The following is a 57077-nucleotide window of genomic DNA, read 5'->3' on the forward strand; positions in this document are numbered from 1 at the left end:
TCCCAAAGTGGGAAGGGCGCCGCTGTTACAGCTCGATGCTTTCGCCTGACTTCAGAGCACGGCCGACACCCGACGGTAGAAGCGAGACGAACCGTTCGGGGTCTTGGACAATCGGCGGGAACGTGTTGTAATGGATCGGCACGACGAGTTTCGCTCCGAGCCACTCGGCGGCAACGGCCGCGTCTTCCGGCCCCATCGTGAAGCTGTCCCCAATCGGCAAAAAGGCGACATCGATGTTATGGCGCTCGCCGATCAGCTTCATGTCGGAAAACAGCCCGGTGTCGCCGGCATGGTAGATCGTTTTCCCTTCGGCCGTGAACAAAATGCCGGTCGGCATGCCTAAATAAATGATTTGCTTGTCCTCGGTCACAAACCCGGAGCTGTGGAACGCCTGCGTCAACTTGACCGTGCCAAAGTCAAATTCGCGCGCCCCGCCGATGTTCATGCCAAACGTCTCGACGCCTTGCCAGCTTAAATACGTCGCCAGCTCAAATGTGGCCACGACAAGGGCGTTGTTCCGCTTGGCGATTTCCACCGTATCGCCGACATGATCCCCGTGCCCGTGCGTGAGCAAAATGACATCCGCTTTCACATCCGCCGCGTTCAAATCGGTCGTCGCATTGCCAGTGATGAACGGGTCGATCAAAATCGTTTTTCCGTTCGTCTCAATGCGGACAACCGAATGGCCATGGTAGCTGATTTTCATCGTCACATCTCCTTTCCACTACACATGATTCGCCGCCGCCCATCCATTCCCTTCTTTTCCTGCCTGTCCATTTACAAACGGCCCGTTTCTTGGTACGCTCAAAATGGACAACAGTGAAAAAAGGAAGGAATGGGACGATGAACAAACGGCTGCAAGCATTTTCCTCTTGGCTTCAACAACATAGTTCATTCGCCTTCGTCACGTCAAGTGCGAACGTGTTTTATTTGAGCGGATTTCGGTGCGACCCGCACGAACGGTTGCTGGCGCTTTTGGTCTTTCCTGACAGCGAGCCCGCGCTCGTCTGCCCGCAAATGGAAGTCCCGCGCGCCCGCCGGAGCGGCTTTGGGCATACGGTGATCGGCTACGACGACAGCGCCGACCCGTGGGAAGAGATCGAGCGCCATCTCAAAGCGCGCGGTGTCAAGGCCGTCTCGATTGCCGTCGAAAAAAACGATTTGTCGTTCGCCCGTTTCGAGCGGCTCTCGGCGCTGTTTCCGAACGCCCAATGGCTCGATGCCGAAGAAAAGCTGCGCCAGCTTCGCCTGATCAAAGATGAGCAGGAAATGAAAGCGCTGCGCCAGGCGGCAGAGCTGGCTGACAAAGCGGTCGAAATCGGCGTCTCGGCCATTCGCCCGGGCGTGACGGAGCTTGAACTTGTCGCCGTCATTGAATATGAGCTGAAAAAACTCGGCGTTGAAGGGATGTCGTTTCCCACAACCGTGCTTGCAGGCGCCAAATCAGCCGATCCGCACGGCGTGCCGGGAACGGCGGCGGTCGCACCGGGCGATTTCGTGCTGTTCGATTTGGGCGTCATCGTCGATGGGTATTGCTCCGACATTACCCGCACCGTCGTCTGTCAGACGGCAAGCGACGAACAGCGGCTCATATACGATACCGTTCGGCGCGCCCAGCAGGCGGCGATCGACGCCTGTCGCCCGCAAACCGCGATGAAGGAGATCGACCGCTCCGCTCGAAACGTCATCGAACAAGCCGGCTACGGCCCGTACTTCACCCACCGCGTCGGGCACGGCTTAGGAATCGAAATCCACGAATACCCATCGCTTCATGGCGCCAACCCCGACCCGCTCGCTCCCGGCATGGTGTTTACGATCGAACCGGGCATTTACGTCCCATCCATCGGCGGCGTGCGCATTGAAGACGATGTCGCGGTCACGAACAACGGCGTTGAGGTGTTGACGTCGTTTTCGAAGGAATTGATCATTGTATAACGAGAAAAACCATTGGCAAAAGCTTCTGCGAATAAGTGCACGAACAAAGCTGTCCACCGGCTCGATCCCCAAGCCGATTCGGACAGCTTTGTTTTCTCATCGCCATCAAGGCGGCTCCATCTTCATGATTTCATCCGTTCAACAACGAATGAACATCTGTATACGGCATGTTGTGCGCCGCCGCGACCGCTTCGTACACGATGTGCCCGTCGAGCGTGTTGATCCCTTTTAACAGCGCCGGGTTATCCAAGCACGCGGCGCGGTATCCTTTGTTGGCGATTTGCAAGGCGTATGGGATCGTGACGTTCGTAAGCGCGAATGTCGACGTGCGCGGCACCGCGCCCGGCATGTTGGCGACGGCGTAATGGACGACGCCGTGCTTGACGTATGTCGGATCGTCGTGCGTCGTGACGCGGTCGGTCGTTTCGAAAATGCCGCCTTGGTCAATGGCGATGTCGACCAACACCGATCCCGGCGTCATCGAGCGCACCATCTCTTCCGTCACCAGCTTCGGCGCTTTCGCCCCCGGGATCAAGACGGCGCCGACGACCAAATCCGATTCGCGCACGCACTCGGCGATATGGTACGAGTTGGACATGAGCGTCGTCACGTGGTCGCCGAACAAATCATCGAGCTCGCGCAGCCGCTCGGCGTTAATGTCCAAAATCGTCACGTCTGACCCGAGACCGACCGCGATTTTCGCCGCGTTCGTCCCCGCCGTTCCGCCGCCGATGATCGTCACTTTGCCGCGCCGCACTCCGGGCACGCCGCCAAGCAAAATGCCTTTCCCGCCGTGCGGCTTCTCGAGAAACTGGGCGCCGACTTGCACCGACATGCGGCCGGCGACTTCACTCATCGGCGTCAACAGTGGCAGCGAGCCGTTCGCCAGCTGCACCGTCTCGTAAGCGATGCCGACCACTTTTTGCTCGACGAGCGCTTTCGTGAGCGCTTCGGCCGCGGCTAAATGCAAATACGTAACTGTAGATGAGCAAATTCACTGACATAAATTTACAACTAAACAAAAAAGGAGACATGAACCCGATTCCTTGGTTAGAATAGATGTACCACCAACTATCCACAAGGAGGTTCATGTCTCATGAATAGATTAGCACATCACCAAGTGTAAATTATCACTTTATTTCGGAACAAAAGAGACATTTTTTTGCACATTCCTTCAGAAAGCCCTCTCCCCTTTTCTGAAAGAATGTGCTAAATTTTTTGTGAATTATTTCGGAAGAGAAAATCCATCGGTTCATAGGAGGGGGAGGAGGACGTGATTCAATTTCATGACTTTGGCATTGACGTTCAAACGTATGCAGAGCGTGGAAAAGAAAACGACTTCCCTCTTCTGAAAAAGTGTCCGCATTGCCGGGCCAAGCGCCCGTTGCACCGCCACGGTTACTATGAGCGAAACGCATTGACCCCACATGGCGATTATCGCATTTGGATTGTCCGGTATCGCTGTCGGGAATGCTTGAAGACGGTGAGTGTGCTGCCTTCCTTTCTCCTCCCGTATTTTCAGTATACGTTGTCCGCCATATGGCAAGTCGTGAAAGAGCAGTTGGGATTGACCGAAAGGACGAACCAGGCTCCGTTTCTCCCGACAAAGGACGGCATCATCTTTTATGTCCGACGGTTCTGCCGAAACCTATCAAGCCTTCATAGCTTTTTTGCGAGGCGGTGGAGGATCATAGGCCCTATCGTGAAAAAAGAAAAGGAACGGGCTTCTTGGTGGATCCAGACGTTAGAGGAACACGGTCTTGATTCGGCCATCAGAGAGATGTGGGAGGGCGGATTCCGACACCCTTTTGCGAATTAAATGGGATCCTGATTTTACATACATACCCTAAATTGGAAATAGTTTCGGTTCCCACAAACCTTTCCTATCGACGGAGAAAAAGCAATTCGGTACGATAAGGGCAGGAGGACCGGAACGGTCCTGATTCCAAGTGAGACCAGGAGGAGATTTGAATGAATGAGTCGATGAGACACGACATTGCCCTGTTTCGGTACGGGCTAATCGCTCCGTTGGTGAATGGGCAGGTGGAACCGAAGACGTATCTGAAAGAGGTGAGCGAGCGAGTGCACCATGTTCCCCACCAGGGAGACAAACGAATCGCAGCCAAGACGATCCTCGATTGGTGCACCCGATACAAAAAAGGGGGCTTTGACGCCTTAAAGCCGAAGCGCCGTTCGGACCGCGGCCACTCAAGGCGTCTGTCGCCCGATGATGAGGATCATATTTTAGCCCTAAGAAAAGAACATCCCACCATGCCCGTGACGGTGTTCTACGAACACCTGATCGAGCAGGGGGAAATCCCAGAAAATCATACCTCTTACTTTACTATATACCGATTGTTGAAAAAACACAACCTGGTGGGAAAAGAAATCTTGCCGATGCCGGAGCGAAAGCGTTTTGCGTATGACCAGATCAATGAGCTATGGCAAGGGGACTTATCCCATGGACCCACGATTCGCGTCCATGGGAAAGCCCAGAAAACGTTTTTGATCGCGTATATCGATGACTGCTCGCGGTTAGTGCCATATGCCCAATTTTTCCCTTCGGAGAAGTTTGACGGGCTGCGGATCGTCACGAAGGAAGCGGTGCTTCGTTGCGGGAAGCCGAAACGCATTTACTCGGACAACGGGAAAATTTATCGGTCCGAGGTGCTGCAGTATGCGTGCGCCGAGATGGGGATTACACTCATCCACACCCAGCCGTATGACCCGCAAAGCAAGGGAAAAATCGAACGGTTCTTCCGCACCGTACAGACACGGTTTTATCCACTGTTGGAGCTGAATCCGCCGAAATCGCTTGACGAGTTGAACGAGCGTTTTTGGAAGTGGCTTGAAGAGGAGTATCATCGAAAACCGCACGCCTCACTGGACGGAAAAACGCCGCATGAGGTGTTTCAATCGCAAGTGCATCTCGTGTCGTTCATCGAAGATGGCGATTGGCTGGATGCGATTTTTCTGAAACGGGAGCACCGCAAGGTGAAAGCCGATGGCACGATCACCCTGAATAAACAGCTATACGAAGTGCCGCCTCGGTTCATTGGGCAATCGATTGAGCTCCGCTATGATGAACGGGGCGTCTATGTGTACGAAGATGGAAGGAAGGTGGCGGAGGCCGTTCGGGTTCGTTTGGAGGACAACGCCTATGTAAAACGCCATCGGTCCCCGTTTGCGGCGATTCCGGCGAAGGAGGGAGAACACGGTGTATAAATCGTTTTACTCCCTTTCGCGGGAGCCGTTTGCGAAAGAAACAGACCCGTCCGAGGCGTATCAAGGGGCGTCATTTCAGGAAGCGTTGCGGGCGCTGGAGTACGTGAAACGAACCCGGGGGATCGGGCTGTTGATCGGAGAGCCGGGGGCGGGCAAGACGTTCGCCCTTCGGGCGCTGAAAGAGTCATTGAATCCATCATTGTATCATGTCGTCTACTTTCCGTTATCCACCGGAGGCGTGATGGATTTTTACCGTGGACTGGCCTTGGGATTAGGAGAGGAACCGAAGTACCGCAAGGTAGACCTCTTCCGCCAAATCCAGCAGGCGATCGAGCGATTGTATCATGAACGGCGGATCACGCCGGTGTTCATTTTGGATGAGATGCATTTAGCGAAGGATGCATTTTTACAGGACATCGCGATCTTGTTCAACTTTGAGATGGATTCGACCAACCCATTTGTCTTGATTTTGGCCGGGCTGCCCCATTTACAGGGGAAGCTGCGGCTCAATCAGCACCGCCCTCTCGACCAGCGGATCATCATGCGATACCGGATGGGGCCGCTGGAGAAGGAAGAGGTGGCGGGCTACATCGAGCATCGGATGAAACAGGCCGGGGCGAAGCATCCGATCTTCACCCCATCGGCGTTAGAGGCGATTGCCCTGCAGTCGCGGGGATGGCCTCGGGTGATCAACACGTTGGCCACGACGTGCCTGTTATACGGGTATCAGCTGAAAAAGGACGCCATTGACGAAGAAGTGGTGCGCATGGCCGCAGAGGAAATGGGGTATTAGCACGAAAGGGGCCGAATCGGCCTCTTTTGTGCTTTCTCTTTTCCATAGGTCCATCAGGCGCGCTGGAAATCTTCATCTGAAAGAGCGTGCAAACGTTCCGAAAGAATGTGCAAAATCTGGAACAATCCGCAAAAATTTTGCACATTATTTCCGAATCCGCCTGAAATAATTTGAAAAAGGGATTCTGAAATAATGTGCTAATTTACAACCAAGGAATCCACAAGTTTTTCTTCACGCTGGGGTTGACGCTGCAGCTTTCCAAACCGGTCATCAAGCATCTCATTCATATTGTCGATGCCTTGACCACCAAGGGATTCTCGGGAACATTGACTGATATTCATTACTGGAGCTTTCATCCGAATCATCGAACGACGCTCCGTCACTTTTTCACGAAAAGCCCTTGGAACGAGGAAAGGCTGCTTGGGAAGCTTCAAGAGTGGATCCTTTCCCAGGTCGAACGACTGGCCAAACGGAAGAATCAACCCCTTTTTGTTTCGATTGATGATACGATTTGCCAAAAAACAAAGCCTTCGTCACGGGCTGTGCACGCCATTCAAGGGTGCGACTGGCACTACTCGCATAAAGATCATCAATCGGTCTGGGGGCATTCGCTCGTTTGGCTGATGGTGCACACCTTCACGCAGGCGTTCCCATTTGCGTTCCGCCTGTATGACAAGAAAGCGGGAAAAAGCAAGATCGACCTGGCGATCGAGATGCTTTCCTCGCTCAAGGTGAAGCGGGCTCAGCCGGTGTATGTGCTCATGGATTCGTGGTATCCGTCCAAAAAGCTCATTGAAGCCTGCTTGAAACAGGGATTCCATGTCATCGCGATGCTCAAGACGAACCGGATTCTCTACCCGAAAGGCATCGCCATCCAAGCCAAGCAGTTTGCCCGCTATATCGAGTCCAAAGACACCCGCCTCGTCACGGTGGGGCAGGAGCGTTATCGCGTGTATCGCTATGAGGGGGCCATCCATGGCCTCGATGACGCGGTGGTGCTGCTGGCTTGGAAGGCGGATCAGCCGATGGCGCCGGAACATCTTCATTGCATCTTGAGCACCGACCGGGAACTCGGGGACGAAGACATCTTGCGTTACTACGCCCAGCGCTGGACGATCGAGTGCTTTTTCCGGCAGGCGAAAGATCAACTGAAGCTGGATGGATACCGCGTTCGCCACATTCGGGCGGTGAAACGGTATTGGGCGGTGGTGCTGCTCTCCTGCGTGTACAGCATCGCCGAATCCCGACAAAACCTCTCCACCGGGCTGGAGCTTCTTCGGTCGCGGAAAGACCACAGCGTCGTCGAGTTCATTTATGACGCTGCAAAGCAAGAGATTCCCATTGATGTGATCAAAAAACAGCTCCGTATCGCGTAAGGGGTACCCTGTTTGTCTCTCTAACCATGGAAATTATTGTAATGAAAAATGCTCATCTACAGTACGTAAACAAAATCAATCCGGGGCGAAAATAGCGGAACTCCTCAGCCAGCGGCTCTTTCACTTTCAACACCATCTCCGCCGTCCAAGCATCTTCCGCGTTCGGCACAATCACTGCCCCTGCTTTTTCATACTCGGAATCGGAAAACCCCGACCCAGCGCCGGCTTCCGTCTCCACATACACGTCATGCCCCGCTTTGACGAGCGTCATCACGCCTGCCGGAGTGATGGCGACGCGGTTTTCATTGTTTTTGATTTCTTTTGGAATGCCGATCTTCATTACATTTCCTCCTTTTTCCTTCCCGCTTCTTCCTTTTATTGTGCTCCGTTTCGCGCAAAAGCAAACGAAAAAGGAGGAGGCGCTGGTCTCAACGGAAAAGGTGGCGGTAAATGACGTTCGCTCCGCCGGTGACGTCAATGACGGCGCCGGTGATGAAATCCGAGTCGTCCTCGCATAAAAACGCGATCACGCGGGCGATATCTTCACCAGTCCCCGGGCGTCCGACCGGCGTTTCCGCATCCCTTCTCGCGCGGGCGTCGGCGATCCCCGCCTCTTTCATGGCGCCGACAATATTGCCTGGGCACACCATATTGGCGGTAATGCCATATTCCGCCTCTTCCAGGGCGATCGTTTTCGTCAGCGATACAAGCCCGACTTTCGCCGCGCCGAACGCCGAACGGTGCACCCAGCCCGGGGCATCCGCCGCTCCTTGAAATCCGTACGTAATGATGCGGCCAAACCGTTGTTTTCGCATAATCGGGATCGTCCGCCTCACTAAATGGAAGACCGAGCTCAAATTGCCTTCAATCATTTCGTACCATTCGTCTTCCGTATAATCGGCCAGCTTTTTCCGCTCAAAAATGTACGGCCCTGCATTGTTGATGAGGCAGTCAATGCGGCCAAACCGCTCCATGGCGGCGTCCACAAGCGCCGCTAAATCGTTTTTGTCCGTCACATCTCCCTGCACAAACTGGAGGCGGTCAGCGGCGCCGCGGTACTTCTCGGCAAGCGAGCGCACCGCCTGTTCATCGCTCCGGTAGTTCACCGTCACCGAGTAGCCTTTATCAAGCAGCAGCTCGGTCACTTTTCTCCCCAATCCTTTCGCTCCGGCCGTAATCAAGGCGTGCCGCACCCTTCTCCCTCCTCGTCGCGATTTGCTGTCTCATTTTTACTTTACTACAAACCAGAGCGAATACAAAAAAATAACCATAACGCGCAGGCGCTATGGCTATTCGCCGACTTCGCGGCGCGGGTCGTAATACGATTCATCCTCGTCAACAATGCCGCTTTCATACGACTCGGTAATTTGCTCGGTGATCGTCCGCACTTCCTCCTCATCGTACTGCCAGTCGTTATACCGCTTTTCCATTGCTCTTCCTCCCCTGTTCACAAAATCTCAATATATGGCCTAGTTTCTCGTCAAAGGGCGATGGGTATACCATATATAGAGATAGCATTTTTAACCAAAGGGAGGGGAGAACATGACCATGACCTACCAAACGATCGTCGTCGCCGTCGATGGCTCGAAGGAAGCGGAATGGGCGTTCAAAAAAGCGGTTCAAATCGCCAAGCGAAACGGGGCGAAACTCATTTTGACCCACATCATCGACTTGCGCGGCTTTACGACCGTTGAAGCGCACGATTACGCCCTCGCCGAACGGTCGGAGCAATATGCGAACGAACTTCTGGAACGGTATAAAAACGAAGCCGTCGCCGCTGGACTCGACGATGTGGACACCGCGGTCGAATTCGGCTCGCCGAAAGTGAAAATCGCCAAAGACGTCGCTCCGAAATACAAAGCCGACCTCATCATTTGCGGGGCGACCGGGTTGAACGCGGTCGAGCGGTTTCTGATTGGCAGTGTCTCGGAAAACATCGTCCGCCATGCGAAATGCGATGTGCTTGTGGTCAGGACACCGAAAGAATAGCCTTCCGCGCCCAACGAATGCATCCATTCTCTGTGCCGCCGGCAAATGCCAAAAAGAACACCCCGCCGTTACGGGGTGTTTAGCTTTTCTTTCGCTTTTTCAAGCGCCGCCCGCACTTCGGCAAAACCGGTGCCGCCGGCGCTGTTGCGGCGGTTGACGGCCGTGCGCGGGTTCAAGGCGTCATAAATGTCTGCGTCAAAGAGCGGCGACGCCTCCTTATACACGTCAAGCGGCAAGTCGGCCAAAAAGACGCCTTTCTCAATGCAAAGCAGCACGAGCTTGCCGACGACCTCATGCGCCTCGCGGAACGGCATGCCTTTTGCCGCCAAGTAATCGGCAAGCTCGGTCGCGTTGGAAAAGTCCTGATTCGTCGCCCGCTCCATGACGTCTGTGCGCACGTTCATCGTTTCAATCATGCCGGTGAAAATTTTCAGCGACCCGACGACCGTCTTTACTGTATCAAACATGCCTTCTTTATCTTCTTGCATGTCCTTGTTGTAGGCGAGCGGCAGCCCTTTCATCACCGTGAGAAGCGCCATCAAATGGCCGTACACGCGGCCGGTTTTGCCACGGATGAGCTCGGCCATGTCCGGGTTTTTCTTTTGCGGCATGATGCTGCTGCCGGTCGCAAACGCATCATCAAGCTCAATGAACTGAAACTCTTGGCTCGACCAAAGGATGAGCTCTTCAGCGAGCCGCGACAAGTGCATCATGAGCATCGAGCTGTTGCTTAAAAACTCGATGATGAAATCGCGGTCGCTCACCGCATCCAAGCTGTTTTCGTAAAGATCGGCAAAACCCAACAGCTCCGCCGTCCGCCGCCGGTCGATCGGAAACGTCGTTCCGGCGAGCGCCCCGGCGCCGAGCGGCGAGCGGTTAATCCGTTTCAGCGACTCAGAAAAACGTTCATAGTCCCGCTCGAGCATCCAAAAATACGCAAGCAAATGATGGGCAAACGAAATCGGCTGCGCCCGCTGCAAATGCGTATACCCGGGCATGATCGTGTCGACATGTTTGTCGGCTTGAGCGACAAGCGCCCGCTGCAGCCCGCGGATGAGACTGAGAATCTCTTCAACGCGCTTGCGCAAGTATAAATGCATATCGGTCGCCACTTGGTCGTTCCGGCTCCGTCCGGTGTGCAACTTGCCGCCGACCGGGCCGATGTCGTCGATCAACATTTTTTCAATGTTTAAATGAATGTCTTCATACGCGACGGAAAACTCGAGTTCCCCCCGCTTCGCTTTTTCGAGCAGCCGCAGGAGTCCGCTCTTGATCTTCTCGACATCTTCCGCCGGCAAAATGCCGCACTCGCCAAGCATTGTCACATGGGCAAGGCTGCCTTCAATGTCTTCTTCCACCAGCTCCTGGTCGAACGGGATCGACGCGCCAAACTCGTCGACCCATTCTTCCGCTGTTTTCGTAAACCGTCCGCCCCAAAGTTTTTTCACGAATCTCGCCGCAGAGGAATGCGACTTCCTCCTTCCTTTTCCTTATTGGCCGGCCGATACCGACGCTTTGTGTTGCTTGTTGACGATGCTGTTGACTTTCGTCGGCAGACCGTACAGCGAGATGAACCCGACCGCCGCTTGATGGTCAAACTCGTCTTCCGACGTGTACGTCGCCAGCTTTTCATCATAAAGCGAGAACGGCGATTTGCGCCCTTCGACGATCGCATGGCCTTTAAACAGCTTCACGCGCACGACGCCGGTGACGTTTTTCTGCGTTTCTTTCAAAAACGCGACAAGCGCGTCTTTGAGCGGCGAAAACCACAGGCCGTTGTAAATGACTTCGGCGATTTTTTGCTCGATGATCGGTTTGAAATGGGCGACTTCTCTCACCAATGTCAAGTCTTCGAGCTCTTTATGCGCTTTGATGAGCGTGATCGCCCCCGGGCATTCGTACACTTCGCGCGACTTAATGCCGACAAGGCGGTTTTCGACGTGGTCGATGCGGCCGACGCCGTGCTTGCCGGCTAACGCGTTCAGCTCCAAAATCAATTGCGCGAGCGGATACGCCTTGCCGTTTAACGTCACCGGAACGCCTTGTTCAAAGCCGATCTCGATGACATCCGGCACATCCGGCGCGTTCTCAAGCGAAGCCGTCAGCTCATACGCCTCTTCCGGCGGAGCCGCCCACGGGTCTTCCAAAATGCCGCACTCGTTGCTGCGGCCCCACAAGTTTTGGTCGATCGAAAACGGGCTGTCCAGGTCGACCGGAATCGGAATGCCGTGCTGTTTCGCGTATTCGATTTCTTCCTCGCGCGACCAGCTCCACTCGCGCACCGGGGCGATGACGTCCAAGTCCGGATTGAGCGCGTTGATCGACACTTCAAAGCGCACTTGGTCGTTCCCTTTCCCCGTGCAGCCGTGGGCGACCGCCACCGCGCCTTCGAGCTCGGCGATTTCAACGAGTTTTTTCGCGATGAGCGGACGCGACAGCGCCGAGACGAGCGGATATTTCCCTTCATACAGGGCGTTCGCCTGCAGAGCGATGAGCGCATACTCGTTCGCAAACTCGTCTTTGACGTCGATGACGTACGATTTGATCGCGCCGACTTTGAGCGCTTTTTCTTTCACGAAATCAAGGTCTTTTCCTTCCCCAAGGTCCAAGCAGCACGCGATCACATCATACCCGCGCTCCTGAAGCCATTTGATCGCCACCGATGTATCTAAACCGCCCGAGTAGGCCAACACCAATTTTGGATTTGCCATGGTCGTTCTCCTCTCCCGTCACATAAATATACTTAAATATAAATAAATATTCAAATCGAACACATTATCACTTTATCAGCTTTCCCGTGATTTTTCAATACTTATTCAATAAAAAGAATAAAAATTCCTCACCGATATGCGGAAATGTTTCGTATAATAGAAAAAAAGGAGGCGGCAAGAATGAACGGCATCTTCATCGACGACAAGCGGCTCGGCATCCGCGTGCCGCATCTGGACAAGCCTTGGGAGGACTACAGCCCAAACGAACAAGAGGCGATTTTACTGGAATGGGAAACAATCCGCGGCTTGATCCCCGACCGCATCGCAGAACTGGAGCGGGAAATCAACGAAAAACAAGACGCGCTCGGCCAAGAAGCGGATTTTGCGCGCTCGTGCCAGCTCAATGCTAACATCGCCGAACTCGCTTCGATCGTGAATGATTTATGGATTTGGTATCGGATCAGTCCCCATGTTTCCTTTGAAAAGGAAGCGGCGGTAAAACGCAAAATACGCTGACGAAACCGGCCGTCTCTTTTTTCTACGGCCATGTCGCCCCCGCCGCCCTTGCCGCGGCTTTCGCGACCACCTCCCAAAAGGCTCGGGACACCCTTTCTTAACTATGACGTAGGCGTAAAACAATCTTGAAGAAACGATGTGTTGTGTTTTGTTTAAGAAAAAACAACCTTTTAGGTCAGTCCCCCCATTTCCGCTCATCCTCTCCTTTCGTCAAAGCGTCTTTCGCTGCTTCTCCCTATCCTTCCGAATCTCTCTCACCACATGCCTCAACTCCGGCAAAATGAGCTTCGTCATCGCGAGGCGCACAGCGCCGGTGGAGCCGGGAGTGCAAAAGACGGCGGTGTCCATCGCCACTCCGGCGACGGCGCGCGACAGCATGGCGGCCGGGCCGATGTCTTCGGTGTAGCTTAGGAAGCGGAACAGCTCGCCAAAGCCGACGAGTTCTTTCTCAAGCAGCGCTTTCACCGTTTCGATCGTCACGTCGCGCTTGGCGATGCCGGTGCCGCCGTTCGTGAGCACCGCATCGACATCGGCGTGGCAGCAGCCGTCAAGCACTGCTTCGCGAATGGCGTCCGCTTCGTCTTTGACGATCTCATAGCCGACGACCTCATGCCCGGCTTCCGTGAGCAGCTCGATCATCAACCGGCCGCTTCGGTCGGTTTCCTCCGTTCTCGTGTCGCTGACGGTGATGACTTTGCAGCGGACGGTTTTGGGAGCTTCTTGTTTATGGGCAGCTGTGCTCATTCCCTCATCTCCTTTTGTCATTGTGTTGTTAGCTATAGTATAGCAAAAATTACCCAACTCTTGCCGGCTGCTTCTCGCTGGCGAAACGAAAGGAAAAGACCCCATCGTGAAATCAATGTCTTCCGCCTACACTCCACAAGACAACCAATCGGCTGTCCCGAAGGCGCGCCTGGCCGTTTTCGGACGGCCGTCTTTTTTGTACACTTTCGGACAAAACTATTTGTTATATAATAGACAGAATTATTATAATATTAAAACATAAAGAAAAATGCAATTGTCCACTCATGGATAACGGACAAGTCGGCAAAAGGAGGGAAAAGCGGTGCATCGTACGCTAAGTGAAAAGCTACAGGCCATTTTGCAAGATGGGATGGCGGTCATCGGACGGCACCGCGAATCGATCGCAGCCCGCTGGAATGAAAAATTAGGCAAACTGAAGCAGGCGTGTTGATTATCCAATAAAATCCAAAGGGTATAGAAAAAAGAGCACCTTTCCTGTAGAATGTGAGTAGCAACACAAACAAACCCAGGAGGTGCTCTCTATGAACAAGCATACCACACTCCCGAATTTGATGCAAAAACTTGTTTCGGATGAAGAGATTCAACTGATTGCCGAAGCGGTTGGGTATCGTGATTCGTCTCGAACCTTTACGTTGCGCGAGTTGATTCACTTCTTCCTGCTGGCCGCCATGCATCAATGGAAAAGCTTTCGCCACGGAGCCGATGTGGGGCCTCTGTATGGATTGCCGCGATTCCATTATTCAACTGTATCCAAGAAAGCGAAAGAAGTTCCCTATGACATCATGAAACGCTTGTTGGCGTTGATCATTTCCAAGTGCAACCGCCAAACCCGCCGTTCGCTTCGGTTTCCCAAACCGCTTCGGGTGGTGGATTCGACGACCGTCACGGTCGGGAAAAACCGCCTCCCATGGGCTCCGTATCACGGCGAACGCGCCGGAGTGAAGCTGCACGTCGCGTATTCGCCGGAATCCTCGTTGCCGGCAGACGTGGTGGAAACCATCGGACTGCGTCATGATGGCCCGGTGGGAGAACAGTTGACGAACGCTCAACAAGTGCTGGTGGAAGACCGGGCGTATTTCAAAATCGAACGCCTCGATCGATTTGTGGAGCAGCATCAGCTCTTTGTCATTCGGATGAAGGACAACATCGAACTTCATCAGAAAAAAAGCTTGAACCGCCTTCCGAGCGCATCTTCATCGGTTCAAGCCGACTTCACGTGCCAGTTGGGAACGAAACAATACCGCTCCACCAAGCGTCACCGGGTAGTGATCTTTCGAGATGCGAATGGCCGCGACATTCGGGTCGTGACGAACCTCTTCCATGCGTCTGCGGAAACCATTGCCGACATGTACCAACAACGTTGGACTGTTGAGATCTTTTTCCGTTGGGTGAAGCAATATCTGAATGTCCCGACCTTGTTTGGCACGACGGAAAATGCGGTATACAACCAACTGTTTGCGGCGTTCATCGCGTATGTGTTGCTGCGATGGCTGTATGATCAAACCAAAAAACGGACGAACGTCTCTCTTTCCTTCATTTCGTTTGTTCGCCGTTTTTTCTCTGGGCAGCTTCCTCTCGATTGGAAATCCGGGATGGCCGCTGCTTTGTTTGAGTATGCCCAAATTTATGGAAGGCGTATGTCTAATTTTGGATAATCAACACTCGTGAAACTGAAGAAAAAGCAGCATATCGCGGCCCATTCACTTGAAGCGGCCATTGAATCAGCTTGCCCGCCGCGTACAAATCAAGCAGCTTCGGGTAGTCAATCGGCGGATTGCCTTGGCCAAGCCAAGAACCGGTCAACGCTTTGGATTGGGAAGGCATCCGCGCGCCCGAGGCCGCGTGAGGCGCCGGTGACGACCGCCACTTTTCCTTTCAGCAGTTCCGCCCATGACGACATCGGTGATCCCTCCGTTTAACGTAAAAATTGCGGTTGTTTCTTTTGGAAAAACGCCGCCAGCCCAATCGCCGGCTCTCCTGTCTTAAACGTGGCCGCAAATAACGCCGCTTCGATGCCAAATCCGTCTTCTCATCTCCGTCCGGAGTTGTTGAAACAAGAATCAAGCGCACCAAAGCGGCAAAACAAAAAAATGGCTGCCCCGTTTGTTTGGGGCAGCTGTTTTGGCCAAAATGGCTGCAACGATTCTTTTTATTACAATCCGCTTACAAATTCGCCAGCCGCATGACATCACGGGCGATCATGACCTCTTCGTTCGTCGGGATGACGAGCACTTTGACCGGCGAGTGCGGGTAGCTGATGAACGCTTCTTTGCCGCGCACTTTGTTTAGGATGGGATCCCAGTAAACTCCCATAAACTCGAGGCCGCGCAGCACTTTGGCCCGCACGACTTCGCTGTTTTCGCCGATGCCGGCGGTGAAAATGATGGCGTCGACGCCGCACATGCGCGCCGCATACGAGCCGATGTATTTATGAATGCGGTTCGCAAACACTTCCAACGCAAGTTCCGCGCGCTCATTTCCTTCGGCGGCCGCTTTTTCCAAGTCGCGCAAGTCGCTCGAGATGCCGGAGATGCCGAGCATGCCGCTCTTTTTATTCAACACTTCAATCACTTCATTAACGGTCATTCCTGTTTTTTCCATAATGTATGGGATAAGCGCCGGGTCGATGTTGCCAGAGCGCGTCCCCATCGCGACGCCCGCTAATGGCGTAAAGCCCATCGACGTGTCGATCGATTTGCCGCCTTCGACCGCCGCGATGCTCGCCCCGTTGCCTAAATGGCACGAGATGAGGCGCAGCTGCTCGATCGGCCGGCCGAGAAGCTCCGCCGCCCGCTGGGTGACGTATTTGTGCGACGTGCCATGGAAGCCGTACTTGCGAATGCCGAATTTCGTGTAATACTCATACGGCAAGCTGTACAAAAACGACTGTTCCGGCATCGTTTGGTGAAACGCCGTATCAAAAACGGCGACGGCCGGCACGTTCGGCAGCACTTCCTGAAACGCGCGGATGCCGACGAGGTTGGCCGGGTTATGAAGCGGAGCGAGCTCGGACACTTCTTCGATTTGTTTTATCACCTCATCGGTGATCAACACCGAATCGCTGAACTTCTCCCCGCCGTGGACGACGCGATGGCCGATGCCGTCAATTTCGTCAAATGACCGGATGATGCCATAGCGAATCAGTTTGTCAAGCAGCAGTTTCACCGCCACGGCATGGTTCGGGATGGAAGTGACTTCCCGCTGTTTCTCCCCGTTCACGACGATCGTAAAAATCGCGTCGTCAAAGCCGATCCGCTCGACGATTCCTTTCGTTAACACCGTTTCCGCCGGCATGTCAAACAATTGGAATTTCAACGAAGAACTTCCCGCATTAACGGCTAACACTTTTGCCATCGAACATACAGCTCCTTTTTGCCAAAATCCGTTCGCACTTACGGTTAGTGTGCGCGATTGGGCGCTGTTTCACTATGCCTTTTTCATTGTATGCCTCCCTTTTCTTCCTTTCAAGCGGCGTTTTCTTTCGTAATCGGTTGCAAAGAAATGTTTTTATGTTGTGAAAATAAAAACAGCCTCCAAGCAGGTTGGAGACTGTCAGCGCCCTTTTTCGCCGGCGATCCAGGCATCGATTTTCGCCATCATCGCCTGCATGGCCGTCTTGTTGGAAAAGCGCGGCAGTTCGGCGAGCAGCACTTGTTTCGGCGCTTTCGCCATCGGGCCTTTCTTTTGCAAAATGAATATGCTTTTCGCCGCCTGCTCGTGTTTAAACATGGACAGCGGCAACTGCAACAAGCCTTGAACGATGGCGGTTTCTTTTAAAAATTCATTCAGCTGTTCCGCCTGAGGGCTGGAAAACAGCGTGTTCGGAATGAGGAAAAACAAATAGCCGCCGTCTTTTGTATAGCGCAAGCTTTGCTCGATCAACAAATGATGCGCATACGACCGCCCTTCTTTCGCTTTTAACACAAAGCGGCTAGCATTGGCGTCATCCGGGTAGTAGCCGACCGGCAAATCGCAGACAACGACATCGGCCGGTTCGACGAACAAAGGGCGCAGGCTGTCCTGGTTAAACAGCTGCACCGGGTGCTGCTGCAAGTTGGCATTGACATATGCGAGTTTGACGAGCAGATCGTCAACGTCGACGCCGTAGCTTTTCGCCTGCCGGCCGCCGAGCCCGTTTAACACGGCTGTAAGCAAATTGGCCGTACCGACGGCCGGGTCCAGAATCGTTAGCGCCAAATGCGGGCGCGTGAACTGCCGGACGAGGTAGGCCAAAAACACACTGACCGCATCCGGCGTCATTTGGTGGTTCGGCTGGACGTGCTGGCGCATCCCTTTTAAGACGGCAAGCTGAAACGCCTTGCGAATGTGCTCGTTCTGAAACTGTTCGAGCCCCAATTCGCGATATTGCTTTTTCAACCGTTTCGCGTTCAGCTCGCTCACCTCATCTTGCAGCACGTCGCCGTGAAACAAATTTTCCCCTGTTTCCGCGACAGCTTCCAAATACGTGCATTGCAGCTCCTCCTGCAAAATGCGGGCCGTTTCATCCAAGACGGCAAACAGCCGCTCAACGGGTGTCATCATGCGTGCGTCCCCCTTTCTGCCCATGTCCCTTCTATATATTGTACGTCCGTCCGCCCCGCCCCGCAAGGCAAACAGCGGCCAAAACGAAACGGCCCCGAACGGATCGGAGCCGTTTTCCTTATTTCGCCGCTTTCGCCGCTTCAATCGCTGCTTCGTAGTTCGGATGGTTCGTCACTTCCGGCACGTATTCGACGTATGTGACCGTGTCGTTGCTATCGATGACAAACACGGCGCGGGCAAGCAGGCGAAGTTCTTTGATCAGGACGCCGTACGCTTGTCCAAATGAGACGTCGCGATGGTCGGACAACACTTCAACGTTTTCGATGCCAGCGGCGCCGCACCACCGTTTTTGCGCAAACGGCAAATCCACGCTGATCGTCAGCACTTTCACGTTGTCAAGCTTCGACGCTTCCTCGTTAAACCGGCGCGTCTGCGCGTCACAAACACCGGTGTCAAGCGACGGCACGACGCTAATGAGGCGGACATGCCCCTTCGTATCGGCGAGCGTCACTTCCTGCAAATTTTGGTTCAACACGGTGAAGTCCGGCGCTTTGTCGCCGACTTTCACTTCGTTGCCGACGAGCGTGACCGGATTGCCTTTAAACGTCACTTGAGCCATGGCTTCTCCCCCTTAGGAAAAAATATGTACCATCTCCATAGTAAAACGAAAAGGCGGCGTTTACAATCGTTTTACTCGCCGCATCGCCCCTTTCGCCTGCAGCCCGCCAAAACAAAGCGCTGGACGAAACCCGATCCAGCGCCAAGCCCGGCTAAATGTCAAAATCGTTCGCGGTGGAAGACGCGCCGTCTTTTTTGTTTTTCTTCAACATCGCCTGGATTTTTTCGATGGCTTGTGGGGCGAGATCGAGAATTTTTTCGTATAAATGCGTGCTTTCATCTAGATGGAGAAGTTTGACACCCGATGAGTTGACGACGAGAAACGCGATCGGGGTGATCGACACGCCGCCGCCGCTGCCGCCGCCAAACGGGTGCCCGTTCCCCTGTTGCTGCCCGTTTTGCCCGTTCGTTTGCGCCCCTTGACCGTTTGTCTGGCCGTCAAGCATAAATTCGCTGCCGCCGGCCGCAAACCCGAACCCGACCTTCGACACCGTTAAAATGACGCTGCCATCCGGCGTCTCGACCGGATCGCCGATAATCGTGTTGACGTCGATCATTTGTTTTAAATTTTCCATCGCGGTTGTCATAAGCCCTTGGATCGGATGGTTCGTCATCATCATTCCTCCTAATAGCCTTCATTTGCCTGTCGCGCAGCGGAAAGGCTGCGCTTTGGCGGACGCCGCCTGCGCCACTGTTTGATGACGCGCAATCCTGCTACCATAGCATGCCCGATTCGGAAATGAAACATACATAAAAACGACGTTTCCGAGACGGCTCGGTCGTACACGGGAACGATCGCAATCACCGGGGTCGTTTTCATGTTCATGTACCGTCTCGCCGCTCCGATAATAGCGTATTTCAACGACCAGCCAAGCCCGACGAGCAGCCCGGTCGATGCCGCATCACCCGTTCCGATGTTTGTCTTCCATTCCCATTTGGTAATCGTCACATGGCGATAAAATTGTTTCATAATTTCATGAAAATCGATGACGTGCTCCAAAAACTGTTTTGCTTCGCGAAAAAAGTCGGCGATTTTTTTCGGCGTCCATTTTCCTTTCTTTTCTTCCTTGCCGCGCGTCTCCCCCATCCCTTTTTTGTGGATGAACGCCACCCCGGGCGCTTCCGATTCGGTTTCCAGCTTGATGAGCGGAATGTGAATCGTGTAGCGGATGAGGCCAAACAGCGTGTGCACCACAATTTTGTATTCATCATCGTCCTGCCGATGGCGAAACACAACCGTCACGGAAAGTTTCATGAAGGCGGCAAGAAGGAACAACACCATAACGGCTATGGCGACTATGATTACGACTTTCAAGGCCCGTCCTCCCTTTCACCATATCATTGTCGCCATATGGAAAAAAAATAAACCTGCCGCATGGCAGGTGAACAACGCCGTTTGCCCCGCAAAAGCCGGCTACTCGCGGATGACGATCGTATCGGCAAACTGGTCGTGCATTCCTTTTTTCTTTTCCGAAAAGGCGACAAACAAAAAGCCGACAAACAGCAATGTTTTGCTGATGAATTTGCCGATGACTTCGCGAAACAACACGGTCAGCCAGGTGAGCGGCCCTCCTTGTTCGTCGACGACTTTTAAACCGAACACCATCTTGCCGAGTGTCTGCCCGAACGCTTTCGTCATCAGCACAAAGTAGGCGTAAAAAACGACCGCCGCCGCCACCGAGGCCGGCGCAAACAACCCGTCCCGCTCAAGCGGCCAATCGAATAGGCGGAAAAGCGGCCAAACGACAAGCCGGTTGAGGCTCGAGACAACAATGACATCAAGGCAATACGCCCAAAAGCGAAGCCAAAACCCGCCGTAGCGGGGAGCGGGGGCCGCCGCATCACAGATGGACGCCGGCAGCGCCATCGATTGTGTGTCCTCCATTTCTTGATCCCCCCTATTCGGCGTACAAGTACATAAGCCGCGGCGAGGATGGGCGCGACAACAGGCGGATGAGCCCGGCCGCCTCGCTGTCCGGCTTTATCTGGTTCGACACCATCTCAAAGAGAGAGCTCCACGGCGCATCGTTCACGTATTTTACGACTTGAGCGCCGGTTAAATGATGCTCTTTTTTGAGCGCAGCGATCACGTCATCCAAGTAGCCGAACTCGTCGACAAGGTGGAGCGCCTTCGCCTGTCGCCCGTCATAAATGCGGCCGTCCGCCAGCTTGCGCACCGTGTCTTCCGGCAGCTTTCTCCCTTTGGCTACCACATCCACAAACGCATCATACGAATCATTGATCAGCCGCTGCAAAATCTCCCGTTCCGCTTCGGTCATTTTGCGCGCCGGATTCATGATGTCTTTGTACGGCCCGCTTTTGATCGTGACAAGCTCCACGCCGTACTTCTTTGCCAGCCCTTCATAGTTGACGCTTTGCATGATGACGCCGATGGAGCCGGTGATCGTCTCCGGGCTGGCGAAAATTTTATCGCCGGCCGCTGCGATATAGTAACCGCCCGAGGCGGCCATGGTCCCCATCGATACATAAATCGGCTTGTTCGTCTTCTTTTTCAGCTTCATCAGCTGATCGTAAATTTCCGCGCTTTCCGCGACACCGCCGCCCGGCGAATTAATGCGCAAGATAATCGCTTTGACGTCTTGATCCTCTTTCGCCTGTTTGATCATTTGCAAAAACGTTTGGTGATTGTACTGTGATGAGGAAAGAAACAACTCCGCTTCCCCCGCATCTTGAATCACTCCGTTCACTTCCAACACTGCGATTTTTTTCAACGGGTCGCCCTCGGCGATGACTTCTTCGCTAAATGGCGACTCCATGAGCGCCAGCCACCTTTCCGACCAGCCGCCCGCCTTGTCGGACAAAAGAACGCCAACCGCCTGAACAAGCACGGAGATCACAAACAAGGCGGCGGCGATGGCCAACGCCGTCCATCGTTTTCGATTCATCATCTTCCCCCCTTTGCATCGGCTGCCATATTTTTAGAATCGTGGCAAACGTGGTACAATATTCATTGTACATCGGTTCAAGATTCGACGCTACTAGGAGGATGCAAAATATGGATACCGAACGCAACCGCCTTTATTTTTTTTATAAGCGCGACGATGAACTCGTCCGGCGAGTGAAGCCGCTCATCGAACGGGCTGAGCGCGGGCCGTTTGTCGTTGTCGACGACTATCGGGAAGCGAACATCATTGTCAGCATCGGCGACGACGGCGCGTTTTTGCAGGCGGTCCGGCAGACGGGATTTCTTCCTGACCGTTTGTACGTCGGCGTGTCCGTCTTGCCGGCGCGCGGGTTTTACTGCGATTTCCATATTGACGACATCGATCATATGGTGGAAGCGGCGAAAAATTGGAAACTCGAAGTGCGGCGCTACCCAATCATCGAAGTGACGATCGACGGCGCGGCTTCGTTTTTCTGCTTAAACGAATGTTCGATCCGCTCGCAAATCATTAAAACGATGGCGGTCGACGTGTTCATCGACGATTTGCATTTTGAGACGTTCCGCGGCGACGGCATTATCGTCTCGACGCCGACCGGCAGCACCGGCTACAATAAATCGGTGCACGGAGCGGTCGTCGATCCGCTCTTGCCGTGCTTTCAAGTGAGCGAACTCGCCTCGCTCAACAGCAACCGCTATCGGACGCTCGGCTCGCCGTTCATTTTGAGCGGCTCGCGGACGTTGACGCTGAAAATGTTGGAAGAAACAAGCCATTTTCCGATCATCGGCCTCGACAATGAAGCGCTCAGCATCCAGCATATTGAGCGGATTGACATTCGTTTAAGCGACCGGGTGGTCAAAACGGTGCGCCTAAAAGACAATTCGTTCTGGGATAAAGTGAAACGCGTCTTTTTGTGAAGCGTGTGTCTGTTCTCCCGGCGAAACACCGGATCTAAAATGGCGAATCCGTTCGACGCGCATGCGGCAAGAGGGTGTCTCGCAACGAGACACCCTCTTGTTTGGTCGCCGCGCGGACATCGCTCCGCTTCTGGCAACGGCCAGCTCAACCGGCTCTTTCTACTTACGACGACCGGCCGACAAGGCGGGCTTCCCGCTCGCGCAGCTCGACGCGGCGGATTTTTCTGGACGCCGTTTTCGGCAAATCGTCGACAAACTCGATTTTGCGCGGGTATTTGTACGGCGCCGTCAACTGTTTCACATGTTCTTGCAGGGCCGGAATCAGAGACGAATCGTCTTTGTCGACCCCGTCGCGCAGCACGACAAACGCTTTGACAACATGGCCGCGCACTTCATCTGGACTGGCGACAACGGCGCACTCTTTTACGGCTGGGTGCTTGACAAGCGCGTCTTCGACTTCAAACGGGCCGATCGTATAACCGGCGCTGATGATGATGTCATCCCCGCGGCCTTCAAACCAGAAATAGCCGTCTTCGTCTTTGCGCGCTTTGTCTCCCGTAATGTAGTAGTCGCCGCGGAACTGCATCGCTGTCCGCTCCAGATCTTTGTAATAATACTTAAACAGCGCCGGCGTCTCGATATGGACGGCGATGTCGCCGACTTGTCCGGGCGGGCACGGCTCGCCGTTTTCATCGATAATTTCGACGCGGTTGCCTGGCGTCGGTTTCCCCATCGAACCCGGCTTGATGGGCATTCCTTTCATGACGCCGACCAGCAGCGTGTTTTCTGTCTGGCCGTAGCCGTCTCGCACTTCGACGCCGAAATGCTTGGCAAACGTGTCGATCACTTCGCGGTTGAGCGGCTCTCCGGCGGACACGGCGCTGTGCAAATGAGATAGATGATAGCGGCCGATGTCCGGCACTTTCGCCATCAAACGATACTCGGTCGGCGTGCAGCACAGCACATTGATGTTGTATTTTTCCAATAGCTGTAAATATTTTTCCGGCTCAAAGCGGCCGTAATAGACAAAGCCGGTCACCCCTGAGCCGAGCACCGATAAAAACGGGCTCCAAATCCATTTTTGCCATCCCGGTCCGGCCGTCGCCCAAACGAGGTCGCCTTCTTCAATGCACAGCCAGTTTTTCGCAGCCGTGCGCAAGTGGGCGTACGCCCAACCATGGCAATGGACGACCCCTTTCGGATTGCCGGTCGTGCCGGATGTGTACGACAAAAACGCCATATCATCGCGCGAGGTATCCGCCGCCTCAAGCGTTTCGCTCTCTTTGGCCATGGCGTCTTCAAGCGGAATCCATCCGTCTCGGGGTTCCCCGATGACGAACTTCGTCAAACGTTCGATGCCGTCAATCGGCGCAAATTCGTCCGTATACGGCGCATAAGCGACAACCGCCTTCGCTTCGCTATGGACGAGCCGATATTGCAAATCCTTTGTCCGCAGCATCTCCGAGCTTGGGATGACGACAAGCCCGGCTTTGAGCGCCCCTATATACACTTCGTATGTTTCAATGAGGCGCGGCATCATGACGAGCACTTTATCGCCTTTTTCGAGCCCACGCGATAAGAAAGCGTTTCCAATCTGGTTGGCGCGCGCCATCAAGCGGCCGTATGTAATCTCTTTCGTTTCGCCTTGCTCGCTCTCCCATTTCAACGCGATCCGATCCGGGCCGGCGGCCGCATGCCGTTCCATTTCCGATGTTAAATTGTAGCGCTCGGGAGCAATCAAGTCTTCCCGCCTCATCGTTCCTCTCCCCCTCTGTCTTGTTTCGCCTTGGTCGGCATCTTTATTATACAAAATAGCCGTTCTATTTTGAATACCGTTTTTCTCATATGAAAGCGGCGGGAAATGCCCCCGCCGCGTAAGCCATCATTATGAAATTAGAATTGGCGTGCGCCGCCCAATTGTTGCTGCGCCATGGCAACGAGGCGTTTCGTGATCTCTCCGCCGACCGAACCGTTGGCGCGGGAAGTCGTGTCAGCGCCTAAGTTGACGCCAAATTCTTGGGCGATTTCGTATTTCATTTGTTCGAGCGCTTGTTGGGCACCCGGAACAAGCAATTGATTGTTGTTGCGTGCCATCTGTTTTCACCTCCTTGTACCTATAGAATGTGTGAAAACAGATGGCGATATGCAGCGATGCTTTTTGGTAAATTTTGAAATTCAAAACAGCTCGGCAAACTCATCGCCCTGCCCTGTTTCTTCATCAATGACGAGCGTTTCTGTGTCATTGACTGCCTTTTCCAGAAGCGGAGCGAGGTCGAGCTGGCTCTCATAATGGAACACTTTTTCTTTTTTTGGCTTCGTTTTCGGCGCTCTTGGCGTAAAAATGGTGCAACAGTCTTCATACGGAAGAATGGAAATATCATGTGTGCCGATTTGCTTCGCCAGCTCGATAATTTCAAGTTTATCCATCGAAACAAGCGGGCGCAAAATCGGGGTATTGGTCACCTCATTGATCACGTACATGCTTTCTAGCGTCTGGCTCGCGACTTGGCCGAGGCTTTCGCCTGTGACAATCGCCAACGCCCGCTGGCGGCGGCGCAGCGCGTCGGTGATCCTAAGCATCGCCCGCCGAGTGGAAATGAGCGAGTACTCGTTCGGAACTCCTTGATAAATGGCTTGCTGCACTTCCGTAAACGGCACGATGTGAAGCTTGATTCTCCCGCCGTATGTCGTCAACTTGCGCACGAGGTCAATCACTTTTTGCTTCGCCCGTTCGCTTGTAAACGGCGGGCTGAAAAAGTGGACGGCCTCGATTTCCAAACCGCGCTTCATCGCCAAATAACCAGCAACCGGGCTGTCGATGCCGCCGGAGAGCATGAGCATCGCCTTGCCGCTCGTTCCGACCGGCAGGCCGCCGGCGCCGAAAATGTCGCGGCACGTGACATATGTCCCGTCTTGGCGCACTTCAATGCGCACGTCAATATCCGGCTCGCGCACGTTGACCCTAAGCCCGTCCGTCTGCCGCAAAATATGCGCCCCCACCTCGTAGTTCAGCTCGTCGCTTCGATACGGAAACTGCTTATCGACGCGGCGGGCGCTCACTTTAAACGTTTTTCCTTTGTATGGGAGCTGGCGGACGGCGGCGAGCGCCGTATCCTTAATGGCGTCCAGATCGTTTTCGCACTTCATCGCCAGGCTGAACGAATGAATGCCAAAAACGGTTTTCAGCTTTTCGATAATCGGTTCATGCGGCTCGCCGTTTAATAAAATGTACATTCGGTCACGCATATATTCAATCTGAATCCGCTCGAACGCCTGCAGTTTGCGGGCAATGTTGTTTTTAAGACGCCGGACGAAGATGTTCCGATTTTTTCCTTTCGTCGTCATTTCTCCGTAGCGGATCAAAATGCGGTCATAGTTCATCATCTTATTCCGTTACCTCGCTTAATGTTTTGATCGCCTGCTTGATGGCTGCCACCGCCGGCGCGATTTCTTCCCGGCTGTTGTCAAACGACAAGCTGATGCGAATGCCGCGCTCGGCTCGGTCTTCACCAAGCCCCATGGCCAAAAGCGTCTTGCTCGGCGCCTTTTTTTTCGATGAACAGGCTGACGTCGTCGAAACGTATATTCCTCTTTTTTCCAGTTCGTGAACAAACACTTCCGGCTTCACGCCGCGCTTTAACGAAAAGTTGATGATATGAGGAGCGGCGCCATCGCGCGGCGTGTTGATCTCGATGTCTGGAATCGCCAAGAGCGCTTCAAGCCACTCGTCTTTCAATGCTTGAAGCCGGCCGATGTCCCGCTCGTAGCGCTCGAGCGCCAAGCGAAGCGCCTTCGCCATCGCGACGATGGCGGCGACATTTTCCGTTCCGGACCGAAGCTGCCGCTCCTGCCCGCCGCCGGCAATCAACGGCGCCAAGCGGACGCCTTCACGGACATAAAGCAAGCCGGCGCCGCGCAATCCGTGAAATTTATGCGCCGATATCGTGCATAAATCGACACCGGCTTGCTTCAAGTCGAGCGGCACTTTGCTGATCCCTTGCACCCGATCGACGTGAAACAATGTTTTCGGATAGCGGGACAAGAGGGCGCCGATTTCTTCGATCGGCTGCACCGTGCCAACTTCGTTATTGACGTGCATGACCGACACGAGAATCGTATCGTCGCGCAGCGCGCGTTCCACTTGCTCAACCGATACCCTTCCTTCGCGGTCGACCGGCAAGTACGTCACCTCAAAACCAAGCTCCTCAAGCTGGCGGCACGGTTCAGCGACAGACGGATGCTCGATTTTCGTCGTAATGATATGCCGGCCGCGCCGCTGATATTGCCAGGCGACCCCTTTGATGGCGAAATTGTTCGCCTCCGTTCCGCCGGAGGTAAAAACGATTTCGTTCGGCTTAACGCGCAGCATGGCGGCGATTTGTTCACGCGCCTGCGCCAAAAGCCGCTCCGCCTTCATGCCCAGCCCATGGAGCGACGACGGATTGGCAAAATAGTTCGTTGCGACGGCGACGAACGAATCGATCACCTCGGGAAATGGTTTGGTCGTCGCACTGTTGTCAAGATAAATCATCGCTTCCATCCTCCGCTCATTGTCGGCAAAATATCGCTGTACATCGTCCATCTTAACCAAAACAGGCGCCAATCGACAACGAAAACACACCGTCATTTACATTATTCACCAAAAACCCATTGAACAATCTTCCACCTGCGCGAAGAGGTGGGAGATTCTTGGGAACACCCGCCCCACGGCAGGCTGTCAGCCAAGCCATCCCCGTGCGTCCCACGGTTTGGCTGCCTTACGAAGACAGCAAACGAAGCCCCTCATTCAAGATATTCCGGGCGGCGTTCTTGTTTGAGGGAAGAGGCAGAAAAGCTTGTGTTCAGCCATATGATTCTGTGTTTTTTAGGTAAAATAATGGATAATCAATACTCGTGATCGGGTGGTTTATCACTGTTCGCGGCTGTTATCCTCCTGCCATAATTTCTGCACACGGTCAAACGCGCCCGGCTCGACTTCTTCAACGGCCGCCACCGCCTGCCGGAGCGCCTCCTCATAATCATAATGGCGAAATAAAAATTCGGCTTCTTCCAGCCCTTTGCGGACCGCTGGATAGCGGCGGCGGTAGCGGTTGCCGTATTGAATCGTCCGCTCCGCCAGCGTCGCCTGTTCGATCATTTCCACCGTCCGCTCATACAACCGTTCCACAGCCGCTTTCGCCTCCTCCAACGCTTGGTCGACCGCCGGCATGTCAAGCGGCTTTTCTTCAAGACGCGCGGCAACGGCTTGCAAGCTGCGTCTCGCTTCCGCCAATTCAAGCGCATACGGTTCAGGCAGCCCCGGCAGCCGGCTTTTTTGCACAAGGCGGAGCGCCTCGGCCAATGTTTTTCTCATGCCGTCAAGCTTTTCGCGGGCGATCAATTCGTCTTTGCGCAGCGTCTGCAGCATCGTTCGAAACTGTTCATGCTCTTCCTTCATGAGGTCGATCTGAGACACAAGCTGCTCAAGCTCCTCTTTCAGGAGCGAATACGCTGTTTTCGCCTCGGCAACGCGGTCTTGAATGAGAAAAAACCGCTTTTGCAACTGGTGCAGCTGCTTTTCGATGCTCCGGTACTTTTCGAGGTCGCTTGGCGCCAAATGGTAGCTTTGCTGGACGAACAGCGCCTCGGCCTCGGTTTCCTTCGCCTCGGCGGCGAGCTCCTGAAGCATGCCGCTGAGGCGCGGCATTTCCGTTTGCACATATTGATGCGCGAGCACTTCGTTTTCGAGCAAATCGTAGAGCGCGTCGATCTCTTCTTTCAGCTCAGCGACAATCTGCTTCGCTTCTTCGATGCGCAGCTCATGGATCATGGCCAGACATTGCTCGATTTTTTCCCGTTTTTCCTGAAGCGTGCGCTCCATGTGCAAATGGTCAAGGATGTATCCGCGCTCTTCCATCTCTCGATAGCCATCAGCCAACTCAGCGAGCTGAGCTGGCAACGACGTTTGGCATTCGCCAAGAAGTTTAGGAATATCTTCCATCATGGCTGTGAGCCGGCCGAGCTCTTCCTTCAGTGTCAGAACCACATCGCGCGCCGCCAAATAGTTGCCGGCTTCCGTCAATTCGGCAAACCGCTGAAACTGCTTTTCCGCTTCCGTTAAACGGACGTCAAGCAAGTCGGCAGCCGAACCGAACGTATAACGGTAAGCAAGCAGCGTCTTTTTCGCTTCCCGGTGAGCCGCACGCAGCTCCTCGATCTCCGCCCGGCTTTGTTCCTCGCTGCCGATCAACTCATTCACTTCATGAATGATTTCATGCACTTCTTCCTCAAGACGACGCAATCCGTCGGCGATCTGCCCAAGCAGCCGGCGCGCCTGCCGGTAGCGGTATTTGTCGAGCAGCCGCTCCGCGTCAAACAGCTGTTCTTCCACATTCGGCAGCTTCACTGCCACAATGTCGTCCCATTGCTGGCGCCATCGTTCAAACAGCTGCTCCGTCTCCCCTGTCATATTCAGCTGTTTCACTTTCGCCAGCTCATCCGGTACCGGCCGGTTCATCAAGTTGATTTTCCATTCCTCGAGCCGATCGATTTCCCGGTACATCCGCTTTCGGTACACATGATTATATATGATTGCCCCCGATCCGAGGAGCAGAACGATCCATGCCATTCCCATCCGCTGATGCCCTCCTTGCATTCAAGCTACTTCTATCGAACAAACGAAAATAGCGGGGAAGACAAAAATATATGTTTTTCAATGTTTTTATGATACCATGTTAACGACATTTTTTGACCAAAATTTTTATTTTTTTTACAAGAATCTTCACTATTTTTTCTATGATACATGAAGAAAGGAGGAAAATCGATCATGCGCGACGGGCATATTCATACGCCGTTTTGTCCGCACGGAAGCCGAGATCCGCTTGAGGCCTATGTAGAGCGCGCGATCGAACTGGGCTATACCGACATTTCCTTTACGGAGCATGCCCCGCTTCCTGAGCGGTTTATCGATCCAACGCCCAACCAGGACTGTTCGATGAAGCTTAGCCAGCTTGAGCGCTATTTGCACGCCGTCGCTGAGGTGAAAGCCCGCTACCGAAACGACATTGCCATCCGTGTCGGGCTCGAAGTCGATTTTATTCCTGGCTTTGAGGAAGAAACAACCCGCCTGCTCGACGAGGTCGGCCCGCTGCTTGACGACAGCATTTTATCGGTTCACTTTTTGGCCTACGAAGGGCAATATGTATGCCTTGATTACAGCGAAGATATGTTCGCCGACATCGTCCGCTTGTTCGGATCGGTCGAACGCGTCCACCGCGCCTACTACGAAACAGTGCTGCAATCGATCCGCACGGAGCTTGGCCGCTACAAACCGAGACGTATCGGCCATATGACGCTTGTGCGCAAGTTCCAACGCCGTTTCCCATGCTTGGAACCAATGGATGAGTGGATTGTTTCCATTCTCGATGACATCAAGCAGTTCGGCTATGAATTGGACTACAACGGCGCCGGCGCCGCCAAACCACTCTGCCTTGAGCCGTATCCGCCGGGCGGCGTGATCGCCGAGGCGCGGCGGCGGGGCATCCCAATCGTCTACGGATCCGACGCCCATCGCGCCGCCGACTTGCACCAAGGACGGGAGAGGATGGACCGCGAGGCGCTTTCGGTTGACAACCGCCCGCAGCCGTCATAAAATAGGCGAATCAGCCATTTCCCTGCTTGCATCCTGCTGGATGTTGAGGCCAGAGTCCTGCTCCAACCATGATGAAAAAGGAGGCTAGTTCTATGTTTCGTCCCATGGCTTACAACGGAACACGCGAAGAAAATTACGCGCTCGTCATCGAACAGCTGAAATCGCTCATTTCCGGGGAACCCAACTTCATCGCCAACTTGGCGAACGCAGCCGCCTTGCTCAACCAGTTTTTCACCGACATCAATTGGGTCGGTTTTTACCTCGCAGACGGCGAGGAGCTTGTGCTTGGCCCGTTCCAAGGCTTGCCGGCATGCGTGCGCATTCCGTTCGGCAAAGGAGTGTGCGGCACGGCGGCCGCCAAACGGCGGACGGTGGTCGTTCCAGACGTTCACCAATTCCCGGGCCATATCGCCTGCGATGCGGCGTCTCAATCGGAAATCGTCGTGCCACTCATCAAAGACGACCGCGTCATCGGCGTTCTTGACATCGACAGCCCGGTGAAAAACCGCTTCGATGACATCGACCGCCGCTACTTGGAGCAGTTTGCCAGCGTGCTCATTTCCGCCTGACGAAAAAAGCGCACCAAGCGCGAAGAAGGAATCCGCTTGCTCGGATTCCTTTTTTTTACACCTTATACAAATGACCGTCATCGTGCACAAAAATGCAGTTTTTTCCTGTCTCTTTTGCCATATAAAGCGCGGCGTCGGCTCGTTTGAACAGCTGTTTTGCATCCTCGCAGCCTTGGCGCTCCCACCATGACACACCGCACGAAACGGTCACCGTCGGAATCGTTTGTTCTCTGACTTTTTCTGTGATGCGGCGGGCAATCGAAATGGCGTCAGACAGCGGCACTTTCGGCAAATACACCGCCAGCTCTTCCCCGCCCCAACGCGCCGCCACATCGCCATCGCGAATGTTGGCGCACACCGTCTCAGCCACTTGGACGAGCACCCTATCGCCCGTTTGATGGCCGTACACATCGTTGATTTGCTTAAAGTTGTCAATGTCAAACAAAATGAGCGCCCCGGATGCATCGGATCCCATGGATGTTTGGATCACCTCGTCCAAGTAACGGCGCGTATGCAGCTTTGTCAAATAATCAGTGACTACTATCTTCTCGAGCTCTTCGCGCAGCATCGCGTTCATAAACGCCAGCGTTGAATGTTGAACGAGGGATTCCAAGAGCTTAAACATCTCAAACGTAAATCGGTATGGCTCGCTGGCGAGCGCAATGCACAGTCCCTTCGTTTCCTTGTTTTGCTGCATCGGCGCCGCCATGATGGAACGAAACGAACCGAAAGCGGACACGCATACATCACCGGCAAATAAAATGTCATTTCCGCTTTGGCGCCGCTTTTCCACCCATTCGATATAGGGCTCGGACCGATGGTCGAAAAAAAACGGCGTACTGCCTGGCAAAAGCTCCCGCTTGCCGTCGGCAAACAAGAAAAAACCGACTTCATCCGCGCCGAACGATTGTTGGATTTGCGATACCATGTACTCAATGGCTTCATGAAGCCGCGGCCGGGCGTTCAATTGGCGCATTGTGTCGTTGATCAGCTGCAAATCGGCGACAAGCCGGCGCGACTGTTCATACAACTTGGCGTTCTCAAGCGCACTTCCAGCCGTGCTCGCCAGCAGCGAAATAAAATGAATCTCTCGTTTTGGAAATGGCGCAGCGTATGGGGCGATCATTTCAATCACCCCATACACCGCCTGCACCCCTTTAATCGGGGCGTACAGCACCGAGCGCGGCGGCGTCTCCATCTCCTCGCATTGCACTTGTCCAGTCAAAAACGCCCGCAACGCCGCCGTCTGTTTTTCCCTTTCATCCAATACAAGCGTTTTAATCGGCAAATTTCCGCGCAGATGGTTGTCATGCGACAACAGAAGGTGGTAGGTGAATGATGGATAGACGTTTTGCAGCGTGCGGATAATTTCTTCAAGCACAACATCGATATGCATCGAGGAATGAATTTTTGCGGCAAAGTGATGCAGCTGTCCATACCGTTTCTCTTCGCCCTCTCCTTGCAGCACCGCGCTAAGTTTCCGAAACAATCGCGCCAAATCCGTCCGGATCTCCCACAACAACCGCTCGTCAAAACCGCCATCTTTTCGATACACGAGCTCGACCATCGCCGGTGTCTCATCGGAAAGCATGAAAAAGAGCCGGGCCGCCATATGCGGCCCACCGGCATCGACAACAGCGACTTTCCGCTCTCCATCAGCCGCGATCGGCCTAGCGTCCGGCGTCCCAACCGCGGCCGCTTCCGGATAAAAGGCAGCCCGCACCGGGTCGTACAAATAAAAAACGGCTTGCTCGAGCGCCAGCTCTTCTTTTAGCAGCGCGAGCAACTCGCCCGCCGCCGCCGAAAACGGCCTATCGTCCTGAAACGCTAAAAACCAGTGGAAAAATTTTTGTTTAAATGATTCATACCGCTTCATTTCTTCCTTGTTCATCGCCTTTTCCACCCAAACCGGCATCATCATTCCAAATAAGAGAATGGGATGACAATTTTTCTAAAAATTGCATTTTTTATTATATCATACAAATAGAGAAGAAGGGAAACAAAATGTTGACTTTATCCTCTAAAAATCATATAATAGCCTTTGTGTAAAATATAGCAGCCTTTGTGCCCACTTTTATGGTTCATTTTGTTCCTCGACCCGCCGAGGTGCATCGTGTAACTCTTAGCTGCGAGAGCGAGGATGCATGAAAACAAAATGGCCATAATTGTTGGCGCACATCTGCTTTTATTTTACGGGAATAAAAGCGTAAGGAGGAGCAACGAATGGCTCGTTATACTGGCCCAATGTGGAAAATTTCCCGCCGCCTTGGCATCTCGTTGAGCGGCACGGGGAAAGAATTGCAAAAACGTCCGTATCCGCCTGGCCAACACGGTCCGGGGCAACGGCGGAAATTGTCGGAATATGGCTTGCAGCTGCAAGAAAAACAAAAGCTGCGCCATATGTACGGCGTGAACGAACGCCAATTCCGCAAAACGTTTGAAGAAGCAGGCAAAATGCCGGGCAAACACGGCGAAAACTTCATGATTTTGTTAGAATCGCGCCTAGACAACCTCGTCTATCGCTTAGGGTTGGCCCGCACGCGCCGTCAAGCCCGCCAGCTCGTGACGCACGGCCACATTTTGGTCGACGGCAGCCGCGTCAACATCCCGTCGTACCGCGTCAAACCGGGACAAACGATCGCCGTTCGCGAAAAATCGCGCAACTTGCAAGTGATTAAAGAAGCGCTCGAAGCGAACAACTACATTCCAGATTACTTGTCGTTTGATCCGGAAAAAATGGAAGGGACGTACACCCGCTTGCCGGAGCGTTCCGAACTGCCGGCGGAAATCAACGAAGCGCTCATCGTCGAGTTCTACTCGCGTTAAGGCGCAAAAAAGATCCGAAATGCATCAGCATTTCGGATCTTTTTTCTTAGGCGTAGCGAATCAAATAATACTTTTTCTTCCCGCGGCGGATGACCGTAAACCGCCCCTCAAGGCGGTGTTCAGCCGTTAATATGGCTCCGACGTCTTGAAGGCGCTCGCCGTTGACGTAAATGGCGCCGTTTTGGATGTCTTCGCGCGCTTGTCGCTTCGATGGCGAAATGCCGGCAGAAACGAGCAGCTCGACAAGCGGAACGTCGCCTCCTTCATGAACGAATGACGGTACATCTTTGAACCCTTGCTCAATTTCCGCCGCTGTCAAATTGGCAATGTCGCCGCTAAAGAGCGCTTCAGAAATGCGAATCGCTTGCCTGAGCGCCTCTTCGCCGTGCACGAGCTTTGTCACTTCCTCAGCAAGCGTCTTTTGGGCCGCCCGCTTCTCTGGGGCCTCACGAAGCTCTTGTTCAAGCGCTTCGATTTCCTCTTTCGACAGGAACGTAAAATACTTCAAGTAACGGATCACATCGCGGTCATCGGTGTTGATCCAAAACTGGTAAAACTCGTACGGCGACGTTTTCTCTTTGTCGAGCCAAATCGTGCCGCTTTCCGTTTTCCCGAATTTCGTGCCGTCCGCTTTCGTCACAAGCGGGATCGTCAAGCCAAACGCCCGCGCCTCGCCTTTCGTTTTGCGAATAAGCTCAAGCCCTGCCGTGATGTTGCCCCATTGGTCGCTCCCGCCGATTTGCAGGCGGCATCCTTCCGTCTCGTACAGGCGGAGAAAATCGTATGCCTGCAGCATCATATAGCTGAACTCGGTAAATGAAATGCCCGTCTCGATGCGCGATTGAACCGACTCTTTCGCCATCATGTAGTTGACGCTGAAATGCTTGCCGACGTCGCGCAAAAACGTAATGACATCCAGCGGCCCGATCCAGTCGTAGTTGTTTTTGATTTTCGCCGGATTGCCGTCCGCTTCAAAATCTAAAAAGCGGCCGAGCTGTTCTTTAATACGCGCGCTCCATGCCTCGACGGTTTCTTTGGCATTGAGCGTGCGCTCGCTTTTTTTCCCGCTCGGGTCGCCGATCAACCCCGTCGCTCCGCCGACTAGAGCGATCGGCCGGTGCCCCGCCTGCTGGAAGCGGCGCATCGTCAAAATGGTGGCCAAGTGGCCGATATGCAAACTGTCCGCCGTCGGGTCAAACCCGCAGTAGAGCGTCACCCGCTCCTCATTTAACAGTTTGCGCAACCCGTCTTCATCCGTCGTTTGGTTGACGAGCCCGCGCCATTGCAATTCCGCAAGCAAATCCATGTCCTTCACCTCTTTATAAATGTCATGCAAAAGAAAACACCCGCCCGTGATGAAGGGGCGAGTGTTCGTCGCGGTACCACCCTACTTAGAAAGCATGGTGCTTTCTCACTCATTTGGATAACGGCGCCGGCCGGCGGATGGCTACTAGGTGCCAAAAACGTTCGCCATCGCTGCTCAGGGAGGTAATTCACGCCTGCCTGTGGACTGGCTCGCACCGTCCGCCAGCTCTCTGCACCAGGGAGGCAGCCGCTACTTGTTCCCATCATCGCTTTCTCATATGAAATATATACATTATTATTACCATAGCGATGCGCTCGCTGTCAACCCTAACGCTTTTCGCACAAACGGCGAAAAATCAGCAAAATTCCACAATGTTATACGACGATCGACAAAAAGATTTATGAACAAATGCAGCGCATCGCCGCCCGCTACCCGTATTACGGAAGCGACAATGTGTATTACACCAAAGACAAGAAAACAGGAAAAATGACCTCCATCGCCAACCGGTCGAAGTCAGGGCGATGCTCATCGAAAACAAAACGGGAAAAATCATCAGCTTCGTCGGCGGCCTCGATTATGGGCGCGAGCAGTTGAACCACGCCACCCAGGCGCACCGGTCCAACGGGTCAACGATGAAACCGCTCTTAGTATACACGCCGGCGATGGAGATGGGCGTCATCCAGCCGGCGACGATCATTCCCGACTTGTCGCTTTCGATCGGTTCGTATACACCGAAAAACGCGGACGGAAAAACGCACGGGCTCGTCACGGTGCGCTATGTCTTGCAGCAATCGTTCAACATCCCGGCTGTTCGGACGTATATGAGAATTCGATCCCGCCATCCGATCGACTATTTGCATAAAATCGCGCCAGCCGTCGCCATTTTTATTTATATCGGAAGCGGCGGCGCAAAACTACGGCCTTGGCACCGAGGATACACCGATTTTCCCCAACATGCACGAATCGAGCGCTCTTTTGGTCGGCAGCACCCTCACCGCCGTCGACGCGGTTCTTTCCGGAGCGGCCGGGCATGCGCTCAACCTTGGAGGCGGTCTGCACCACGGCTTCCGCGGCAAAGCGTCCGGCTTTTGCGTCTACAACGACAGCGCGGTCGCCATTCAATACATCCGGGAGAAATACGGACTGCGCGTGTTGTACGTCGACACGGACGCCCACCATGGAGACGGAGTGCAATGGGCGTTTTACGACGATCCGAACGTTTGCACGTTTTCCATTCATGAAACGGGGCGCTATTTGTTCCCAGGGACCGGAAATGTCAACGAGCGCGGCTTAGGCGCAGGCTACGGCTATTCGTTCAACATTCCCGTTGATGCGTTCACGGAAGACGAATCATGGATCGCCGCCTATACGACCGCGCTTCGGGAAATCACCGACTTTTTCCGCCCGGATGTCATCGTGACGCAAAACGGCGTCGACGCCCACTATTACGATCCGCTCACCCATTTGTCGGTGACGATGAAAACGTACCGCGCCATTCCGAAGCTCGCGCACGAAATCGCACATGAATATTGCGGCGGACGCTGGATCGCCGTCGTCGTCGGCGGCTATGACATCTGGCGCGTCGTGCCGCGGGCATGGGCGCTCCTTTGGCTCGAGATGACAGGACAAGCCGATGTGTCCGGCCCGCTGCCAGATGAGCGGCGCGAACGTTAGCAACCGCTTTCACCCTTCGCGCTTCCGCTTGAGTGGGACGACCCGGATGACTTGTATCCCCCGATTCCGCGCAAAGCAGAGATCAGCGAAAAAAATGCCCAGACGGTGGAAAAAGCGTTGTATTTCATCCGCAGCCAGCGGCCGGCACGGTGACCGGCCGGCCGAACCGCCCTCCAAATTCAGAAACAATAGGCGAAGGGGGCTGCTTTTTATGGGCGCCATCGAGCCGGTTCGTGCCTGTTGGCGGCGCATGGGAAACGCAAACGAGAGCGCCTCGGCAGGCGCGTTCAGAGGAAACGCGAAAAAGGCTGATCCGAAAACGCGGAGCGTTTTCGGATCAGCCTCGCTCCTATTTCGTCGATTCCCGCACTTCAAGCCGGTGCGGCAAGACGACGATATGGTTGTCAACTTTCTCCTTGTTCATGTACTTCGTCAGTAACCGCATCGCTACCGCTCCGATGTCGTACATCGGCTGCACGACGGTCGTCAGCCGCGGCCGCACCATCGTCGCAAGCCTTGTGTTGTCAAAACCGACAACTTCCACCTCTTCCGGCACGCGCACGTGATAGTCTTGGGCGCTGTGGATGATGCCGAGCGCCATTTCGTCCGTGCCGGCAAACACCGCCGTCGGTCGTTCGGCAAGCTCCGCGATTTTCTCATACGCTTCCAAGCCGGAGTCGTATGAATTGTCGCCCTCAACGACCAGCTCTTCGTCATATGGCACCCCGCGCTCTTCCAACGCGCGCCGGTAGCCAGCCAACTTCCGCTGGTTGATCGGATCGTCGGTCGGACCGGTCACATACGCCACACGGCGGTTTCCTTTTTCCAGCAAATACGTCACCGCTTCAAACGCCGCCTGCTCATAATCGATGTTAACCGATGGAATCTCCTCCGGCCCGACCGTCGCCGCCAGCACGATCGGCACCGATGATTTTTGAAATTCGGCGACGTGCTCTTCGGTGATGGTCCCGCCCATAAACAACAGGCCGTCCACTTGCTTGGCGAGCAACGTGTTGAGCAAATGCAGCTCTTTTTCTTTGTTTTGGTCGGAGTTGCTTAAAATAATGTTGTATTTGTACATCGTTGCAATGTCTTCGATGCCGCGCGCCAGTTCGGCGAAGAAAATGTTCGAAATATCCGGGATGATCACCCCGACCGTCGTCGTTTTTTTGCTCGCCAACCCCCGCGCCACTGCATTCGGGCGGTAGCCGAGCCGCTCGATCGCTTCCAACACTTTTTTTCGTGTCGACGGCTTGACGTTCGGGTTGCCGTTCACGACACGCGAAACAGTCGCCATCGAGACGTTCGCCTCCCGCGCCACATCATAAATCGTTACGGTCATTCCTTTCACTCCTTTTCACTCAACCGGTCAAATTCCGAATGTATGTACAACTATCATACGATACATTATCGCCAACTCGCAACGAAATCGCAACCATTTTTGCCGGTTTGTTCACAAACCGTTCACCGATAGTTTTCCCGAAACCACGCCATTGCATGAAAAGGAAGCCCGCCGTTTCCCCGTGTTTTTGTGCTGGGCGCCAACGGCCATCAGCGCAAACAGGAATCCGCCAGACAGCGCGATTCGGTTGCCCTATCATGCCGCCAACCCAACCGGCCTCCATTTCCCGCCTCGACCACAGCCTGCTTCGCACTGCCCCAAAAACAAAAGACGCCCCAACACAATGGGACGTCTTCTTTCGCCGACACACCGCCCTTTGCCCTTTACGCTTGGACGAACTGGCGCTGGAAGGCGCGCACTTCTTCCATAAACTCGTTGAATTGGGCGATGTCCATTTGCTGGGCGGAATCGGACAAGGCGACGGCCGGGTCCGGATGCACTTCGGCCATGACGCCGTCGGCGCCGATCGCCAAGGCCGCTTTGGCGCACGGGATGAGCAGATCGCGCCGCCCCGTTGAGTGGGTGACATCGACGAACACCGGCAAGTGCGTTTCTTTCTTCAAAATCGGCACAGCCGAAATGTCGAGCGTGTTGCGCGTCGCCCGCTCGTACGTACGTATGCCGCGCTCGCACAAAATGATCTGCCCGTTTCCTTGCGACATGATGTACTCAGCGGCGTTGATGAATTCTTCGATCGTCGCCGCCAAGCCGCGCTTCAGCAAAATCGGCTTATTCACTTGGCCGGCTGCCTTAAGCAGCTCAAAGTTTTGCATGTTGCGGGCGCCGATTTGGATGACGTCAATATAGTCCAAGGCGATTTCAATGTCCGCCGGCGTGACGATTTCACTGATGACCGCCAAATCAAACTCATCGGCGATCCGTTTCAAAATTTTCAGTCCTTCCACGCCGAGCCCTTGGAAATCGTACGGCGACGTGCGCGGTTTGTACGCACCGCCGCGCAGCATCTTGATGCCTTGTTTTTTCACCGCTTCGGCGACCGTAGCCACTTGCTCGTAGCTTTCCACCGCACACGGGCCCATGACAAAATATTGTTTGCCGTCGCCGATCCGCTCTCCTTTCACCTCGACGATCGTGTTTTCTGGATGCTTTTTCCGCGAGACAAGCAGCGCTTTCCGATGGTCATCTTCTTGCAATTCGAGCGCCGCTTTGAAAATTTCCTTGAAAATGTGCTGCAGCGTCGACGTTTCGAACGGACCGTCGTTATGCTCGGAAATGAGGTCGAGCATTTTCCGCTCGCGCACCGGGTCGTAGCGGTGCGTTCCTTGCGCTTCTTTGATCTTGCCGATTTCTTGAACGAGCCGCCCCCGTTCGTTGATCAGCTTCAACAATTGCAGGTTAATCTCATCGACCCTTGCCCGCAGCTCCTCCAACCGTTCGTTGCTCATGCTTCTCTCATCCTTTCGCCCATTTTCATGCATCGTTTCCGCCCCATAGCGGCCGCCGGCCGGCTGCGTTCGGGGCGCTTCCCCGTTTTGAAGATCGAAGTTTTGTAATTAGTCTTTATTATAATCGATGACTTATCGGTTGTCACGAAAAAAATGCTTTTTTGATTAAACGCTTTTAAGTGGTAAAGTTTAAAAGGAGAACAAACCGCCTGTCGCGCGGACAGGCGGCTAGGCGGTGGCTATGTTCGTTCTCAGCGCATCGTACGTAATAGCCCAATGGGACGCGTGCCAGACGACTTTGCCGTTTTCAAACAAAAGCGCCTGCGGCGATTCGTGCTTAACGCCGGTCGTCTCGGCGATGTAGTTCGAGAGCAGCCGCGCTTCTTGAACGTACAGGCAATATACCGCGAGCTCCGGGTGATCGGCGGCGAACTTTTCACATTCGCCGAACGCCGCTCGGCTGATCGGGCATGTTAGGCTATGTTTGACGAACAAAAAGCGGTTCGTTTCCTTCTTGACGCGTTCAAACTGTTCGACGGTTTCCAGTTTCTCCATTCCCACGTTCTGCTCACTCCATTCCGCTTCGGTGTCCCATCGTTTGCTCGGCGTCATCGAGCGCCGCTTCCGCTTCCTCAAACAGCTTTTGCAGCGTCTCGCGGTCGGCCGGCTCAGCGGATGGCGGAATCGGGATCGTCGCTTTTTCAGCACCGGTCTTTGCCTCTTCGCCTTCGGACGGGGCCTCAGCTGTTTTCAGCGGGATGAACTCGGCGATTTCCTTCGTTTTCTCTTTCGCTGTTTCCAACCATTCCGCCGCCGTCGTTTTCACCGGCTCCCACGTTTCGCTGCTGCTCCATTCCGCGAGCCATTGCCGTCCTTTCTCACTTGTTAAAAACATGGCCGCCGCCGCGCCGGCGATGCCGCCGACAAGCGCCCCAAGCAAAAATCCGCCGTTATTTTTCGCCATTTTGCATTCCCTCCTGTTCACGCAATCGTTCCCTTTCCCTCCATTTTTCCCTTAGATCGAGCAAAACATTTGCCCATCGCAACGTTTTGCGCCATTTTTTCCGCCCGCCGCCCGCTCGAGCCGACAGCGCCGCGGCTGTCTGCTGAAGGGCGCGGTTGAACGAGCGGACGGCGTCGCCGACTTCACTGACGGCTTCGACGGCGCTATTCAGCTTTTCCACCTTCTTTTGCACATCGCCGGCGATGTCGTTCGCCGTATGCAAAAGCTCGGTGACTTCGCGGGCCACCGCTTGCACTTGCTCCTCCGTATGGCCCACCGCCGCCGTCAGCCGGCGCAGCGTTTCCTGCAGGACGACGAGCGTCCTCGCGATGTACACGACAAGCAGCAAAAACGCCGCCGCCGCCACCGCAGCGCTCGCGTACAAAAGCCACTCCACTTCGTTTCCCTCCTTGCCGTCCGGACCGCCTCATCCCGTTTGTACCCGTTTGCCTCCGCCTTTAAACGTTCGCCGCCGTCTCATTCGATTCCTGCCGCCCAACGAAAAACGGGCTGTTTTGGTCACAGCCCGCTTCCCGGCCGGCCGCTACGCGGACAGAACGGCCTGTTCGTACGCCTGTTGAAATTTTTGAATATCGCCGGCGCCCATAAACACCAACACTGCATCCGGATGCTGCTTCAACACTGCGACGTTGTCTTCTTCAAGCAGCTGCGAGCGCGGAATTTGCGCCTGCAAATCGCGGATGGACAGCTTGCCCTCGCGTTCGCGCGCCGAGCCGAAAATATCGCATAAATAGACGTGGTCGGCCTGCTTTAAACTTTCGGCAAACTCGCGCAAAAACGTCTGCGTTCGCGTATACGTGTGCGGCTGGAAAATGGCAACGACCTCGCGTCCCGGATATTTTTGCCTTGCCGCCTCCAATGTGGCGGTAATTTCGCGCGGATGATGCGCATAATCGTCAATCAACACCTGGCGCCCGACCGTTTTTTCGCTGAAGCGGCGTTTCACCCCTTGGAACGTCTGCAGCCGGGCGGCGATTGTGCCGGCGTCAATGCCTTCATAGTGGCAAAGGGCGATGACCGCGAGCGCATTCAGCACGTTATGGGTGCCAAAGCGCGGGATGGAAAAAGAGGCAAAAAACGTGTTGCGCACGAACACGTCAAACGCCGTCCCTTCGGGCGTCTTGACAATATTGCGCGCCTGAAAATCGTTTTCGTCGCTAAGCCCGTAAAACAAAATCGGCACTTTCGCCTGGAGATTCGGCAAATACGGATCATCCCCGCAGGCGACAATCGCCTTGTTCACTTGTTCCGCCATTTGTTGGAAGGCGGAAAAGACGTCGTCAATATTGGCAAAATAGTCGGGGTGGTCGAAGTCAATGTTCGTCATGATTGCATAATCGGGAAAATAGGACAAAAAATGCCGGCGGTACTCGCACGCCTCAAACACAAAGTATTTGCTCCCCGGCTCCCCTCTTCCCGTTCCGTCCCCAATTAAATATGACGTAGGGTGCGCCCCTTGCATCACGTGAGCGAGCAAGCCCGTCGTCGTCGTCTTTCCATGTGAGCCGGTCACCGCGATGCTTGTGAATTTCCCCGCCAGCTCGCCCAAAAAGCGGTGGTATCGAATGACAGGGACGCCGAGTTGACGGGCCGCTTCGATTTCCTCATGCGTATCGGAAAAGGCGTTGCCGGCAATGACCGTATAACCTGGGCGGATATTGTCTTTGGAAAAAGGCAAAACCGGGATGCCCCGTTCCTCGAGCGCCTTTTGCGTAAAAAACCACTTTTCTACATCCGACCCTTGCACTGTATAACCGAGATCATGAAGCACTTGTGCAAGCGCGCTCATTCCCGTGCCTTTGATGCCAACAAAATGGTAAACTGTCATCGCTAAGCCCTCCAGCCATCTTCTCTCTGTAGAACAGTATATGATATTCGTCTAGTTTTGCCATTTGCTTCATGCCGCCGCGCCGGCGGTTTCATTTCCCCATTATAGCACGGCCGGCGGCAAAACACTACCGCCCGGAAGCAACGCCGTTGGCAGAGCGCCCGCCGTGCTCCCCGCGCCAGCGCGCCCACTCTTCCTCGCTCATCAGCACATCGCGCGGTTTGCTGCCGCGCGCTTCCGAGATGAGCCCATGATGCTCCATCATCTCGATGAGCCGGGCGGCGCGGTTGTAGCCGATGCGGAAATGACGCTGCAAACTTGACGTTGACGCCCCTCCCTGGGCGATGACAAACCGGCATGCTTCGTCAAACAGCTCGTCGTCTTCCTCGCCGAACGCCGCCGCTTGCCGGAACTCGTCCGGACTGAACATGTACGAAGGGGCTTGCTGCGCTTTCACGTGGGCGGTGACCCGCTCAATTTCTTCATCAGAAATGAAGCAGCCTTGCAACCGCACCGGCTTGGCTGACCCGTTTTCCAAAAAAAGCATATCGCCGCGCCCAAGCAGCCGCTCGGCGCCGTTCACATCCAAAATCGTGCGCGAGTCGACTTGGGAAGAAACAGAAAAGGCGATGCGCGTCGGAATGTTCGCCTTGATCAAGCCGGTGATGACGTCAACCGACGGCCGTTGCGTGGCGATCAACAAGTGAATGCCGCACGCCCGCGCCTTTTGCGCCAAGCGGCAAATCGATTCCTCGACATCGGCCGGGGCGGCCATCATCAAATCAGCCAGTTCGTCGATGACGATGACGATGTACGGCAACGGCGCCTCACTTCCCCCGCTTGCACGCAGACGGTCATTGTATTTTTCAAGATCGCGCACGCCGGCATGGACAAACAGCTCGTACCGCCGCTCCATTTCGCCGACCGCCCACTTGAGCGCCCCGGCGGCCGCTTTTGCTTCGGTGATGACCGGGCTGAGCAAATGCGGCAAGCCGTTGTACGGGGCAAGCTCCACCATTTTTGGATCAATCAGCAGCCACTTCACCTCATGCGGGGCGGCTTTGTACAACATGCTGACAAGCATAGCGTTCATGCAGACGCTTTTGCCTGACCCGGTCGCCCCGGCAATGAGACCATGGGGCATGTTGCGGATATCGGTCACGACCGGCGCGCCGCTGATGTCAAGCCCAAGGGCGACAGTGAGCGGAGAGCGGCGCTCGCAGAAGGCGCGGTCGTCTAAAATCTCCCGCAGCCGCACCGGACGGCTCGATGGGTTCGGCACTTCAATGCCGATCGTCCGCTTTCCGGGAATCGGCGCTTCAATCCGAATGTCTTTCGCTGCCAAACTCAGTTTAATGTCGTCCGTCAAGCTCGTAATTTTGCTTACTTTCACGCCCAAATCGGGCTGCACTTCAAACTGCGTCACCGTCGGCCCTTGCGTTGCCCCAACGACCTTCGCTCCGATATGGAAGCTCGCAAACGTCCGGTCGAGGCGGGCGCATTGTTCGCGAATCCACTGTTCGTCAGCAGACGCCGCCTCCCCGGGCGACTCAAGCAACGCAGACGGCGGCAGCGAATAGCCGTCCCGGCGCGAGCGTTCCTCGAGCTTGCGCCGGTCTTCCTTTAGCATCATCACATTGTACGGGATGCGCGCCCGTCCGAGACGGGGAGAAGACAGCCGCGCTTCTTCTTCCCGTCCGGCGCCTTTCTCCGCCCCATGGCCGCGTTGCCCCTCATCCGGTCGCGGCGCTCCTTCTTCTAGCACCTTGGTGATCTTCTCCGCCACCGTTTCATTCTCAATCGCCTCTTCAAGCCGCGGACCGGCGCCAAAGACGGACCGCTCCTCTTCCTCTTGCCCGGCGCCCCTTTCCTGCTGATCGTGCTGCCGCTCATCCGATCGCGGCGCCCCTTCTTCCGCGGCCTTGGCCATAGTCTCTGCTGCCGTTTCGCTCCCGGCCGCAACGGCGGCTTGTTCATCCGGTGGGACGGTCGCTTTGCTGCTCTCTTCCTGTTCGGGCGGCGCCAAAGAGGCGGAACGGCTTTGCTCCGGTTTAAAGTCGGAAACCGGCGTTCGTTTTGCCCCCCGCTGTTCGCCGCCCTGTCTTTGATACCCAAATACCGGCGACGGCACATCGGACGGGCGGAACGGGCGTTTTTCCGCCGTTTCCCGCGCCAGGCTGTCTGACGGGCGGCCAGAGGCCGGCCGCGTTCTTCCCCCGTCTACCAACCGCTGCGGCTGTTTCTGTTCCTCCCGCGGCTGATCGTCGGGAATGAGCGGAAACCGAAAGCGGCCTTGCGGGTATTGGTACACCACTTTCGCCTCTGCACGCTCCGGTTGAGGAATGGGCGGCTGTTCCTTCTCTTCTTCCTCCGCGAACATGCGAAGCCATCGTTTCCAAAATTTCATCGGCCGTTTCACTCTTTCTATCTCATTCATTGTCGGCAAAAACGCCGCCGGGACGGTCAAAACACGAACGGCTGGCCGACTTCGTACTCGTCGGAGAGCACAAGAATCCCTTTTTCTTGCGGGGCGTTCGGCAGCCCGAGTTCGCGCGCCGAACAAATCATGCCGGATGACCGGACGCCGCGCAGCTCGCTTTCCTGAATGACAAGGCCGCTCGGCATGACGGCGCCGATTTTGGCGACGACGACTTTCTGCCCGGCGGCGACGTTCGGCGCCCCACAGACGATTTGCAGCACTTCACCGCCGACATCGACTTGGCAGACGCTCAGTTTGTCGGCGTTCGGATGCTTCGTTTTTTCTTTCACATATCCGACGACAAACTTCGGCGACAAATCAGCCTCGATCGGTTCGTCAAAACCGTTTTTCGCCAAAATGTCATTGATGACGCCAACGAGTTCTTCATCGACATCGAGCGGGCCGTTGCCGGAAAACGGATGGTATGAAGAAGCGGAAAAAATGTTGTAACCGACCGTCTCTCCGCTCCGCTCCGAAAAAATGCGAACGACGTCGCCTCGTTTCACAAACGCCCGCTCTTCGGCAGGAATCGGCTTCAGCGACACAAGTAATACATCGCCGATTCCTTCGCGATTGTAAAATACATTCATCGGTTGATTCCTCCTTGCACCTTACGTTCTCCGTTTTTTTCCTAAAATAAAAATAGGTTCTAACTCTCCGTTTTCGTACAAAAAGGATAAGGCGGTAATCGGCACGCGGCCGCCGGCAAAAAAACTCATCGTCATTTGCGCTAGAACGTCGTAGCCGACCTCGTTGCGCAAATCGGCGATAATGAGCACATCTTGATGCGGGACGGCCAACGCCATCGTCCCTTCGATGCGCGCTTCCATTTCCGCCAAAAATGCCTCGTTCAACAACCGGCTCGCATCATAGCCGTCGTTCGTGTTGACAAAATAAAACACGTTGTCCGCCACGCGGTCTTCTTTCACCGGCGTCGGCAACGACCGGACGTTGAAACGGGCGATTTCCTTCACCCGCTCGGCGCTCCACCGCTCCGCTTTCAGCATTTGTTCATCGATCAAGCGGTACGTTTTGCCTAAATCAAGCGCATAATAAATGCGCGTTTCCGTCGTATGGCCATCGTGCACAAGCGGCACGCCTTCTTTCGTCTCCGTCGGAAACGATGTCGAGCGAATGACCGGGTAAATGTTCCGCTCGTTGCCGGAAAGCGCCGCCGCTTCTTCCATCGTTTTCAGCGTTTGTTCCACGTAATAGACGATTTCGCGCACCGCTTCATCTTTTTGATCGTGCCACTTGGCGATCACGCCGGGAAGCGAAATCGTCACGCCTTTTTTCGTGCGTTCATCCTCGATGCGCATCGCATCCTGCTTGGCGTCAAAGCGAAACGTCCAGTGCGGATGGCCGCCTAGACGCTTCTTAATCGTCTCGTACATTTGCCGGCTGTCCATTCGTTTGCCTCCTTAGCATAATAGCGTCGTCAGCCGCTCCCTTTTATCATACCGTGAACGGTCCATTTTGGCAAAAAAACTCATAGTGGCCGGCCAGTAGCTCGACGATGTGGGAAAACATCGCCGCACGCTTGATGCGCCCGTTCGTCAGCACGCCAACCGCCCCTTCATTTGCGCGAATGTTCCGCCGCCCCGTATATTCCTCCATCACCTCGCCGAGTTCTCTTCCTGCTTCAAGTCCGGCGCCGATCTCCGGCGGCAGGGCAAGGCGCGCACCCGCTGCGGTGAGAACAAGGCCGCTTCGGTCGGCCAACGCCCCCCAATTGCACAGCCACCATTGCCCGTCGATCCGCATCACGCCGCCTTCCAACCCGATGCCGATCTCCGCTCCTGCCGCGTCCAGCGCCCGTTTGGCGCGGTTCATCGCCCCAAGCCGCGTTTCTTCATCGGACAGCGGCTGGACGGAGACGCCGGAGGGCACGTCCAGCGGTACAAGGCGCCACGACGGCGCGGCGAACACCGCGCGGACGGCGGCAACTTTCGCTTCGTTTTTCGTTCCGATCGCAACAGTTTTCATCATTGGCCCTCCTTCGCATGGAAAAGGAGAAGCTGCCGCTTCTCCCCCTCCCTTTGTTCCGCTCTGCCGTTCGTTTCTCTTTGCCTAGCTGTTTTGGCGGATCGCCTCAACCGTCGCCCGGTCGCACCGTTTCACGAGCTCGACGATGAGTGCTTTCGCCGCCGCATAATCGTCGACATGAATGATCGCCGCATGCGTATGAATGTAGCGGGCGCAAATGCCGATCACCGCCGATGGCACGCCGCGGTTGGCGACATGGACTCGCCCGGCGTCTGTCCCCCCGCCCGGGGAAATGAAAAATTGGTACGGCACATCAAGCGACTCGGCCGTATCGAGCACAAATTCGCGCATGCCGCGGTGCGTGACCATCGTCCGGTCGTACAGACGGACGAGCGCTCCTTTCCCGATATGGCCAAACGCCCGCTTGTCGCCGGTCATATCGTTCGCCGGGCTCGCCTCAAGGGCGAAGAAGATGTCCGGATTGATCATCGTGGCCGCCGTCTGCGCCCCGCGCAGCCCGACTTCTTCCTGCACAGTCGCGCCGGCGTACAGGACGTTCGGCAGCGCAGCGCCTTGGAGCTCTTTCAGCAGTTCAATCGCCAACCCGCAGCCAAACCGGTTGTCCCACGCCTTCGCCATCACCGTCTTCCCGTTCGCCAACGGCGTAAACGGGCTGACCGGCACGATCGGCTGGCCGGGGCGAATGCCGATTCGCTCCGCGTCGTCGCGGCTTTCCGCACCGATGTCAATGAGCATGTTTTTCAGGTCCATCGGCTTATTGCGCTGCTCTTCATCAAGCAGGTGCGGCGGAATCGAGCCGATGACGCCGATGACCGGCCCGTTGTCCGTAATAATTTGCACGCGCTGGGCGAGCAGCACTTGGTTCCACCAGCCGCCGAGCGTTTGAAAGCGGATCATGCCGTTGTCGGTGATCGCCGTCACCATAAACCCGACCTCATCCATATGACCGGCGACCATCACCGTCGGGCCGGTTTCGTCGCCGCGCTTGACGCCGAAAACGCTGCCGAGCCGGTCTTGCACCACTTCGTCGGCATACTTCGCCAGCTCTTGGCGCATAAACTGGCGCACCGGATGTTCATAGCCCGGCGCCCCCGGCAGCTCGGTCAACGTCTGAAACAATTGGAGCGTTTCTTCATTCATCGCCTATCTTCCTTTCTGTTTTCAGTTCCTTTTCCCGTTCTGCTTACCTATTTCGCCAAAATCGGCTATACTAAACCGTATCAAGGCAAAAGGAGGACCGAACGCATGGCTTGGAAAAAATGGATCGTTGGCGCCGCAGTGGGCGCCGCCGCCATCTGCGCCGTCCGCGCCGCCGCAAAGCCGACGCTTCTCGCGCCGGAACAAGCGCTCGCGATGGCGAAACGCGCGCTCGGCGGACCGCTCCCCATTCGCGGTTCATGGATTCAAGTTGCGCCGGAGCAGTATGAGAAAAACGGGTTGACGTACACTGTTTACCGCGGCGGCGTTTGCCGCGATGACGGGGACGCGGAATTTTTCGTCAACGCCTACACCGGCGCGGTCATCGAGGCCAAACCGTTATAGCGACGGCCGGTTCCGCTTCACCGCTGCGGCGATCGCGCCGTCCGCCTGCCATTTCACCGCCCGGTAATAAGCGTCGTGGTAAAACGTAAACCAGGCGTTTCGCTCCATGCCGTACGGGATCCATCGCTGTTTGGCAAAAATGGAATCCATCGGGTAGTCGTCGTACGCCATCACCCAAAGCACGTTTTGATGGGCGTGCGTCCCGAGCAAATCGCCAAGATGAATCGCCATCTCCCCGTCTGATTCGATCACCACGATCGCATGGCCGGCGCTGTGGCCGCCGGTATGTATAAGGCGGATTCCCGGAACGACTTCGGTCTCTTTCGCAAACGGAACGACTTGTTCGGCGATCGGTTCCCAGTTTTCTTTCCAATACGTATTTCTCGAACGAATGTTCGGGTTTCGCATCTCATCCCACTCAACATCCGACACGATGACCGCCGCCCGCGGAAACGCCGACACGAGCCGCCCGTCTTCCCACACTGTCAAGCCGCACGCATGGTCAAAATGAAGATGCGTCATGATGACAATGTCAATGTCGCAGCGCGCAAGCCCAAGCGCGGCAAGCGATTCATCGAGCGACGATTCTTCGGTGACGCCGAAGTTGCGCTTTTGTTTGTCGGTCAGCTTGCCGTTGCCGATGCCGGACTCAATGAGCAGCCGCTTGCCGCCCGCTTCAACCAAAATCGGGTCGGTGCGCAGCTCAATCTGGTTGTTGTCGTTTGGCGGATACTTTTTCGACCAAAGCGGCTTCGGAACGACGCCAAACATCGCCCCGCCGTCCAGGTGAGTGACGCCTCCGTTCAGCCACGTCAAGGTGATTTGCCCGATTTTCAGCTGTTCCATGTCCATCTCCCCCTTCCTTAGTGTACCATTTTCTTCATAATCGAGAAAGAAAAAAATCGCCCCGCCGTTCCGTTCTAAACCGATGGGGAAAACGGCGGTGTTCCGTGGGCGAACCGGTGCGGTTCAACATTTTTCTGTTTGAGCCGACGATCATATCGATGACCAAAAACGGGATGAAAATCGGTGTGGTGCAACATGTTTCCGTTTGAGCGGGGCTGACCCAAAAGGCTGTCTGTCTTCAGGATAGACACAAAATATAGCGCGGAAGAAGCGATCGGTGTATATATAAAAACGAAAGGGGGTGTCCCGATCCTTTTGGAACACCGCCTTTTTTTGTAAGGCCGGAAACGCTCATCCGCTTTGAAGTTCGCAGACTGGGCCGGCATCGTGCCCTCTTGGTCGCGGCAGCGCAGCGTCCGCCCCTGTCGGCTTTTCGTAAAACAAAAAAGAGCCCCGCCTGTTGGGGCTCTTCCGTTTGCGGCTACGCCCGCCGCGGGCGCACCGCCTCGCAGCGGTAAATGCGGTTGCCTTTAGCGGAAAACTTCTCCTCGTATTCGGTCATCACATTGCCTTCGACATCGCTCCGATGCAAATCGAGCTGAACCGCCGCGAGCACAAAGCCGTATTGCGACAAGCTGACGAGCGAGTATTCAAAAAACGACTGGTTGTCCGTTTTCAAATGAATGTCGCCGTCTTCCGTTAAAATGCGTTCATAAAGCGCCAAAAAATCCCGATATGTAAGCCGCCGCTTCTCGTGCCGCTTTTTTGGCCACGGATCGGAAAAATTCAAATAAATGCGGGAGACTTCCCCGTCGGCAAAAAATGTGCCGAGGTCTTTCGCATTGGCATTGAGCAGCCGCACGTTCGGCAGCTCGCTCTCAATCAGCTTGTCAAGCGCTGATACGAGCACGCTCGGATACAGCTCGATGCCAATGAAATTGAGATCGGGATGAAGCTTCGCCATTTCGGTGATAAATTTCCCTTTCCCCGTGCCGATTTCAATATGGATCGGCCGCTCGTTGCCGAACAGTTCGCGCCATCGCCCACGCCTCGCTTCCGGGTCGGGAATGACGTAATGCGGATAAGCGGCGATTTTGTCTTTCGCCCACGGTTTGTTGCGCAAACGCATACGGACACCTCTGCCTCGTTGAATTTGTCAGTTTGACGATATCATAGTCGCGCCCAAAGAAGCAAACGCTCGGGCATAAACGCTGCTGCGCCCGGGCATATTAACAACGTACAACTTTGCTTGAAGGATGGTGATCGACATGACGCTCGACCATAACGACCAATTGACCGTGCTCCGCGATATTTTATCCGAACATCAGCTTGATTGTTGCGGAACCGTCTCCGAATGTGAACAAATTGAGCGGCTTGTAAAGTCGCTGCTTGCCAATAGCGAAGTGAACGCCCATGTCAAGCAAATTCTTCCGAACATTTACGCCTACGGCCAAGGCGGAAAATACAGCGCCGATTTAAGCGCCCACATTTCCGCTCATCAAAGCCAGCTCGCCGACTGGGTGAACGAGCTCTCCTGAACAGGGGGCGGCGCCAAACCGCCACGCTTTGCGCTGCCGCTTCGGTGCACGTCAAAGCGGGTCGGACAACACACGGTGCAAAAACTGGAGCGACCGCTCCTTTTCTTTTTTCCAGTCCTTTCCCTTCGGCCAAAACAGCGAGTAAAGCGTATGGGCGATCGTATACCACTTCAGGCGGAGGCCAAGCTCCTCCGTCCACGCCAACCCATACTCGCGCAGCCACGCTTCCCATTCGGCGCGTGGAATGTATAGATGAAGCAGTGTGCCGATGTCAATGGCCGGATCCGCAATGACCGCCCCATCCCAATCGATCAAGTACAACGTGCCGTCATCGGCAAGCAGCCAATTGTTATGATTGATGTCACAGTGGCAAACGACATATTGATCAGCCGGCAGGAGCGGGACGCGCAGCTCAAGCCAGCCGAGCGCTTCGGAAACGGCCGCCGAACCGAGCGGATGGCGCCTCTGCTGCTCAGCGAGCGCAGCGAACATCGCCTTAGGGTGCAGCGGCGTTTTGCCAAGCCGCTGAAGCATCGTCACGAGTTCTTTCGAGCCGTGAATTTTCTTCAGCAGCGCCGCCACCTGCCCGCTCTTCATTTCATGCGGCTTCAGTTCCCGCCCGTTCAACCATTGCTGAGCCGTAAACACATCGCCGTTTTCCAGCCGTTTCGTCCATACGAGCTTCGGGACGATGCCCTCGGCAGACAGCACGGCAAGAAACGGGGAAGAATTCCGTTTCAAAAACAGCTTCTTCCCCTCATATTCCGCAAAATACGCATCCCCTGTTGCACCGCCAGCCGGAGTGATCGCCCACTCCTTACCTAGTAACTGTTCCAAAGCATGTTCACCTGCGACTTAAAGTACAAATAAAAAGGACGGCCATCCCGCATCCTGCTTCCGTCCATGTTACTTGTATTATACTGAAATACAACCCCGGCATGCAAACATTTTTCTTGCCAAACAAACCTCCTAGAAATAGGCAAGGCGCGGCAGCCGCTTGGCGTTCGCCATCGTCGCTTTTTGCTCCGGAGCGAGCGGCGTCGGCAAGTCCCAGCCTTCCCCATAGACGAGAATGGACGGGTCGATCGCATCGAGCGCGTCGCGCACCGACTTCATCGTTTCGATATCATGCACGCCCATCAAATCAAAACGAAACCCGTTTATGCCGTACTCTTTCGCCCAAAACACCACTGAATCGACAATCCAGCGGCGCGCCATCCGCCGCTCGGAGGCGATATCGTTGCCGACGCCGGTGCCGTTGGCCGGCCGGCCGTAGGCGTCATAGCGGAAGTAATAGCCGGGAACAAGCTTCTCAAGCGGCGACTGCTCCCGGTCGTACACATGGTTGTACACCGCGTCCATCACGACGCGCAAGCCGTTCTCCTGCAGCGCGCGGATCGCCTGCTTCAGCTCGACAATGCGCGCGTATGGGTCATGCGGATCGGTGGCATAGCTTCCTTCCGGCGCATATAGATGAAGTGGATTGTATCCCCAGTTGTAGGCCGCTTGTGGATCGCGCTCATCGACCCCGGCGAAATCGGCAAACGGCATGAGCTGGACATGGGTGACGCCCAGCTCCTTCAAATAGGAAAGCCCGGTGACGGTCCCGTTCGGCCCGCGCGTATGTTCCTCCGTCAATCCGAGGTATTTTCCTTTCCAGACGGCGCCGCTGTCAGGATGGCTCGTAAAATCACGGATGCTCAGCTCGTAAATGACGGCATCGGTCGGCGACGGGCATGGCGGAAGCGGCGGAGCAGGTTTGGCCAGCTTCGTTTTTTCCCAATCTACGATCACGCCATACTCTCCGTTGACCGAGACAGCGGTCGCATACGGGTCAACCGCCTCGCGCCAGACGCGGTTGATGCAGGCGACATACATATAGCGCGCCCGCTCCCAGTCCCCGGATACGGCCGCCGACCAGACGCCGCGCTCCCCGCGCACAAGCGGCACATAGCGGACATCGCCATGGTCTGGATGGACGAGCTTGACGCTCACGGCAGTGGCCGTCGGCGCCCAAACGCGGAAGATCGTCTGCTCTTTCGCATACTCCACGCCAAGCTTTCCGTCGTAAAAAAACTGGTCATCAAACGCTGCCGTCCGCACCACCGCCCCGATTTGCACATCGGAATCCTCCCCGGAGCGGGCGCGAATCCAATGCGTCTCTCCAAATTGAAACGGCACCGAAAACCAGCACACATATTTGACCGCATCGCCCAAGTCCTCCTTTTGTTGCACCACAAGCGGGATGTCTTCTCCGCTTGGCGCCGTCATCACAAACGGCTCCATGTTGTCGAGGCAGCGCGCTTTCGGCACGATCACTGTTATTTGATCGATCTCGTCCAAATAGGCGGCAAACGTTCGGCTGATGTGAAGCATCGCGGTTCACCCCCTTTTTTTGCCTCCCGTTAGTACTATCATACGCAAAAGAAAAAGGGCGGTGCCAAAAAAACGGCCGGTCGCCCCATCGATGCACACATGATTCTATTGTTGCCACTCATCAACGCCGCTATTCCCGTCATAACGGCGGCTCGAAAAGCTGATGCAATGCCTGAGCAGTGCTTCAGCCGCCTTCAGCTGCCCGTGCCGAAGCGGCAGAGCCGAGCCGCGCAGGCGGGAAAACCATGATTCATAGTTTCGCTTATCGATATAGCGGACAAATGGAAAGAGATGGCCACTGTCAATGTAGCCATAGCGGTTGACAACCGCCAGATGGATCGGCCACTCCACACCGTGCCGGCGGAAAATGTCCGAAACGATTCCTTCCGTCCGCCGCAGCGAGATAACCGGGTTGACCCGCTTCACTGTGTCCGCTCCGGCGCGTTCCACCCAAAACCGGCCGGTGGAGGCGATGACGACGTTGTCCGGCTCCCCTTCGACAAACGCGAGACACCAAGCGGCCGCCGGCGTCAACAAAATCGTCTCAAGCTCGACGGCCGCCTTGCCGGCTGCCGCGACTGGCCGGTAAAAACATAAATAGGTGTCCGGAAACCGCTGCAAAAAATATTTCAACCTTTCATCGCCGTACCATGCTTCATCCACAAAAGAGATGTGCGTCATCGTTGAACTCGCCCATCTCAGCTGGAGCTCAAACAAATCGTCAAGAAACTGCCGCTTCAGCTCATCGAGGGTGGCCGCCCGGCTCAAAGACGGGGCGGGCGGCCGTTCTTCGTCCATCTCCGGCTCCGGGCCGCGGCGCCAGCGGCCGATGAGCCGCTCCCACCATGACGGCTTGTCAAGCAAAAAGTCCCACGTTTCTTCCGGTTCCCGCCGCGCGCCATCGGCGTCCCGCTCCGCCTCCCAACGCGCTTTCGCCTGCTCCCATTGCCATTGTTTCAGCCGGATAAACTCCGGCACATAATGATACACATCCGTTTCATAGCGGGAAATATAATCCCGCAGCTTCAAAAGCTGCCCCATGCCTTCACCCGCTCCGGCCGTCCGGCGCGCCAAGCAACGGGAACGCGGCGATCGTCTCGTATTTCGGCGTTTTCTCCATATTCGTCCGGTACAGCACGATTTCCGGCACCGAAAACACCGTCGAAGCGGCTGGAAGCGAACGGAGCGCCTCCAGCTGAAACGGCGCCTCGCCCTGCCATTTGCGGGCGATCGTAATATGCGGGGCAAACGGCCGCCGGTCGAGGGAAAAGCCGAGCGCAAGGCACGCTTCATACACATCGCGTCGCAGCTCGTTCAACGCAGCCTCCTCTTTCACCCCTTGCCAAAAAATGCGCGGCGCCGTCCGCTCCCCGAACGTCCCCAGTCCGGCAAGCGCGAGGGAAAACGGGGCGCTTTTGGCGGCGACGGCGGCCATCGCTTCGCACAGCGGCGCCATTTTCCCCGGCGGCACATCGCCTAAAAACGCGAGGGTGATATGATAATCCTCTTCATGCACCCATGTGCGAAACGGCAGCGATGACGACGCATCCCCCGAAAATCGGGCAATGGCTTGTTTCGCTTCAGACGTCAGCGGAACAGCGATAAAATAATGGCTTCGTTTCACTTCTCTTCACCTGCCGTTCGTTCTCGTTTTGCGAGCAAAAGGAGCACGAGCACACCCACGATCGTGCAGATGCTAAAAAACAAGTAGACAGCGCCGATCTGCCAACGCTCAAGCAAATATCCGCCCACCAACGTGCAAAACCACGCGCCAAGGCCGTTGCCGACCGCTGAGTATAACGCCACCGCCGTCGCCTGCACCCGCTCCGGCGCCAGGCGGCGCGCATATTGCAGCGCCGTCGGGATCGCCAGACCGACCGAACAGCCTTGCACGACCGTCGTCATATACACAAACCAAAGCGGCGGGTCGGCCGCATACGCCAGCCAGCGAGCCGCCGAGATGAGCGCCGCCAATAGAAGAAGCCGCACCATGCCGAAACGGCCGATGAGCCGATCCGCCGCTTTCATAAACGGCGCCTCGCTGCCGGCGGCAAACAAAAAAGCAAGGCCAATGCCGGTCAACGTCCCGCCCAGCTCATGAATGAGCAACCCGAAATACGAATTGTTGGCCAAAATCGGGCCAAACAATAAAAACGTCGCCACAAGCAGCAGCCGAAACGGGCGGGACGCCAGCAGCCCGCGCACGTCCTGCCGCGTCAGCGCCCCCGGCGCCCCCATCGGATAGCGCGGCAGGCGGGTGGCCAAAGCCGCCGCGGTGAGCAGCGCCAACGAAAAGGCGTAAAAAATGACCGCAAAGGCGATATGATCAGACAACCAGCCGACGGCCAGCACCGCCATCGCAAACCCAAGCGACCCCCACAGCCGGATCGCCCCGTAGTTTCCTCCCTGTTCGTGCACATGGCGAAGGGCGAGGCTGTCGGAAAGCGGAACGATGGCGCTTTGCATCGCTGACAGCAGCACGGTGAGCACAACAAACAGCCGATAGCTGCCGGCGAGCGCATACATGACCCCAAACAGCGCCGCCAGCACGAGCGCTGCCAGCAAAAGGCCGACCGGTTTGCGCGTGTAATCGGCCGCCGTGCCCCAAAGCGGCTGGGCCGCCATCGTCACGATCGGAGGAAGCGACATGATCCAGCCGATCGCCGCCCCCGAAAGGCGCGCCTCTTCCTGCAAATAGACGGACAAAAGCGGAAACAACGCACCAAAAGCAAAAAAGATGAGAAAGTAAAAGAGCGGAAACACCGTTTTTCGCGCTGCCGCCCCCCGTTTGAACGCCGCTTCCATCCCGTCCCCCCCCCTTTCGTTAAAACAACGCCCGCCCCGCTCTCTTTTTCGCCGGAGCGGCGGACCACCGTTTATTTCGCCAGCTCGTAGATCGCCTGCGCGTAAATGGCGGTCGCTTTCACCAAATCGTCGATTTCGATATACTCATCTTTCTGGTGGGCGACATCCGGACGGCCTGGAAACAACGCGCCAAACGCCACCCCGGCGGTCAAGGCGCGGGCGTATGTGCCGCCGCCGATGGCCAAAAGCCGGGCCGGCTCGCCCGTCTGCTCTTCGTAGACGCGCTGAAGCGTGCGGACAAGCTCGTGGCTCGGATCGATATAATGAGGCTTCGTATCGCTGAAACGGCTGAGCGCGAATCCATGTTCAGCCGCAGCGCCGGCGAGCGTCCGGCGGATCGCGTCGCCGTCGGCCGTCACCGGATAGCGGATGTTCAGCCCAATCGTTCCGCCATGCCGCCGGTCATACGACAGCACCCCGACGTTGACGGTCAATTCGCCGCTTTGTTCGTCCCGATACGCAAGGCCGAGCCGCCGGCCGCTGGCATCGCCGAAAAAGGCGGAGGTCACAAACTGAACGAACGGCCGGCTTCGGCCATCGAGCGGAAGCGACGCCAAAAACTGCGCCAAATAGACGCCGGCGTTTTTGCCGCGCTCCGGCTCGGCGCCATGAGCGGACACCCCTTCCAATTGAAAGACGACGGCCCCTTCGCTTTGCCTCATGCTCCCCTTTACGCCGCGCTCTCGGCAAAACTGTTCATAGAGGCCAAGCAGCTCCTCCGTCCGTCCCGCTCCTTCCACCACCGCTTCGGCCGCATCCGGCACCATATTGTAGCGGCGCCCGGCTTGGAATGAGGCAAGCGCGAGCCCTTCCGCCTCCGCCGATTCAGGCGGTCGGTACGACAAATCGGCGTCAATGATTCCTTTTTCGGCATGAATGATCGGAAAATCAGCATCCGGCGCAAACCCGACATCCGGCATTTCTTCCCGCTGAAAATAATGAGCGACGCAACGCCAATCGCTTTCCTCGTCGCCGCCGAGGATAAGCCGCACCCGCTTGCGGAGCGGCAAGCCGAGTTCTTTGACGATTTTCAAGGCGTAAAACGCCGCGACGGTCGGCCCTTTGTCATCGATCGCCCCGCGCCCGTAAAGGCGGCCATCCTTGACCTCAGCAGCAAACGGATCAACGGACCAGCCGTCCCCTGCCGGCACGACGTCCAGATGGCCGAGCACGCCGATGAGCTTCTCCCCTTCTCCCATTTCGATATGACCAGCATAGCCGTCGACGTTTTTAATGCGAAATCCTTCTTCTTGACCGCGAGTTAACATGTAATCGAGCGCCTCCGCCACCTTCGGGCCAAACGGCGCCCCCGGTTTCGCCCCGCCGTCATCGCGGACGCTCGGAATGCGGACAAGCGCTTGCACGTCGCGGACAAGATCGTCTTTTCGTTTCTTCGCTTCGTTCATCCAGTCGATGTTCAACGCCATTCTTCCTTTCCTTATTCAACACCCTTTTGTTGCCAACGTATC

The 57077-nt window shown here is 55.4% G+C and carries 54 protein-coding genes, 5 pseudogenes and 1 other annotated feature; of the genes and pseudogenes, 17 read left to right on the top strand and 42 right to left on the bottom strand.

The window, feature by feature from the left end:
* Positions 1-25 precede the first annotated feature (25 nt).
* A complete protein-coding gene (locus tag NSQ51_RS12705) occupies positions 26-706 on the bottom strand; it encodes a metal-dependent hydrolase (protein WP_033014462.1) in 681 nt (226 codons plus the stop codon).
* Between the two features lie 137 nt (positions 707-843).
* Between NSQ51_RS12705 and NSQ51_RS12710 the strand changes: the two genes are divergently transcribed.
* On the top strand, positions 844-1935 hold the full coding sequence (locus NSQ51_RS12710) for a Xaa-Pro peptidase family protein (protein ID WP_033014463.1): 1092 nt from the start codon (positions 844-846) through the stop codon (positions 1933-1935).
* A 130-nt stretch (positions 1936-2065) separates the two neighbouring features.
* On the opposite strand, the pseudogene ald reads toward NSQ51_RS12710, so the two are convergent.
* Positions 2066-2927, bottom strand: a pseudogene (gene ald, locus NSQ51_RS12715) (alanine dehydrogenase); the annotation flags it as partial.
* Between the two features lie 281 nt (positions 2928-3208).
* Here ald and NSQ51_RS12720 point away from each other — a divergent pair.
* The 4 genes from NSQ51_RS12720 (at position 3209) to NSQ51_RS12735 (ending at position 7329) form a co-directional block, all read left to right on the top strand.
* On the top strand, positions 3209-3754 hold the full coding sequence (locus tag NSQ51_RS12720) for a DUF6431 domain-containing protein (RefSeq protein WP_049626302.1): 546 nt from the start codon (positions 3209-3211) through the stop codon (positions 3752-3754).
* A 152-nt stretch (positions 3755-3906) separates the two neighbouring features.
* Positions 3907-5160 carry an IS481 family transposase gene (locus tag NSQ51_RS12725; protein WP_342462693.1) on the top strand — a complete coding sequence of 418 codons (1254 nt, stop codon included), beginning with the start codon at positions 3907-3909 and terminating at the stop codon, positions 5158-5160.
* Positions 5153-5953, top strand: a complete 801-nt coding sequence (locus NSQ51_RS12730) for an AAA family ATPase (protein ID WP_064213564.1) — start codon at positions 5153-5155, stop codon at positions 5951-5953. The genes NSQ51_RS12725 and NSQ51_RS12730 overlap by 8 nt, the downstream gene beginning before the upstream one ends.
* A 194-nt stretch (positions 5954-6147) precedes the next feature.
* Positions 6148-7329 carry an IS701 family transposase gene (locus NSQ51_RS12735; protein WP_342462694.1) on the top strand — a complete coding sequence of 394 codons (1182 nt, stop codon included), beginning with the start codon at positions 6148-6150 and terminating at the stop codon, positions 7327-7329.
* Positions 7330-7390: 61 nt separating this feature from the next.
* On the opposite strand, the pseudogene NSQ51_RS12740 reads toward NSQ51_RS12735, so the two are convergent.
* The 3 genes and pseudogenes from NSQ51_RS12740 to NSQ51_RS12750 all read right to left on the bottom strand — a co-directional run.
* A pseudogene (locus NSQ51_RS12740) lies at positions 7391-7669 on the bottom strand (alanine dehydrogenase); the annotation flags it as partial.
* Positions 7670-7757: 88 nt separating this feature from the next.
* Positions 7758-8522: an SDR family oxidoreductase gene (locus tag NSQ51_RS12745; protein ID WP_013144502.1), complete on the bottom strand. Its 765-nt coding sequence runs from the start codon at positions 8520-8522 to the stop codon at positions 7758-7760.
* 96 nt (positions 8523-8618) lie between these two features.
* Positions 8619-8759: a hypothetical protein gene (locus tag NSQ51_RS12750; RefSeq protein ID WP_011232228.1), complete on the bottom strand. Its 141-nt coding sequence runs from the start codon at positions 8757-8759 to the stop codon at positions 8619-8621.
* A 112-nt stretch (positions 8760-8871) separates the two neighbouring features.
* Between NSQ51_RS12750 and NSQ51_RS12755 the strand changes: the two genes are divergently transcribed.
* Entirely contained in the window at positions 8872-9318 is a 447-nt protein-coding gene (locus NSQ51_RS12755; protein ID WP_033014467.1) for a universal stress protein, read from the top strand.
* Between the two features lie 68 nt (positions 9319-9386).
* Here the strand turns inward: NSQ51_RS12755 and argH are convergent, their stop codons facing one another.
* Positions 9387-10766, bottom strand: a complete 1380-nt coding sequence (gene argH / locus NSQ51_RS12760; RefSeq protein ID WP_049625006.1) for an argininosuccinate lyase — start codon at positions 10764-10766, stop codon at positions 9387-9389.
* A 42-nt stretch (positions 10767-10808) separates the two neighbouring features.
* On the bottom strand, positions 10809-12029 hold the full coding sequence (locus tag NSQ51_RS12765) for an argininosuccinate synthase (protein ID WP_033008582.1): 1221 nt from the start codon (positions 12027-12029) through the stop codon (positions 10809-10811).
* 180 nt (positions 12030-12209) lie between these two features.
* Here NSQ51_RS12765 and NSQ51_RS12770 point away from each other — a divergent pair, with 180 nt between their 5' ends.
* Positions 12210-12545 (top strand): hypothetical protein, encoded by a 336-nt coding sequence (locus NSQ51_RS12770; RefSeq protein WP_049625007.1) that lies wholly within the window; start codon positions 12210-12212, stop codon positions 12543-12545.
* Positions 12546-12755: 210 nt separating this feature from the next.
* Here NSQ51_RS12770 and NSQ51_RS12775 read toward each other — a convergent pair whose 3' ends face one another.
* Positions 12756-13289, bottom strand: a complete 534-nt coding sequence (locus tag NSQ51_RS12775) for a molybdenum cofactor biosynthesis protein B (RefSeq protein ID WP_033014471.1) — start codon at positions 13287-13289, stop codon at positions 12756-12758.
* A gap of 322 nt (positions 13290-13611) precedes the next feature.
* Between NSQ51_RS12775 and NSQ51_RS12780 the strand changes: the two genes are divergently transcribed.
* Positions 13612-13740 carry a hypothetical protein gene (locus NSQ51_RS12780; RefSeq protein ID WP_259463673.1) on the top strand — a complete coding sequence of 43 codons (129 nt, stop codon included), beginning with the start codon at positions 13612-13614 and terminating at the stop codon, positions 13738-13740.
* Between the two features lie 91 nt (positions 13741-13831).
* Complete coding sequence (locus NSQ51_RS12785) at positions 13832-14965, top strand: IS4 family transposase (protein ID WP_121678437.1); 1134 nt, start codon at positions 13832-13834, stop codon at positions 14963-14965.
* 107 nt (positions 14966-15072) lie between these two features.
* Here the strand turns inward: NSQ51_RS12785 and NSQ51_RS12790 are convergent, their stop codons facing one another.
* The 8 genes from NSQ51_RS12790 to sppA all read right to left on the bottom strand — a co-directional run bounded on the left by NSQ51_RS12790 (position 15073) and on the right by sppA (position 21376).
* Complete coding sequence (locus NSQ51_RS12790) at positions 15073-15210, bottom strand: hypothetical protein (RefSeq protein WP_155266786.1); 138 nt, start codon at positions 15208-15210, stop codon at positions 15073-15075.
* A 263-nt stretch (positions 15211-15473) separates the two neighbouring features.
* The gene (locus NSQ51_RS12795; protein WP_033014474.1) at positions 15474-16664 is read right to left on the bottom strand and encodes an acetate kinase; all 1191 of its coding nucleotides are present in this window, start codon (positions 16662-16664) and stop codon (positions 15474-15476) included.
* 198 nt (positions 16665-16862) lie between these two features.
* The gene (locus NSQ51_RS12800; protein ID WP_033014478.1) at positions 16863-17852 is read right to left on the bottom strand and encodes a class I SAM-dependent methyltransferase; all 990 of its coding nucleotides are present in this window, start codon (positions 17850-17852) and stop codon (positions 16863-16865) included.
* Between the two features lie 118 nt (positions 17853-17970).
* Entirely contained in the window at positions 17971-18471 is a 501-nt protein-coding gene (gene tpx, locus NSQ51_RS12805; protein WP_033014480.1) for a thiol peroxidase, read from the bottom strand.
* A gap of 151 nt (positions 18472-18622) precedes the next feature.
* Positions 18623-19084 (bottom strand): GerW family sporulation protein, encoded by a 462-nt coding sequence (gene ytfJ, locus NSQ51_RS12810; RefSeq protein WP_033014481.1) that lies wholly within the window; start codon positions 19082-19084, stop codon positions 18623-18625.
* Positions 19085-19095: 11 nt separating this feature from the next.
* A complete protein-coding gene (locus NSQ51_RS12815) occupies positions 19096-19785 on the bottom strand; it encodes a DUF2953 domain-containing protein (protein WP_033014483.1) in 690 nt (229 codons plus the stop codon).
* A 99-nt stretch (positions 19786-19884) separates the two neighbouring features.
* On the bottom strand, positions 19885-20337 hold the full coding sequence (locus NSQ51_RS12820; RefSeq protein ID WP_231107660.1) for an RDD family protein: 453 nt from the start codon (positions 20335-20337) through the stop codon (positions 19885-19887).
* Positions 20338-20368: 31 nt separating this feature from the next.
* Complete coding sequence (gene sppA, locus NSQ51_RS12825; RefSeq protein WP_033014486.1) at positions 20369-21376, bottom strand: signal peptide peptidase SppA; 1008 nt, start codon at positions 21374-21376, stop codon at positions 20369-20371.
* Positions 21377-21486: 110 nt separating this feature from the next.
* On the opposite strand from sppA, the gene NSQ51_RS12830 reads away from it, so the two are divergent.
* The gene (locus NSQ51_RS12830) at positions 21487-22290 is read left to right on the top strand and encodes an NAD kinase (RefSeq protein WP_033014487.1); all 804 of its coding nucleotides are present in this window, start codon (positions 21487-21489) and stop codon (positions 22288-22290) included.
* 163 nt (positions 22291-22453) lie between these two features.
* On the opposite strand, the gene NSQ51_RS12835 is transcribed toward NSQ51_RS12830, so the two are convergent.
* The 5 genes from NSQ51_RS12835 to ezrA all read right to left on the bottom strand — a co-directional run bounded on the left by NSQ51_RS12835 (position 22454) and on the right by ezrA (position 28903).
* Positions 22454-24046: an acyl--CoA ligase gene (locus NSQ51_RS12835; RefSeq protein ID WP_049625009.1), complete on the bottom strand. Its 1593-nt coding sequence runs from the start codon at positions 24044-24046 to the stop codon at positions 22454-22456.
* Positions 24047-24183: 137 nt separating this feature from the next.
* Positions 24184-24384 carry an alpha/beta-type small acid-soluble spore protein gene (locus NSQ51_RS12840; RefSeq protein ID WP_033014490.1) on the bottom strand — a complete coding sequence of 67 codons (201 nt, stop codon included), beginning with the start codon at positions 24382-24384 and terminating at the stop codon, positions 24184-24186.
* Between the two features lie 81 nt (positions 24385-24465).
* Positions 24466-25671, bottom strand: coding sequence for a tRNA uracil 4-sulfurtransferase ThiI (thiI, locus tag NSQ51_RS12845; RefSeq protein WP_033014580.1), 1206 nt, complete (start codon positions 25669-25671; stop codon positions 24466-24468).
* A 4-nt stretch (positions 25672-25675) separates the two neighbouring features.
* Positions 25676-26821, bottom strand: coding sequence for a cysteine desulfurase family protein (locus NSQ51_RS12850; protein WP_033014582.1), 1146 nt, complete (start codon positions 26819-26821; stop codon positions 25676-25678).
* A 378-nt stretch (positions 26822-27199) separates the two neighbouring features.
* Positions 27200-28903 carry a septation ring formation regulator EzrA gene (ezrA, locus tag NSQ51_RS12855; protein WP_033014492.1) on the bottom strand — a complete coding sequence of 568 codons (1704 nt, stop codon included), beginning with the start codon at positions 28901-28903 and terminating at the stop codon, positions 27200-27202.
* Between the two features lie 192 nt (positions 28904-29095).
* Here ezrA and hisJ point away from each other — a divergent pair, with 192 nt between their 5' ends.
* Together hisJ and NSQ51_RS12865 are read left to right on the top strand one after the other, a co-directional pair.
* Positions 29096-29920: a histidinol-phosphatase HisJ gene (hisJ, locus tag NSQ51_RS12860; protein WP_049625010.1), complete on the top strand. Its 825-nt coding sequence runs from the start codon at positions 29096-29098 to the stop codon at positions 29918-29920.
* 92 nt (positions 29921-30012) lie between these two features.
* Entirely contained in the window at positions 30013-30489 is a 477-nt protein-coding gene (locus NSQ51_RS12865; RefSeq protein ID WP_011232274.1) for a GAF domain-containing protein, read from the top strand.
* 55 nt (positions 30490-30544) lie between these two features.
* Here the strand turns inward: NSQ51_RS12865 and NSQ51_RS12870 are convergent, their stop codons facing one another.
* Positions 30545-32380, bottom strand: a complete 1836-nt coding sequence (locus NSQ51_RS12870) for a diguanylate cyclase (protein ID WP_049625031.1) — start codon at positions 32378-32380, stop codon at positions 30545-30547.
* A 332-nt stretch (positions 32381-32712) separates the two neighbouring features.
* On the opposite strand from NSQ51_RS12870, the gene rpsD reads away from it, so the two are divergent.
* Complete coding sequence (gene rpsD / locus NSQ51_RS12875) at positions 32713-33315, top strand: 30S ribosomal protein S4 (protein WP_033014494.1); 603 nt, start codon at positions 32713-32715, stop codon at positions 33313-33315.
* 46 nt (positions 33316-33361) lie between these two features.
* Here rpsD and tyrS read toward each other — a convergent pair whose 3' ends face one another.
* Positions 33362-34621: a tyrosine--tRNA ligase gene (gene tyrS / locus NSQ51_RS12880; protein ID WP_033014498.1), complete on the bottom strand. Its 1260-nt coding sequence runs from the start codon at positions 34619-34621 to the stop codon at positions 33362-33364.
* A 50-nt stretch (positions 34622-34671) separates the two neighbouring features.
* Positions 34672-34896 (bottom strand) — a binding site (T-box leader).
* A gap of 100 nt (positions 34897-34996) precedes the next feature.
* On the opposite strand from tyrS, the pseudogene NSQ51_RS12885 reads away from it, so the two are divergent.
* Both NSQ51_RS12885 and NSQ51_RS12890 read left to right on the top strand, forming a co-directional pair.
* A pseudogene (locus NSQ51_RS12885) lies at positions 34997-35487 on the top strand (penicillin-binding transpeptidase domain-containing protein); the annotation flags it as partial.
* A 25-nt stretch (positions 35488-35512) separates the two neighbouring features.
* Positions 35513-36448, top strand: a pseudogene (locus NSQ51_RS12890) (acetoin utilization protein AcuC); the annotation flags it as partial.
* 196 nt (positions 36449-36644) lie between these two features.
* On the opposite strand, the gene ccpA reads toward NSQ51_RS12890, so the two are convergent.
* The 11 genes from ccpA to NSQ51_RS12945 form a co-directional block, all read right to left on the bottom strand.
* On the bottom strand, positions 36645-37637 hold the full coding sequence (gene ccpA, locus NSQ51_RS12895) for a catabolite control protein A (RefSeq protein ID WP_033014500.1): 993 nt from the start codon (positions 37635-37637) through the stop codon (positions 36645-36647).
* A gap of 383 nt (positions 37638-38020) precedes the next feature.
* Positions 38021-39103, bottom strand: a complete 1083-nt coding sequence (locus tag NSQ51_RS12900) for a bifunctional 3-deoxy-7-phosphoheptulonate synthase/chorismate mutase (RefSeq protein ID WP_121649981.1) — start codon at positions 39101-39103, stop codon at positions 38021-38023.
* 228 nt (positions 39104-39331) lie between these two features.
* A complete protein-coding gene (gene ytxJ, locus NSQ51_RS12905; RefSeq protein ID WP_033014501.1) occupies positions 39332-39664 on the bottom strand; it encodes a bacillithiol system redox-active protein YtxJ in 333 nt (110 codons plus the stop codon).
* A gap of 7 nt (positions 39665-39671) precedes the next feature.
* Positions 39672-40067 carry a hypothetical protein gene (locus tag NSQ51_RS12910; RefSeq protein ID WP_049625011.1) on the bottom strand — a complete coding sequence of 132 codons (396 nt, stop codon included), beginning with the start codon at positions 40065-40067 and terminating at the stop codon, positions 39672-39674.
* Positions 40054-40503 (bottom strand): DUF948 domain-containing protein, encoded by a 450-nt coding sequence (locus NSQ51_RS12915; protein ID WP_033014504.1) that lies wholly within the window; start codon positions 40501-40503, stop codon positions 40054-40056. Before NSQ51_RS12915 ends, NSQ51_RS12910 begins: the two co-directional genes overlap by 14 nt.
* A gap of 147 nt (positions 40504-40650) precedes the next feature.
* Positions 40651-41955, bottom strand: a complete 1305-nt coding sequence (gene murC, locus NSQ51_RS12920; RefSeq protein WP_049625013.1) for a UDP-N-acetylmuramate--L-alanine ligase — start codon at positions 41953-41955, stop codon at positions 40651-40653.
* A gap of 127 nt (positions 41956-42082) precedes the next feature.
* Positions 42083-44362 carry a DNA translocase FtsK gene (locus tag NSQ51_RS12925; protein ID WP_121649980.1) on the bottom strand — a complete coding sequence of 760 codons (2280 nt, stop codon included), beginning with the start codon at positions 44360-44362 and terminating at the stop codon, positions 42083-42085.
* A gap of 56 nt (positions 44363-44418) precedes the next feature.
* On the bottom strand, positions 44419-45024 hold the full coding sequence (gene ytpR, locus NSQ51_RS12930) for a YtpR family tRNA-binding protein (protein ID WP_033014508.1): 606 nt from the start codon (positions 45022-45024) through the stop codon (positions 44419-44421).
* A gap of 21 nt (positions 45025-45045) precedes the next feature.
* The gene (locus NSQ51_RS12935; RefSeq protein ID WP_049625014.1) at positions 45046-45843 is read right to left on the bottom strand and encodes a DUF1444 domain-containing protein; all 798 of its coding nucleotides are present in this window, start codon (positions 45841-45843) and stop codon (positions 45046-45048) included.
* Positions 45844-45889: 46 nt separating this feature from the next.
* The gene (locus NSQ51_RS12940) at positions 45890-46420 is read right to left on the bottom strand and encodes a DUF84 family protein (protein ID WP_033014511.1); all 531 of its coding nucleotides are present in this window, start codon (positions 46418-46420) and stop codon (positions 45890-45892) included.
* A gap of 84 nt (positions 46421-46504) precedes the next feature.
* Positions 46505-47581 (bottom strand): M42 family metallopeptidase, encoded by a 1077-nt coding sequence (locus tag NSQ51_RS12945; RefSeq protein WP_121649979.1) that lies wholly within the window; start codon positions 47579-47581, stop codon positions 46505-46507.
* Between the two features lie 105 nt (positions 47582-47686).
* Between NSQ51_RS12945 and NSQ51_RS12950 the strand changes: the two genes are divergently transcribed.
* Entirely contained in the window at positions 47687-47983 is a 297-nt protein-coding gene (locus tag NSQ51_RS12950; RefSeq protein WP_049625016.1) for a PepSY domain-containing protein, read from the top strand.
* Here the strand turns inward: NSQ51_RS12950 and NSQ51_RS12955 are convergent.
* Together NSQ51_RS12955 and trmB are read right to left on the bottom strand one after the other, a co-directional pair.
* Positions 47978-48829, bottom strand: a complete 852-nt coding sequence (locus tag NSQ51_RS12955; protein WP_049625017.1) for an MBL fold metallo-hydrolase — start codon at positions 48827-48829, stop codon at positions 47978-47980. The two genes, NSQ51_RS12950 and NSQ51_RS12955, sit on opposite strands and share 6 nt — an antisense overlap.
* A gap of 481 nt (positions 48830-49310) precedes the next feature.
* The gene (gene trmB, locus NSQ51_RS12960) at positions 49311-49958 is read right to left on the bottom strand and encodes a tRNA (guanosine(46)-N7)-methyltransferase TrmB (protein WP_033009793.1); all 648 of its coding nucleotides are present in this window, start codon (positions 49956-49958) and stop codon (positions 49311-49313) included.
* Between the two features lie 139 nt (positions 49959-50097).
* Here trmB and NSQ51_RS12965 point away from each other — a divergent pair, with 139 nt between their 5' ends.
* On the top strand, positions 50098-50367 hold the full coding sequence (locus NSQ51_RS12965; protein ID WP_033014518.1) for a YtzH-like family protein: 270 nt from the start codon (positions 50098-50100) through the stop codon (positions 50365-50367).
* A gap of 51 nt (positions 50368-50418) precedes the next feature.
* On the opposite strand, the gene NSQ51_RS12970 is transcribed toward NSQ51_RS12965, so the two are convergent.
* The 6 genes and pseudogenes from NSQ51_RS12970 to pepV form a co-directional block, all read right to left on the bottom strand.
* Positions 50419-51204, bottom strand: coding sequence for a phosphotransferase family protein (locus NSQ51_RS12970; protein WP_033009796.1), 786 nt, complete (start codon positions 51202-51204; stop codon positions 50419-50421).
* Positions 51205-51339: 135 nt separating this feature from the next.
* Positions 51340-52743, bottom strand: a pseudogene (gene pulA, locus NSQ51_RS12975) (type I pullulanase); the annotation flags it as partial.
* 105 nt (positions 52744-52848) lie between these two features.
* The gene (locus NSQ51_RS12980) at positions 52849-53784 is read right to left on the bottom strand and encodes a hypothetical protein (RefSeq protein ID WP_064213520.1); all 936 of its coding nucleotides are present in this window, start codon (positions 53782-53784) and stop codon (positions 52849-52851) included.
* A 4-nt stretch (positions 53785-53788) separates the two neighbouring features.
* Positions 53789-54367, bottom strand: a complete 579-nt coding sequence (thpR, locus tag NSQ51_RS12985; protein WP_049625019.1) for an RNA 2',3'-cyclic phosphodiesterase — start codon at positions 54365-54367, stop codon at positions 53789-53791.
* Positions 54364-55548: a maltose permease gene (malA, locus tag NSQ51_RS12990; protein ID WP_047818891.1), complete on the bottom strand. Its 1185-nt coding sequence runs from the start codon at positions 55546-55548 to the stop codon at positions 54364-54366. Before malA ends, thpR begins: the two co-directional genes overlap by 4 nt.
* Before the next feature lie 71 nt (positions 55549-55619).
* Positions 55620-57035, bottom strand: a complete 1416-nt coding sequence (gene pepV / locus NSQ51_RS12995) for a dipeptidase PepV (protein ID WP_080985673.1) — start codon at positions 57033-57035, stop codon at positions 55620-55622.
* Positions 57036-57077: the final 42 nt, after the last annotated feature.

The sequence above is a fragment of the Geobacillus sp. FSL K6-0789 genome (assembly GCF_038593135.1).
GTDB lineage: Bacteria > Bacillota > Bacilli > Bacillales > Anoxybacillaceae > Geobacillus > Geobacillus stearothermophilus.

Coding starts and splice junctions, on each gene's coding strand:
- hisJ (WP_049625010.1), top strand. CDS start 29,096: ATGCGCGACGGGCATATTCATACGCCGTTTTGTCCGCACGGAAGCCGA.
- ytpR (WP_033014508.1), bottom strand. CDS start 45,024: ATGAATGTATTTTACAATCGCGAAGGAATCGGCGATGTATTACTTGTG.
- NSQ51_RS12965 (WP_033014518.1), top strand. CDS start 50,098: ATGACGCTCGACCATAACGACCAATTGACCGTGCTCCGCGATATTTTA.
- NSQ51_RS12830 (WP_033014487.1), top strand. CDS start 21,487: ATGGATACCGAACGCAACCGCCTTTATTTTTTTTATAAGCGCGACGAT.
- pepV (WP_080985673.1), bottom strand. CDS start 57,035: ATGGCGTTGAACATCGACTGGATGAACGAAGCGAAGAAACGAAAAGAC.
- ccpA (WP_033014500.1), bottom strand. CDS start 37,637: ATGACCGTAACGATTTATGATGTGGCGCGGGAGGCGAACGTCTCGATG.
- NSQ51_RS12940 (WP_033014511.1), bottom strand. CDS start 46,420: ATGAAAACTGTTGCGATCGGAACGAAAAACGAAGCGAAAGTTGCCGCC.
- NSQ51_RS12870 (WP_049625031.1), bottom strand. CDS start 32,380: ATGAACAAGGAAGAAATGAAGCGGTATGAATCATTTAAACAAAAATTT.
- NSQ51_RS12710 (WP_033014463.1), top strand. CDS start 844: ATGAACAAACGGCTGCAAGCATTTTCCTCTTGGCTTCAACAACATAGT.
- NSQ51_RS12765 (WP_033008582.1), bottom strand. CDS start 12,029: ATGGCAAATCCAAAATTGGTGTTGGCCTACTCGGGCGGTTTAGATACA.
- NSQ51_RS12925 (WP_121649980.1), bottom strand. CDS start 44,362: ATGAAATTTTGGAAACGATGGCTTCGCATGTTCGCGGAGGAAGAAGAG.
- tpx (WP_033014480.1), bottom strand. CDS start 18,471: ATGGCTCAAGTGACGTTTAAAGGCAATCCGGTCACGCTCGTCGGCAAC.
- NSQ51_RS12840 (WP_033014490.1), bottom strand. CDS start 24,384: ATGGCACGCAACAACAATCAATTGCTTGTTCCGGGTGCCCAACAAGCG.
- NSQ51_RS12770 (WP_049625007.1), top strand. CDS start 12,210: ATGAACGGCATCTTCATCGACGACAAGCGGCTCGGCATCCGCGTGCCG.
- NSQ51_RS12850 (WP_033014582.1), bottom strand. CDS start 26,821: ATGATTTATCTTGACAACAGTGCGACGACCAAACCATTTCCCGAGGTG.
- NSQ51_RS12910 (WP_049625011.1), bottom strand. CDS start 40,067: ATGGCGAAAAATAACGGCGGATTTTTGCTTGGGGCGCTTGTCGGCGGC.
- NSQ51_RS12955 (WP_049625017.1), bottom strand. CDS start 48,829: ATGGAACAGCTGAAAATCGGGCAAATCACCTTGACGTGGCTGAACGGA.
- NSQ51_RS12900 (WP_121649981.1), bottom strand. CDS start 39,103: ATGAGCAACGAACGGTTGGAGGAGCTGCGGGCAAGGGTCGATGAGATT.
- ezrA (WP_033014492.1), bottom strand. CDS start 28,903: ATGGGAATGGCATGGATCGTTCTGCTCCTCGGATCGGGGGCAATCATA.
- NSQ51_RS12865 (WP_011232274.1), top strand. CDS start 30,013: ATGTTTCGTCCCATGGCTTACAACGGAACACGCGAAGAAAATTACGCG.
- NSQ51_RS12705 (WP_033014462.1), bottom strand. CDS start 706: ATGAAAATCAGCTACCATGGCCATTCGGTTGTCCGCATTGAGACGAAC.
- ytfJ (WP_033014481.1), bottom strand. CDS start 19,084: ATGACGAACCATCCGATCCAAGGGCTTATGACAACCGCGATGGAAAAT.
- NSQ51_RS12945 (WP_121649979.1), bottom strand. CDS start 47,581: ATGAATGAAGAAACGCTCCAATTGTTTCAGACGTTGACCGAGCTGCCG.
- thiI (WP_033014580.1), bottom strand. CDS start 25,671: ATGAACTATGACCGCATTTTGATCCGCTACGGAGAAATGACGACGAAA.
- murC (WP_049625013.1), bottom strand. CDS start 41,955: ATGACAGTTTACCATTTTGTTGGCATCAAAGGCACGGGAATGAGCGCG.
- NSQ51_RS12820 (WP_231107660.1), bottom strand. CDS start 20,337: ATGGCGCTGCCGGCGTCCATCTGTGATGCGGCGGCCCCCGCTCCCCGC.
- NSQ51_RS12795 (WP_033014474.1), bottom strand. CDS start 16,664: ATGGCAAAAGTGTTAGCCGTTAATGCGGGAAGTTCTTCGTTGAAATTC.
- sppA (WP_033014486.1), bottom strand. CDS start 21,376: ATGAATCGAAAACGATGGACGGCGTTGGCCATCGCCGCCGCCTTGTTT.
- NSQ51_RS12980 (WP_064213520.1), bottom strand. CDS start 53,784: ATGGGGCAGCTTTTGAAGCTGCGGGATTATATTTCCCGCTATGAAACG.
- NSQ51_RS12800 (WP_033014478.1), bottom strand. CDS start 17,852: ATGATGACACCCGTTGAGCGGCTGTTTGCCGTCTTGGATGAAACGGCC.
- NSQ51_RS12790 (WP_155266786.1), bottom strand. CDS start 15,210: ATGTCGTCATGGGCGGAACTGCTGAAAGGAAAAGTGGCGGTCGTCACC.
- malA (WP_047818891.1), bottom strand. CDS start 55,548: ATGGAAGCGGCGTTCAAACGGGGGGCGGCAGCGCGAAAAACGGTGTTT.
- NSQ51_RS12935 (WP_049625014.1), bottom strand. CDS start 45,843: ATGGACAGCCGGCAAATGTACGAGACGATTAAGAAGCGTCTAGGCGGC.
- NSQ51_RS12750 (WP_011232228.1), bottom strand. CDS start 8,759: ATGGAAAAGCGGTATAACGACTGGCAGTACGATGAGGAGGAAGTGCGG.
- NSQ51_RS12775 (WP_033014471.1), bottom strand. CDS start 13,289: ATGAGCACAGCTGCCCATAAACAAGAAGCTCCCAAAACCGTCCGCTGC.
- NSQ51_RS12785 (WP_121678437.1), top strand. CDS start 13,832: ATGAACAAGCATACCACACTCCCGAATTTGATGCAAAAACTTGTTTCG.
- NSQ51_RS12755 (WP_033014467.1), top strand. CDS start 8,872: ATGACCATGACCTACCAAACGATCGTCGTCGCCGTCGATGGCTCGAAG.
- NSQ51_RS12835 (WP_049625009.1), bottom strand. CDS start 24,046: ATGAGGCGGGAAGACTTGATTGCTCCCGAGCGCTACAATTTAACATCG.
- tyrS (WP_033014498.1), bottom strand. CDS start 34,621: ATGGATTTGCTTGCGGAATTGCAATGGCGCGGGCTCGTCAACCAAACG.
- NSQ51_RS12950 (WP_049625016.1), top strand. CDS start 47,687: ATGGCTTGGAAAAAATGGATCGTTGGCGCCGCAGTGGGCGCCGCCGCC.
- trmB (WP_033009793.1), bottom strand. CDS start 49,958: ATGCGTTTGCGCAACAAACCGTGGGCGAAAGACAAAATCGCCGCTTAT.
- NSQ51_RS12725 (WP_342462693.1), top strand. CDS start 3,907: ATGAATGAGTCGATGAGACACGACATTGCCCTGTTTCGGTACGGGCTA.
- rpsD (WP_033014494.1), top strand. CDS start 32,713: ATGGCTCGTTATACTGGCCCAATGTGGAAAATTTCCCGCCGCCTTGGC.